We start from the raw sequence: 55,383 nt of genomic DNA, 5'->3' as shown, positions 1-55,383 counted from the left end.
CGCGCGGCTGCCGGCCGAAACCCGCAGATCCTGCGCCGTTCGCGCCAGGCTCAAGAGCGCCGCAAGCGAGGAATCGGCATTGACGACCTTCGCTTCGAGCCGGTTCATGACCGGTTCGATGTTGCCGAGGACCTCGGCAACGCCGGGCAGGAAGCCCTTCGTCGCGGCGCTGTCGCGCGACGCCAGGGGGACGCTCATCGCGCGATCGGCCGCGGTTGTGATCTCCTTCAGCCGCCGCGTAGCACGGTCGAGATTCTCGGCAATCGCGCCGCCGTCGTCCAGCATCGTGACGGCGCGCCTTGCAGCCTCGAAGCCCGCCTCGGCCGTTTTCGCAGCCTTCGCGGCAGCTTCGAGCTGCGCCTGCGTCGCGGCGCCTTCCTGGAAGATCGGTCCGATGTAAGGAGCGCGAAGGCTGGCGACGTGCTGGCTGGCCAACAGGGTCGCACCAAAGGCATCGACGGTCTTGATCGCGTCGGAGCGGTTCGCGAAGATGCGCGTCTGGGGTATCAGCACCTCGGCGCCAAGGATGACCGCAAATACCGTCACCGTCAGCATCGACAGCGCGAAAAGCTTCCCGATCCGCATCCTGATTCCCCCGAATTCATTTCTGCAATGTCGAAAACCTAGCGGGCGGCCACTAAGGGGGCGTTAAGCAACGATCCGTAGTTCCGCGGAGTGTCAGGTCGTCGCGGACGCCCCGGGAACACTGTCGGACGCCAGTTCCCTCCCGAGCCTGAATCCGCGGAATCGCCAGCATCTCCTCACGGAATACCTATATCAATGGCTTGCGCCGTCATCCGGCCACACATGCTTACCTCCGGAAGGTCAATGCTCTCGCTCGAACTCGTCATCGTCGTCGTCCTGATCGTCATCAACGGCCTGCTCTCCATGTCCGAGCTGGCCGTGGTCTCGTCGCGTCCGGCGCGGCTGTCGCTGCTCGCGGCCAAGGGCGTACGCGGCGCCGAACGGGCGCTGACGCTGGCCGCCGATCCCGGCAAGTTCCTGTCGACGGTGCAGATCGGCATCACGCTGGTCGGCGTGCTCTCAGGCGCGTTCTCGGGCGCGACGCTCGGGCAGCGGCTGACGCAATGGCTGCTCGAGCTCGGCCTCTCCAAGGGCATTGCCGACATCGTCGGGGTCGGCATCGTGGTCACGCTCATCACCTACGCCACCCTCATCGTCGGCGAGCTCGTACCGAAACAGGTGGCGCTGCGCGATCCCGAAAGCATCGCAGTCCGGGTCGCGCCCGCGATGCATGTGCTGGCGAAGATATCGCTGCCGCTCGTTTTCCTGCTCGACGTCTCCGGCAAGCTGATCCTCACGCTGCTCGGCCGCGGCGGCAAGGCCGAGGAGAAGGTGTCGGAGGACGAGATCCATCACCTCGTCAGCGAGGCCGAGAGCGCGGGCGTGCTCGAGCCCGGCGAGAGGGAGATGATCGCTGGCGTGATGCGGCTCGGCGATCGGCCTGTCGGCGCCGTCATGACGCCGCGCACGGAGGTCGACGAGATCGACCTGAGCGACGATCCGGCCGCCATCCAGGAGATCATCGCCAAGAGCCCGCATTCGCGCTTTCCCGTCTCCGACGGTGACCGCGACAAGCCGATCGGCGTGCTCCAGGCCAAGGACCTGCTGGTTGCCTATATGAACGAACGTACGCCGGACCTGCGCGCGCTCGTGCGCGAGGCTCCCGGCATCCCGGTATCGGCCGATGCGCGCGACGTGCTGACCATCCTGAAAGCTGCTCCGGTTCACGTCGGTTTCGTCTACGACGAATACGGCGCCTTCGAAGGCATGGTGACCGCCACCGACATCCTCGAGTCGATCGTCGGCGCCTTCCATTCCGAGGCGGGGCCGCCGGAGCCGGCCTATGTCAGGCGCGCCGACGACTCGCTCCTGATCTCCGGCTGGATGCCGGTCGACGAATTCGGCGAGCTGCTCGGCGTCGAATTGCCGCCGCACCGCTACAACACGGTGGCGGGCCTGGTGCTGCAACAGTTCAACGCGCTCCCCAGCGCCGGCGATGCCTTCGATTTCCGCGGCTGGCACATCGAGGTTGTCGATCTCGACGGACGGAGGATCGACAAGATCCTGGCAATCCGGCGGAGCGAGCAGGCTGCGGCGTGAGCTAAAGTCTCCGCCGTCGTCCCGGACAACGCAAAGCCCTCACCCGAACTTCACACCGATCCGCTTTTCCTTGCGCCAGACCACCGAGCAGGACAGATGCGTTCCGTCGGCCTGCACGAACAGAGTGAAATGCTGGGGGATGCCGACGGGGCTGGTGACGTCGAGTGCGGCGCCGGTATCGGAGAGATTGCGAACGGTGCAGTCGATCGCGCCGCCCCCGAACTCGATGGTTCCGGCCTTCAGCACGCGGTGCCTCGATTTGCTGCGTCGCTCGTCCATGGGCGGAATTTACACCCAAAGCTGAACCAAACGTTAAGCGCCAGAGCATGATCCGGAAAAGTGCGCAGCGGTTTTCCGAAAAGATCATGCTCAAACAACAACCTGAAGCGCGATGAATTTCTGCGACCGGAATCCTACGGCGCGGGCTGGAACGTCTCGGCGCGCGCCATGCGCCAGGCGTCGCGGAAGCGCGGGTCTTCCGTACCTTCCAGCAGCTCGCCCGGGCGCAGTGCCGGATAGAGCTGCGCGAAGGATTGCACCTGGGTCGTCGACGTCCGCTGGCTGAAGTGAATCGGGCGCAGCTGCTGAGGATGTTCGAGGCCGGCGGCGGCAACGAGCTCCGTCAGCGAGTGCAGCGTCGCATGATGGTAATTGTGTACGCGATCAATCTTGAGCGGCACGTAGAGCGCACGCGCACGCGTCGGGTCCTGCGTCGCGACCCCGGTCGGGCAGCGGTCGGTGTGGCAGCTCAGCGACTGGATGCAGCCGAGCGAGAACATGAAGCCGCGCGCCGAATTACACCAGTCGGCGCCGATCGCCATCGCGCGCGCCATGTCGAAGGCGGTTGCGATCTTGCCGGAGGCGCCGATCTTGATGCGATCGCGCGCGTTGATGCCGATCAACGCATTGTGGACGAAGTTGACGCCCTCGCGCATCGGCATGCCCAGATGATCCATGAACTCCAGCGGTGCGGCGCCCGTGCCGCCCTCATTGCCGTCGACGACGATGAAATCAGGGTAGATGCCGGTCTCGATCATCGCCTTGCAGATCGCCAGAAACTCCCAGGGATGGCCGATGCACAGCTTGAAGCCGGCCGGCTTGCCGCCGGAGAGGCGGCGCATCTCGGCGATGAACTGCATCATGCCCACGGGCGTGGAGAAGACCCGGTGCGAAGCCGGCGAGATGCAGTCCTCGCCCATGGCGACGCCACGGATCTTCGAAATTTCTTCCGAGACTTTTGCCGCCGGCAGCACGCCGCCATGGCCGGGCTTGGCGCCCTGGCTGATCTTGAGCTCGACCATCTTGATCTGGTCTTCGCTGGCGACGCGCGCGAACGCTTCGGGATCGAAGGCGCCGTCGAGACGACGACAGCCGAAATAGCCGGAGCCGATCTCCCAGATGATGTCTCCGCCCATCTCGCGGTGATAGGGGCTGACGCCGCCCTCGCCGGTATCGTGCGCGAAGCCGCCCTTCCTGGCGCCGGCATTCAGCGCCCGCACCGCGTTCGGGCTGAGCGCGCCAAAGCTCATCGCCGAAATGTTGAACACCGAGGCCGAATAGGGCTTGGTGCAATCGGGGCCGCCGATGGTGATGCGAAATTTCTCCGCGGCATGCGTCTTCGGCGCGACCGAGTGATGCATCCACTCGTAGCCGTCGCGGTAGACGTCCTCCTGGGTGCCGAAGGGACGCTTGTCGAGCTCCATCTTGGCGCGCTGATAGACCACTGCTCGGGTGTCGCGCGAGAACGGCATGCCGTCCTTCTCGCTCTCGAAGAAATACTGCCGCATCTCGGGCCGAATCTCTTCCAGCAGGAAGCGGATATGCGCGGAGATCGGGTAGTTGCGCAGCACCGCGTGGCTCTTCTGCAGGAGATCGCGGACACCGAGCAGCGTCAGCGCGGCGAAGATCAGGATCGGGACCAGCATGATGTCGAAGATCTTGCGATCCGCGAGGCCGATGCCGATCAGGAGCGCGGTGACCACCGCGCAGATCGTCAGCACGATGAAGCGCGGCGAGAACGGCAGCAGCAGGGTTTCCATGATCCCCTCTTCCGCCAGCGGCAGGCGTTTGGGGGATTCATGTGTCTTGTCGTCGTCGGCCACGATTCCCATCCTCTCGCCAGCAGACGGTACGATACGCCTGCGCCTGTCATACGGATATGACGCCGCCCTTGTTTCAGGCTAGCGAATTCGGCCGGCGCAGATCAATCCGCCGAGAGGATGGGTTGCTGCACTGCAGCGGAAGGGGGTGGGGATAGGTGGTGCCGGGGCCAGCGGGCCTCAACCCGCTGCCCATGGCGCGCAGACGCGCTTCCCCAGAGTTCAGCTGTCGTCCCGGGCAAGCGTAAGCGCAGACACCGGGACGACGAGTTGAATGGGGCACGAAATCGCGCCTCCCATTCAACAGGACTCAGCGCTCGACGAAGGCCTTCTCGATCACGAAATGGCCGGGCTTGTTGCCGCTTCCCTCGACGAAGTTGCGGCTCTCGAACATCGCCTTCAGCTCTTCGAGCATCGCCGGGCTGCCGCACATCATGATGCGGTCGGTTTCGATATCGAGCGGGCCCTGGCCGATGTCGTTGAAGATCTGCTCGGAGCTGATGAGGTCGGTAATGCGGCCGCGGTTCTTGAACGGCTCACGGGTCACGGTCGGATAATAGACGAGCTTGTCCGCGAGCAGCTCGCCGAACAGCTCATCCTCGCGCAAGGTCGCGACGAGCTTTTCGCCATAGGCGAGCTCGGAGACCTGGCGGCAGCCATGCACCAGGACGATCGACTCGAACTGGTCGTAGACCTCGGGATCCTTGATCAGGCTCGCGAAGGGCGCAAGGCCCGTGCCGGTCGAGAGCAGCATCAGCCGCTTGCCGGGAAGCAGGTTGTCGGTGATCAGCGTGCCGGTCGCCTTGCGGCCGACCAGGATGGTGTCGCCTTCCTTGATCTTCTGGAGGCGCGAGGTGAGCGGGCCGTCCTGAACCTTGATCGAGAAGAACTCGAGCTGTTCCTCGTGATTGGCGCTCGCCATGCTGTAGGCGCGCAGCAGCGGACGGCCATCGACCTCGAGGCCAATCATGGCGAACTGGCCGTTCTGGAAGCGGAAGCCGGTATCGCGGGTGGCGCGGAAGCTGAACAGGGTGTCGGTCCAGTGGTGGACGGAAAGAACCTTCTCTCGGTAAAACGCGCTCATGATTTTCGATATTCCGAATAACTGCGGTTTTAGGGCAAAAGCGCTGCCCGGCCCTGAAAACGGGGCGGACACCATTGCCATGGCGGAGGATTTCGCGTGTGTGATCTACGCCATTGAGACCAATAATCAACCTCGTTCCGGATGCAATTGATGCCGGTCAAATCGGCATTTGCGGCAGAACTGGTCACATCATTGACGAATCTGCTGCCGGGCGCATGAGGAGGGCAATTTCTTTTCCCTGCCGGGCTCGATTGGAGCACTTAATTTCCATCGTGCTCGCGAGAATTTCATTAAGAATAGCTCTGATTTTCATCCCGATCGGCGCCGATTCCCGCATTTTTGCGGCTTTTGGCGACAGGAAACGACGAAAGACCATGGCAGGCGGCGAGCGAATCTTCGTTCAGGCGATCAGGCGCTATTGCGCCCGGCATGGGATCACGGTCGATGTGCGTCCCGGCGGCTGGTTGATCGCGATGCGCCGGGGAGCGAGGCGCCACTTCGCCTTCGGCTATGACATCGGCCTCAACAGCGCCATTGCCCACCGCCTCGCCAACGATAAATCGGCCACCGCCGAGGCGCTGCAGATGGCCGGCGTGCCGTGCGTTCCCCATCACCTCTTCCTCAACCCGAGTATGGGCGTGCACGTCGCCGGTGCCGATTGGCGCCAGGGCATGCTGGCGCTGCTCGCCCAGAATCCGCAAGGCGTGGTGGTGAAGCCGAACGAGGGCACGTCCGGACGCGCCGTTTTCAGGGCGACGAACAGCGACGCTCTCGACCGCGCCGTCACCGAGATCTTCTCGTCCGGCCTTGGGCTGGTGATCGCCCCCTATGTCGAGATCGAGGATGAAGTCCGCGTGATCGTGCTCGATGGCAAGCCGATGATCGTCTACCGCAAGGAGCGGCCGTCGGTCGTCGGCGACGGCATGCAGACGTTACGTGAGCTGGCGAGCGCGGCGGGACAGCACAGACGTCTGCACGAACTCGCGGCGCACGAGCTGAACGCCATCGTTCCCAAGGGGGAACGGCGCCTCCTGACCTGGCAGCACAATCTCGACGCCGGCGCAAAGCCGATCCTCCTCGATGAGGGCGAGGTTCGGGCGGACTGTGCGAACCTCGCCATCGACGCCGCAAGCTTCATCGGCATCACCTTCGCCTCGATCGACGTGGTCCGGGTCGATGGCATCTGGCGCGTGCTCGAGATCAATTCCGGGGTGATGATGGAGGCGCTCGGACGGCTCCATCCCGGACTGGTTCAGGCGACCTATGACGCTGCGCTGGATCGCATTTTCGAGACAGCGCACTGAGCTGCCGGTGCCAATCGCCGTTTTGTGCGCGAGCGCGCGTCGGCCGAAATGGAACGAGGCCCGGAATACCGAGCCTCGTCACCATGGCAACTGCGTTGGGGTTTCAGAGAGAAGCCGCCAGGCTCGAAGACGCTATCGCAAATCCTGGTCGTGTCGGTTGCGCCAGCGCAAACAGCGGTGACATGCATCAACGCGCATTCTGCGATTGCTCGCAGGAGTGAGCCGACTTCGGAACCTCTCCGCCCGTTAGATCAGGCAGGCGAGATAGACAACTGCCCCGCTGAGGACGGCTGCGACTGACCACAACGCCGGGTCGAACGACTCGGCGACAGCCCCGGTCTCGGTTCTGCTCTTGCGCATTGCAAATCCTCCGGATCAGCGGACGGCCACGGCGGCCGAGCCGCCCAGGACTACTGGCTTTCCAGGCTTGAATACGGCTGCCCGCTCGACCGCCGCGGTTCTCGTGTCGGCGTGGAAAGAAACGGCAACACTGGCGACGACCGCTGCAAGCAGCAATGCGACGATGACGATCTTCGAATGGGTGGCGCGGTCGGCGCTATAGATCGAATGATTCATCGGGCTCTCCGAACTCGTCGATCAGCCCATTGTCGAGCGGAGCTGCCGGCCTCGCTAGCTCGCGCCGTATCTTAGGGCGGGTCCCCTAAGTAGTTTTACGGATGAAGATCTTCATCCAAAGGTTGAGCAACATCAAGGTTGCCTCGCCTCGTTCGGAAGTACAAGAGCGGCACAAGGCGCCGCCTGGTCACGACCGGAGACGAAATCCTCTCGCATCGGCAATTTTCATTATCTCGAGCTGCGTCGGGCAAACTGAGATGAATGAAGCGCACCAACTGGCTCTGGCAATGTTTGTACTGGCCTGCACAGCCATGACGCTGGTTGCGGGGCAGCTTTACATGGAGCAGAGCATGGATGCGAAGACTTCTGCTCCCAGACACTTGCGGACGGTGTCGCTGGGTGCTTCGCCGCCGGCGGAGGCGCGCAGTGGCACAAGGCCGGACCTCGTCATGTTGACGCGGCCGTGACCAAGACCGCCGCTGGTTTTTGGCGCCGGCCGAATCGTCCTTCGCCCTGAACGCTTCCCCAAGTTGCAGCGAGATCGGCACGTTCAGGCGCTCGCCCGTGACGCGAGACTTGTCCTTGCGCCTTGTGGCGCGCTTTGCGCGTGGTCGTGTTGGCCGGATGTTCCCGTTGTGAAATGCAACGCGGCGATCTAGCCTTCGCACAGCGCACAGCACATGCGGCTTGCACGTTCTCATTGCGACAGCCGCATCAATAATTGCCAAACACACGAAGAGGGAACGCGATGAGCGGCAACATCAATCGCCAGATTCTTCTGGTGGAGAAGCCCAGCGGCAAGCTCGGCCCCGAGCATTTCAAGATCGTGGAGGGCACAATGCCGGAGCCGAAGGACGGCGAGGCGTTGCTGCGCGTGCGCTACATCTCGCTCGATGCCGCCAACCGCGCCTGGATGCACGGCGCGACCTATCGCTCCGCGGTCGAAGCCAACAGCGTGATGGCCGGCGGGGCCATCGCCGAGGTCGTCAGCTCGAAGGCGCCGGAGCTTGCGCCTGGCGACCTCGTGTTCGGCGACACCGGCTGGCAGGAATTTGCCGCGGTGCCGGCCAAGCATCTCACCAAGATGCCGAAGCTCGAGCCGATGACGCACCTGCTCAGCGTGTTCGGCATCGCCGGCCTCACCGCCTATTTCGGCCTGCTGGAGATCGGCAAGCCCCGGGAGGGCGAGACGGTCGTGGTCTCGGCGGCCGCGGGCTCGGTCGGCTCGATCGTCGGGCAGATCGCGAAGATCAAGGGATGTCGCGTCATCGGCATCGCCGGCGGTGCCGACAAGTGCAGATGGCTGACGTCGGAGCTCGGCTTCGATGCCGCGGTGGACTACAAGGACGGCGCGGTGTTCAAGGCGCTGCGTGCAGCGGCGCCGAAAGGCATCGACGTCTATTTCGACAATGTAGGCGGCGACATCCTCGAAGCCTGCCTGCCACAAATGAACAATTACGGCCGCATCGCCTGCTGCGGCGCGATCTCGCAGTATGACGGCGCTCCTGCCGCGCACGGCCCGCGCGGCGTGCCCGGCCTGATCGTGGTGAAGCGGCTCGTCATGCAGGGCTTCATCGTGATGGACTACATGAAGGACAGCCAGCGCGCGCTCGCCGACCTGCAGGCCTGGGTCAAGTCCGGCAAGCTGAGGGTGCAGGAGGATATCATCGACGGCTTCGAGAACACGCCGAAGGCGCTGATCGGATTGCTCGCGGGCGAGAACCGCGGCAAGCGCATGGTGAGGCTATGACCACCCGGTTGCACCGGCATATATGACTTGCGGGTGAGGCCAAAGCGGCCAAAGATGCTGCTTTCGAGGCATCATTCGCGACGAATGCGATTGCATCATATTTTGGGGAATCGTCGGCGCACCCGACGGGGCGGGAATCACTCAGATGCTCAACGCGTTGAAACATGCATCCAGGTGCGCGGCGTTGCTTGCAGCAACGCTGCTTGCAACTGCAACGGCCGCAGTCGCGCAAGCGCCGACCGAGGCCCAGAAAGGCGCGATCCGGTCCGCGTGCCGCTCGGACTTCATGGCGCACTGCTCGAGCGTGACGCCCGGCGGCGCAGAAGCGTTTCAATGTCTGGCGAAGAACATGTCCAGCCTGTCGCCAGGATGCCAAACCGCGGTCCGCGCGATCGACCCCCCCGCGGCTCCCAAGGCCGAAGCCCCTCCCGCCGCGCCGAAGAGCGAAGCGGCCCCCAAGGAAGCAGCACCGAAGGAAGCGGCACCCAAGGCGGAGCCAGCGCCGGCATCGGCCGCGCCGAAAGCTGAATCCGCTCCCGCTGCAGAGCCAGCCGCCGCGCCGGCACCGAAGGCGGCTGCACCCAAGCCGCCGAGCAGCACGCAACTTGCCGCGATCAAGAGCGCATGTCGCGGCGATTATCCCAAGGTGTGCGCCAGCGTGCCGCCGGGCGGCACAGCCGCGCTCGAATGCCTGGAGAGGAATAAGGCGAAGGTGTCGCCGGCCTGCGAGAAGGCCGTGAGCGCCGCGACCGGTGCCGGCGCGGCAGCGGCAGCGCCTGCGGCAGGTGCCCCGGCCGCAGCGCCGGCGGCGGCGCCCACCGTGATCGTGCTGCGTCCGATGCGCCCGCGCGAAGAGCTGTTCGTCGCCCGATCGGCCTGCGGCGCCGACATCCGAACGATCTGTGCCGGCGTCGAGGTCGGCGCCGGCCGCATCATGCAATGCCTTGCGAGCAACGCCGCCTCGCTGTCGCCGGCCTGCAAGGACGTGCTGACGGCGTTCACAGCACGATAGAGGCAGCGAACGACCACGCGCCGAAGTGCGCGACGATGAAGAGCGGCGCGCGCATGAATTTGCGCACGCCTGCAACGACAAGCCTTTTGCATGTATCAATTCAATAACGACAAGATCGGGAGGACAACATGCGTTCATTGCTGCTTGTTGGTTCTGCTCTCTTCGCCTTCGCCGCGACCATGACGTTCGAGACCACCGATGCCAACGCGGTGGTGTGCGCCCGCGGCGTGTATCGCGCCGGCTGCGCCGGTCCGAACGCGGCCGTCGTGGTCCGCAAGCCCGTGCCCGCGGTCCGTTGCACCAGGGTGCTGGTGAACGGGGTCTATGTGAAGCGCTGCGTCTGACGCCCCCGGTGGCCAATTCGCCCTGGTTTGGCTATGGTTCGCACCTGAGGTTTCGGACACCGGCGAAACGGGTGTTCGAAGGCGAGCTTTGGCGTGCCGGCCTGCCTATAATTCCGCTGGCGCCGGGCGCCGGAGCACATTAGTCTACCCCTAGATAGTAAGTATACTGTCAATTTGGGAGGCAGACGTTGCGGATCGCCGTGATTGGCGGGGGGCCAGGTGGGCTCTACTTCGCCTATCTTTGGAAGAAGCGTCACCCCGAGGATCAGGTCGACCTGTTCGAACAGAACCCGGCCGATGCGACCTGGGGCTTTGGCGTCGTGTTCTCCGATCAGGCGCTGGAATTCCTGCGGGCCGACGACCCCGAGACGGTCGATGCGATCGCCCCGCATATGGAGAGCTGGGAGAACATCACGCTGAACCTGCACGGCGATAGCGTCGCCATCGACGGGGTCGGCTTCTCTTCGATCGGGCGCCTCGAGCTCCTCAAGTTCCTGCAGCAGCGCGCGCTCGATGTCGGCGTCACGCCGCGCTTCGACACCCAGATCCAGACAATCGACCAGCTCAACGGCCACGATCTGATCGTCGCCGCCGATGGCTTGAACTCGTTGGTGCGCCGCGCCTTCGAAGGCGATTTCGGGACGTCGCTGTCCTACTCCTCCAACAAGTTCGTCTGGTACGGCACCTCGAAACGCTTCGACACGCTGTCGCAGACCTTCGTGAAGACCGACCGCGGCGCCTTCAACGCCCATCACTACCGCTATTCGCCGGGCATGAGCACGTTCCTGGTCGAATGCGATCACGCAACCTGGCAGGCCTACGGCTTCGCCTACAAGGACGTCGAGCAGTCCAAGGGCGTCTGCGAGGAGGTCTTCGCCGACACGCTCGGCGGCCACTGCCTCGTCTCCAACAAATCGGTCTGGCGCAACTTTCCCTGGGTCTGGAACGAGCACTGGTCGTTCAAGAACATGGTGCTGCTCGGCGACGCCCTGCATTCCGCACATTTCTCGATCGGCTCAGGCACGCGGCTCGCGATCGAGGACGCGATCGCGCTGGTCAAGGCGCTGGAGTCGGATGCGCATCTTGCGACCGCGCTGCACCGCTACCAGGCCGCGCGCAAGCCCATCGTGCAGAAGCTCGTCAATGCCGCGCGCACCAGTGCGTTCTGGTACGAACGCTTCGCCGAGCACATGAAGCTTCCCCTGCTGGACTTCGCCTACAGCTATATCACCCGCTCCGGCCGCATCGACGATTCCCGGCTGCGCGCGATGTCGCCGGCCTTCATGGCGCGCTACGAGGCGGCCAGGAACGGCGGAGATGCCGCATGAGCGACGAGATCCGCGACCAGGTGCCCGCGGACGGCCCGGGCGCACGCGAAATCGGCTTTGCCGTTCCTGAAATTTACAATGCCAGCCGCGTGCTGTTCGACAATTTGGCCAAAGGCCGCGGCGACAAGATCGCGCTGATGGGTCCGGCAGGCACGCGGAGCTATGCCGAGCTCTGCGGCGAAGCCTGCCGCTGGGGCAACGGTTTCGCCTCGCTCGGCCTCAAGCGCGGCGATCGCGTGCTCCTGTTCCTCGACGACACACCGGCCTACCCGGCCGCCTTCTTCGGCGCGGTGCGGGCCGGCTTCGTGCCGCTCCTGATCAACACGTTGACGCCGCCGGACCTTCTGCAATTCTATCTCGCCGATTCCGGCGCGACCGTCGCGGTCGCGGATGCCGAGTTCGCGGCGCGCTTCAACGCGGAGGCGTGCAAGGATACGAAGCTCCATACGCTGATCGTCGTGAATGGGGCAGCGGGCGAGCATGCCGCGCCTGCGGCGCTCGCGGCAGCAGGCTGGCTCGCGCAATTCCCGGCTGATCTCGCCGAAGCCGACACGCGCCGCAACGAGATGGCGTTCTGGATGTACTCCTCCGGCTCGACCGGACGGCCCAAGGGCATCGTGCATCTCCAGCACGACATGGCCTATAGCGATGCCGCCTTTGCGCAAAACGTGCTGAAGCTGACGCCTGACGACATCTGCTTCTCGGTGCCGAAGATCTTCTTCGCCTACGGCTTCGGCAACTCCGTCACCTTCCCGTTCTCGGCGGGCGCGGCGACTCTGCTGTTGCCGGGCCAGCCCAGGCCTGCGTCGATCTTCGCGGCGATCGCGCAGTACAAGCCGACGGTCTTCTTCGGTCTGCCGACGCTTTATACATCGCTGACCAAGGCGGAAGGCGCGGACAAGACGGATTTCTCGTCGCTGCGCATGGCGCTCTCCGCCGCCGAGGTGCTCTCGGCCGAGGTCTTCAACAGCTGGAAGACGCTCACCGGCCTCGAAATCGTCGAAGGCCTCGGCTCGACCGAGGTGCTGCACATCTATCTCTCCAACCGGCCCGAGCAGAAGAAGCTCGGCGCCGCCGGCCTGCGCGTGCCCGGCTACGAGGTCGCGCTGCGCGACAAGGACGGGAACGAGATCGGCGACAACGAGGAAGGCATCTTGTGGGTCCGCGGCGATTCCAACACGCCGCTGTACTGGAACCGGCCGGACAAGTCCGCGGAAACCATTCGCGAGGGCGGCTGGATCTACACCGGCGACCGCTTCGTCCGCGATGCCGACGGCTTCCACTTCTTCCGCGGCCGCGCCGACGATCTCATCAAGATCTCAGGCCAGTGGGTCTATCCGCTCGAGGTCGAGCTGTGTCTCGCCGACCACCCCGACATCCGGGAATGCGCGGTGTTCGCCGCCGAGCTGCCGGACCGGCGCATGACGCTGAAAGCGGTGGTGGTGATGAACAACCGCGCTGCCGACCAGGGCGAGGCGACGCGCAGACTGCAGGACTATGTGAAGGGCAAGCTGCTGCCCTACAAATATCCGCGCGAGGTAATCTTCATCGACGAGCTGCCGAAGACGGGGACGGGCAAGATCGACCGGCAGGCGTTGCTGCGGATGTGAGGCAAGTACGTCGCGTCGCCACACTCTCGGTGTCGTCCCCGCGAACGCGGGACCCACAACCACAGGGAGGGGTTTGGCGAAGACTCGGAGTCGCCATCTCGCATAGCCACGCCCTGTGGTTATGGATCCCGGATCTGCGCTTCGCTTGTCCGGGACGACGATGGAGAATGAGGGCGCCAACACAGCCTCACACCGGTCTCACCCCGCCTTCCCCAGATGCTCCAGCGCATCCTCGGCCCGCAGCGGCACGCGCGAGGCTTCGTTGTTGAGATCGACGAGCTGCACCAGCAGCCCCATCAGCGCCTTGCGGTCGGCCGGTTTCAGCGGCTCCAGCATCCGCGCCTGGGCGCGTTCGACGGCGGGGATGATGTCGCGCAAGATTGCGGCGCCTGATTTGGTCAAGTGGAGCAGCTTGATCCGCCTGTCTTCTGGCGCCGGCTTGCGCTCGATATAGTCCTTGGCTTGAAGCCGCTCGATCACGCTGCCGAGCGTGGAGCGGTCGAAGGCTATCACCGCCGAAAGCCGCGTCGCGTCGATGCCCGGATGGGTATGGATCGCTATCAACGCGGCATATTGCACCGGGGTGAGATCGAACGCCTTGCACTCCTCCATGAAGATCGAGACCGCGATCTGCTGCATGCGCCGGAACAGATAGCCCGGCGCGGCATAGACCGCGTCCATCGTGATCGGAGGGGCAGGCTTACTCGGCATCGGGCTGCTTCTCCGGTGCGGCATCGGCGAAGGCGGGCAGCGCCTTGGCGGCGGCCTCGGCCTCGAGCAGGCGCGGATAGGCGGAGACATCGACGCCGAAGCGGCGCGCATTGGCGAGCTGCGGCACAAGGCACAGATCGGCCAGCGTCGGCGCATCGCCGAAGCAGAAAGGCCCCTTCTCATCTCGGATCAGGGTCTCGCAGGCCGACAGGCCCTCGCGATTGACCCACGCCGCCCAGTCCTGGACCTTCTCCTCGGCCAGACCGAGTTCGCGCAGCCGCGCCAGCACCTTCAAATTCTGGACCGGATGGGTGTCGCAGGCGATCGCCAGCGCGAACGCCCTCACCTTGGCGCGGCGAAGCGGATCCTTCGGCAGCAGCGGCGGATTGGGGTGGGTCTCGTCGAGCCATTCGATGATCGCGACCGATTGCGTCAGCACCGTGCCGCCGTCGCTCTCCAGCGCGGGCACGAGGCCCTGCGGGTTGATGGCCAGATAAGCGGGCGCGCATTGTTCGCCCTTGCGAAGATGATGCGGCAGATGCTCGGCGCCGAGCCCCTTGAGGTTCAGCGCGATCCGCACCCGATAGGCGGCGCTGGAGCGGAAATAGCCGTGCAGCTTCATCGGGACCTCCCCTGGCTTTCGTCATTCCGCGGCGGATCGAAGAGCCGAACCCGGAATGACTGTCTTATACATAGGCCCGTCACATTGACGCAACCTAGATCGTCAGTATACTGTCAATCAACAAACGATCGGGAGCAGCAACCATGGAAGCCGTGACCAAGACGCCGGAACGCGAGGCGTTCTACCGCAAGATCGACGGCGAGAATCTCACCGCGCTGTGGACGGTGATGAGCGACCTGATCACGCCGGAGCCGAAGAGTGCCTGCCGGCCGCACCTCTGGAAGTTCGACGTCATCCGCGACTACATGCTCGAGGCCGGCAAGCTCATCACCGCCAAGGAAGCCGAACGGCGGGTGCTGGTGCTCGAGAACCCGGGGCTGCGCGGCCAGTCCAAGATCACGACCTCGCTCTACGCGGGGGTGCAGATGGTGGTGCCCGGCGACGTCGCCCCTGCGCACCGGCACAGCCAGTCGGCGCTGCGCTTCGTGCTCGAAGGCAAGGGCGCTCACACCGCCGTCGATGGTGAGCGCACCGCGATGGAGCCCGGCGATTTCATCATCACGCCGTCCATGACCTGGCACGATCATTCCAACGAGACCGACCAGCCGATGTTCTGGCTCGACGGTCTCGATATCCCCTTGGTGCAGTTCTTCGACTGTTCCTTCGCGGAAGGATCGAAGGAAGACCAGCAGAAGATCACGAAACCCGCCGGCGACAGCTTTGCGCGCTACGGCCACAACCTGCTGCCGGTCGACGTGAAGCGAAGCTCGAAGACCTCGCCGATCTTCAGCTATCCCTATGCCTACACCCGCGAGGCGCTGGAGAAGGCCCGCGCGAGCCAGGAGTGGGACGCCTGTCACGGACTGAAGCTGAAATTCAGCAACCCCGAGACCGGCGATTTCGCCATGCCGACCATGGGCACCTTCATTCAGCTTTTGCCCAAGGGCTTTAACACCGCGCGCTATCGTTCGACGGACGCAACGGTGTTCTGCCCGATCGAAGGACGCGGCCGCAGCCGCATCGGCGACACCGTGTTCGAGTGGGGCCCGCGCGATCTGTTCGTGGTGCCGAGCTGGCACTGGGTGACGCACGAGGCGGATGACGACGCCGTGCTGTTCAGCTTCTCGGACCGGCCCGTGCAGCAGAAACTGGATCTGTTCAGGGAAGATCGCGGCAACGCGTGAGGCGTGCTCCATGCCCCGTCATGGCCGGGCTTGACCCGGCCATCCACGCGTCACCGCGCCTGAGGAAAGACGTGGATGCCCGGGACAAGCCCGGGCATGACGACCTGTTACGAAGCGAAGATCGCTCCACGTCGTCATTGCGTTCGCAGCTACCGCCAGTGCAACAGCCGCGCCTCCAGCCAGCCGATCACCTTCCCCACCGCCAGCCCGAACACCGACAGGATCACCACGCCCGCGAGCAGCTGATCAGTCTGCATCAGATTGCCGGCCTGCAGAACGAAGGCGCCGATGCCGTATTGCGCGCCGATCATCTCGGCGCTGACGACGAGCAGCAGCGCGACTGAGGCGGTGATGCGGAAGCCGGCGAGGATCGCGGGCAGCGCGCCCGGCCAGATCACCTTGCGCACGATGGTGGCGAACGGAACGTTGAAGCTCTGCGCCATGCGGATGAGGTTGCGCGGCACCGCATCGACGCCGCTATAGACCGAGATCGCAGTCGAGAAGAACACGCCGAGCGCAATGGTCGCGATCTTTGGTTCTTCGCCGATGCCGAGCCAGAGGATCAACAGCGGCAGCAGCGCTATCTTCGGGATCGGGAACAGCGCCGAGATGAAGGTGATGCCGACGCCGCGCGCCAGCCGCGACAGGCCGATGGCAAAGCCGACGGCGACACCGGCCACCGTTCCCAGGAGCCAGCCGACGCCGATGCGCAGCAGCGAGGCCGAGACGTGCTGCCAGAGCGCGCCCGACACCGCGAGCTGGTAGATCGCGCGTGCGATCGCCAAGGGCGCCGGCAGGAACAGCGGATTGACGAGGCCGGCGCTGCCGGCGGCCTGCCAGATGGCGATGACGAACGCGAGCGCGATCCAGCCGCCGTAGCGGCTCGAGTCCGGCACGAAGCCCGCGCCGCGAAAGCGGACGGGCCGGGTCGGAGTGTCCTTCGCAATTTCGGCCGGCGCGCGATCAAGCATGCTGGACCTCGCGCTCGGCGTCGATCGCCTCGTTGCGGATCAGCGACCAGATCTGGTTCTGGAGCGCAAGCAGCCTTTCGCGCGCCGCCACTTCGCCGCGCGCCGCTCGCGTCATCGGCACGGTCACGACCTCGCGGATACGTCCCGGCCGCCGCGACAGCACCACGATTCGGTCGGCAAGCCGTGCGGCCTCTTCGAGATTGTGGGTGACGTAGACTGCACCCATGCCGCCATCGGCGAGCAGGCGGACAAAGTCTTCCATCAAGAGCTCGCGGGTCTGCGAATCCAGGGCCGAGAGCGGCTCGTCCATCAGCAGAATGGCAGGCCTTACCGCAAGCGCGCGCGAAATGCCGACGCGCTGGCGCATGCCGCCGGAGAGCTGCTTGGGATAGGTGGTGCGGAAATCGGTCAGGCCGGTGCGGCGCAGGGCGTCCTCGACCAGCGCACGGCGTTGCGCAGCGGTGAGCTGGGCGTGCAGCAGCGGGAATTCGACGTTCTCCTCCACCGTGGCCCAGGGCAGCAGCGCGAAATCCTGGAATACGAAGGTCAGCGGATTGAGACTGTCCGCCGCCGGCGCACCGCGCAACTCGGGCGCGCCGGAGGTCGGCTGCAACAGCCCGCCGAGGATCGACAGGAGCGTGCTCTTACCGCAACCCGATGGCCCGACGATCGCCACCACCTCGCCGGCGCTGACGGTGAAGGAGACATCGTCGAGCACGGCGAGATCGCCGAAGCGATGGGAGATGTGGTTGGCAATCAGGTCCATGCATAGCGCCTGCGTTCCTCACCCTCCCCTGGAGGGGCAGGGCAATCGCATGTGATCTCTCGGAAAGGTCTGAGCAAGCGCCTCGTCCTTCGAGACGACCGCTCCGCGGTCTCCTCAGGATGAGGCTTCGCTAGAGCGGTGTCCTTTGAAACTGCCGCTGCACACTCCGCCCTCATCCTGAGGGCCCGCCGGAGGCGGGCGTCTCGAAGGATGGCCGCAGGCGAGTTTCCCGCCGCGCTTCCATATGCGATCGACCTTCCCCCTCCAGGGGAGGGTGGCAGGTCGTCCGTCGCGAGAGTCCGCATCGTCAGCATCAATCCGCCTTCACGTAATCCTTGGCGATGATCGCATTGGCATCAAAACCCTTGTCGGCAAAGCCCTGCTCCTGGAGCCATTTGATCTGGTTGTCGACATTCTTGACGTCGAGCTTGCCGTCGGGATCGACATAGGCGCAATTGCCGACCACCTGCCCGACCGGCAAATTGGTGTATTTGGCGATGATCTCCAGCAGCGGTTTCGTCTGCTCGTTGATCGGCGCGATGCCGTCTTTCATCGCAGCGAGGATGATGTCGTGATATTCGCGATCGGCCCTAGCCAAAGCGCCTAACAATTTTGTGACCAGCGCCTTGTTGGTCAGCGTCTTCGGCGAGGCGAACACCGCTCCCAACTGCCACGGCGTCTCGTCGCCAACCCAGCCCAGGAACTTCGCGCCGCCTTCGTCCATCAGCTTTCGCGCCGTGGAGATCGGCAGCAGCGCGGCATCGACGGTCTCGCCCTTGAGCGCAGCGGCCGCATTCGACAGCGATTGCAGCGGCACGATCTTCACGTCGGCAAGCTTGAAGCCGTACTTGTCGGCGAGCAGGCCGAGCGAATAGTGAAAGCTCGATCCGACCTGCGTCACCGCCACGCGCTTGCCGGCGAGGTCCTTCGGCGTCTTCAGCCCGGCGGCATAGGCGTTGTTGCTGGCGAAATAGCCGATCAGGGGATAGCCGGGCTTCTCGCGGCTCATGCCGCCGATCACCTTCAAAACGCCCTTGCCGGCGAGATTGTAGAGACCCGCGGTGAAGGCGGTGACGCCGAAATCGACATCGCCTGAGGTCGTCGCCACCGCGATCGGTTGCGCCGCATCGAAGAATTTGAGCTCGACCTCCAGGCCGGCGTCGCGGAAATAGCCCTTGTCCTGCGCGATGAAAACGGGCGCGGAGGAGGACAGGCGGAGCACGCCGATCCTGGCCTTCAGCACGTCCTCGGCCCGCGCCGTGCCCATCGCCATGATCGCCACCAGGCCCGCTATCGCGAGCCGCGCCATCCCGATCATTCCAATTCCTCCGCCGTCGTTGTCTTGCAGTCCGCTACAGCCCTTCGGGGACGGCCTGGTCCCGCCCGATGAAGGCGCCCTGTTGCTTCAACGTTTCCTGCAATTTTTCAATGGGGATGTCACGCGGGATTCGGTTGCCGGAGAGCGCCAGCGCGGCTGCGGAACCGGCGGCCTCGCCCATCACGAAACAGGCACCGGAGACACGCGCCGCCGACTGGCCTTCATGTGTCATCGAGGCACAGCGGCCGGCGACCAGGAGATTGTCGACACCTTGGGGCACCAGCATCCGGTAGGGCAGCTCATTGTAGCCGCGCGATTCCGGAATTGGCGGGAATGTGAAGACGACGTCGCCGGGAACATGGGCCTCGATCGGCCAGCCATTGACGCCGATCGAATCCTCGAACGAGGCACAGCCGAGCACGTCCTCGCCGCTGAGCTGATAGCCGCCCTTGATGCGGCGCGTCTCGCGGATGCCGAGCTGCGGCGGCAGGTCGACGATGTAGGATTCTTCAAAGCCCGGCACGGCGCTGCGCAGGAATTCGAACGCGGCGAGCGCCTGCTTGCGGCCCTCGATCTCGCCGCGGGTGAGATCGTCGGGCTCGATGCCGTTGATGGCATGGCCGTCCTCGCGCGCGACTTGCGTAAAGTTCACGCGCCATTCGATGCCGGATTTTTGCGGCCGCACGATGGCGCTCTTGCGCGGGAATGTGTGCGTGCCGGCCGCGACCGCCTTCTCCATCAGCTGCGGGATGGTCCGCCAGGCCTCGCCCGCCTTCCCGGGATCGATGCCGTTGAGGCGGAGCATCATCGAGGGATAGAGCGGATGGCCCTGCTCGTCGCCGATCTCGAACGGCGCGCCGGCCCACACGGCGAGATCGCCATCGCCCGAGCAGTCGATGAAGATTTCCGATCGCACCGCCTGCCGGCCGGCCTTGGTCTCGACCAGCAGCGCGTCGATGCGGCGGTCATCGCCCATCACGACGCCTGCACCGAGCGCATGGAAGAGGATGTGCACCTTGTGACTGGCGAGAAGCTCGTCAGCGGCGATCTTGTACGCGGCGGTGTCATAGGCCTGCGCGAAGACCTTGCCGAGGATCAGATGCGGCGTGTTGAGGCCGTTCAGCCGGTCAATCCGCGCCAGCAGATCCGACGCCATGCCCTGCACCAGCCGCCGGTGCTCGCCATAGACATTGCCGTGCAGGCCGCAGAAATTGGTGACGCCGGCCGCGGTGCCCATGCCGCCGAGGAAGCCGTAGCGCTCGATCAGCAATGTCTTCCGTCCCGCGCGCGCCGCTGACGCTGCCGCGACGATGCCAGCCGGACCACCGCCGAGAACGACGACTTCGTATTCGCCATAGATCGGCACTTGTCGTGCCGGCTCCTCAATCATCGTGGCCCGCATGGCGCGTCCGCTCCCGAAATCTCTTGCTTGCGGGCGACTATGAATTAACGCGCGGCGAGCTACAATCCACCAAAATACGCGATCAGCTTTCGCGAATCGAGAAAGGTCGACATGGACATCCTGGTGAACCTTCAGGCCTTCCTCGCCACCGCGGATGCGGCCGGATTCTCCGCCGCTGCGCGAAAGCTTGATGTCTCGACCTCGGTCGTGGCCAAGCGCGTCACGCAACTGGAGGCCCGAATCGGCACGCCGCTGTTTCACCGTTCGACCCGGCAATTGCGGCTCACCGAAGCCGGGCAGCGCTATGTGCATCGCGCGCGTGGTGTCGTGGCCGACGCCGCCGACCTGCTCTCGCGCATGGGCGAGAAGGGCCACGATCTCGTCGATCATCTTCGCATCAAGGCCCCGACCTCGCTGACGGTGGCGCGCCTTGCAGATGCCTTCAGCGCCTTCCAGACGCAGAACCCGCGGCTGAAGCTCGAGATCGTGCTGATCGACCGTCCGGTCGATCCCGTCACCGAGGGATTTGACATCGCGATCGGCGCCTTCCCGCATTCCTTCGGCGGCGTCATCGACGAGCCGCTCTGTCCGCTGAAGCGGCTGCTCTGCGCCTCGCCGGCCTACTTGAAGAAACACGGCACGCCAAAACATCCACGTGATCTCGTCGAGCATCGCTGCCTCAGCTTCCTGCCGACGGGACCAGAATGGATCTTCGACGGGCCGCGCGGCCGCATCAGCATCCAGGTCAGCCCGCTGCTGTCCTCCAACGAAGGGCACGTGCTGGCGCGCAGTGCGATTGCCGGCAACGGCATCGCGCTGATCTCGCATTATCTCGTCGCGGGCTCTTTACGCGACGGCACGCTCAAGCCGGTGCTGCGCGACTTTCCGATTCCGGAATTGTGGGTGAAGGCCGCGATTCCCGAACGGCGCCGCAACGCCGCTGCGGTGCAGGCGCTGCTCACCCTCCTGAAAACGTCGCTGGCGCGGTCGCTGTGAGCCTTGCCAAGTGCGGCGCCGTAGCCCGCATGAGCAAAGCGATATGCGGGACTGCTCGCGACATTCCCGGATATCGCTTCGCTCATCCGGGCTACACGCTGCGGTCACAAGTTGGCAGTTGCCCTTGAACAACGGACCTGAGAGAAGCGTCGCCATGGATTCAATACTCGTGAGACTCAGCCTCGTCGCCCTGATCACCCTCGCGATCCCCGACGCTCACGCTGCGGCCATCGAGCAGAACTGCCGCTTCATCCAGGCCAAAGCCGAGCGGGAAGCCTGCTACAAGCGTCAGGAGGAAGATCTGGCTGCAAAGCGCAAGCCTGCACCTGCGACCGACGAGGGTAAGACACTCGAAACGATGCGCCAGCTGCGGCAGGACGACGACGCCGTCTATCGCAGCATCAGCAACATCTGCCGCGGCTGCTGACGTTCAGCTTTTTGCGCCGCCCCAATTCGCCGCACGCTTCTCCGCGAATGAGGCCAGCCCTTCCGCCGCCTCGGCGCTCTGGCGCTTGAGCGAATGCAGCTGCACGAGCCGCTCGTAGGCGGCATCGTCCACCGCCATGCCGCCGAACGAGCTTTCCAGCGCGAGTTTCTTGGTTTCAGCCATCGCGTCCGGCCCGTTGGCGAGCAATTGCTCGACCACCTTGCTGCCTGCAGCCTCGAGATCGGCGAGCGGCACCACCTCGTGGACGAGGCCGATGCGGCGGGCATCCTCGGCGCCGAAGCGCTCGCCGGTCAGCGCGTAACGGCGGACCTGCCGGACACCGATGGCGTCGCAGAGCTGCGGGATGATGATCGCCGCGGTCAGGCCCCAGCGCACTTCGGTGATCGAGAACAGGGCGTTGTCCGCGGCGATCACGACATCGCAGGCCGCGATCACGCCGGTACCGCCGCCAAAACAGCCGCCCTGCACCAGCGCGACGGTCGGGATCGGCAGCGTGTTGAGCCGCTGAACGGCCTCGAACGTCGCCCGCGACGCCGCTTCGTTCGCTTCAGCCGATTGCGGCCGCACGCCGTTGATCCATTTGAGGTCAGCGCCGGCCTGAAAATGCCTGCCGTTGCCCCTGAGCACGACGACGCGCAGGTTCGGCTTTCTGCCGAGATCGTCCATGGCCGCGAGCACGCCCGCGATCAACGCGCCGTCATAGGCGTTGTTGACCTCCGGCCGGTTCAACGTGACGGTCGCAACCCCACGCTCATCGAGAGTCCACAGGACGGGGCTGGCAGTCATCGGCGATCCTCCGGTCGGTCTGTTTGCTGCGCACTATGACCGAGACGGCGCGTCCTGATCCATATCTTTCCGGCGTGGGGCGGCCGCGTCCATCGCATGGCGGCTTGTGTCATGCTGGTGCCGGGGCGACACCTTAGGTACGGGACATCATCATGCGCATCTGCATTTTCGGCGCGGGCGCCGTCGGCAGCCACATTGCGGTACGGCTGGCGCGGGCCGGCCACGAGGTCAGCTGCGTGATGCGGGGGGCGCATCTGGAGGCGGCTCGCGCCAACGGGCTCAAGCTGCGCGTCGGCGATTCCGAGGTCGGCGCCAAGGTGAACGCATCGGGCGACCCGGCCCAGCTCGGCCCGCAGGACGTGGTGATCTCGACGCTGAAGGCCACCGCGCTTCCGGGGCTGGTCGGCAGCATCAAGCCGTTGCTCCAGGACGACACCGCGATCGTGTTCGCGCAGAACGGAATTCCCTGGTGGTACGGCATCGGCCTGCCGCCGCGGCACCCGACGCCGCCGGACATTTCCTTCCTCGATCCCGGCGGACGCTTGCGCGCCTGCATCCCGAAGGAACGCATCATCGGCGGCGTGATCTTCTCCTCCAACGAGGTGATCGCGCCGGGCGTGGTGCACAACCTCACGCCAGAGCGCAATCGCGTCTTGATCGGGGAATGCGACGACCGCCATTGCGAGCGCATCACCAGGCTGCGCGGCATCTTCAATGACGCGCGGCTGGAATCGCCGCCGGTGGCCGAGATCCGCGAGGCGATCTGGTCAAAGCTGCTGACCAACATGTCGCTGTCGGTGCTGTGCCTGCTCACCGGCCAGACCGCGCGTGGCGTGCGCGACGACCCCGCCTTTGCCGAGGTGATTCCACGCATGCTGAGCGAGGCCAACGAGATCGCTCAGCACTTCATTCCCGAGGTCAAGCGCGTGACCCGCAGCGGCTCCGCCCCCAATCACAAGCCGTCGCTGCTCCAGGATTACGAGCTTGGCCGCGCCATGGAAATCGACGTGCTGGTAAGGGCGCCCCAAGCCTTCGCGCGCACCGCCGGCCTGTCGACGCCGACGCTCGACCTGATCGCCGCGCTGGCGATTCAGAAGGCGCGCGACAAGGGGCTCTATGCGGCGTGAAGTTCAGGCGAGTTGGTCGATCCAGGCGGCCAGCGCATCGAGCACTTCCGTCAGCGCGTCGTCATTGCTGCGGCCCGACTTTTTCAGGACCGCGAAGGAGTGATCGCCGCCTTCGACTTCATGCAGCGTCGCCCTCGCGCCGAGCGTTTTGATCACGGGCCTGAGATGGCCGAGATCGGCAAGCCCGTCACGCGTGCCTTGCAGGAACAGCATGGGGATTGTGATACCGGCGAGGTGCTCGGCGCGCTCGCTCGACGGCTTCTTGTCGGCATGGAGGGGAAAGCCGAGGAAGGCGAGGCCTTTGACACCGGGCAGCGGGGACTTCGACTGCGCCTGCGAGGTCATGCGCCCGCCGAAGGACTTTCCGCCGGCGACGAGCTTCAATCCGGGACAGAGCCGCGCCGCCTCCTCCACCGCCGCGCGGATGGCGGCGTGCGCGACCGCAGGCTGGTCGGGACGCCCCTGCTTCTTCTCCATGTACGGAAAATTGAAGCGGAACGTCGCGATGCCACGCTCAGCGAGACCTGCTGCGACCTTCTCCATGAAGGAATGCCGCATATCGGCGCCCGCGCCGTGCGCCAGCACGTAGCAGGCGCGTGCACGGTCCGGCTGCGTCAGGATCGCCGAGACCGTCCCGATGCGCTCGATGTCGAGCTTGAGCTCGCGCGTCTCGACCAAGACTCACTATTCCCGAATGGATCAAGCCAATGGTACCTGCGCGACCGCGATCTGAAAACATGAAACTTCGCACGCTCGTCGCGGGCGTGCGCAGCTCGACGCGAGCGGAAGCCGTCAGCTCACCCGCCGTTCCCGGCCTTCCCAGAACGGCCGGCGCAGCTCGCGCTTCAGCACCTTGCCCGCGCCCGACAGCGGCAGCGGCGCCTCGGTGATCTCGATGCTGCGGGGACATTTATAGCCGGCAATCAACGTCTTCGTGAACTCGATCAGCTCGCCAGCCGAAACCTCCACGCCGCTGCGTCTGACCACGACGGCATGGACCTGCTCTCCCCATTGTTCATTGGGAATTCCGATGACGGCGCATTGCAGCACCGACGGATGCTGCGCGAGCGCGTTTTCGACCTCGACCGAGTACACATTCTCGCCGCCCGAGATGATCATGTCCTTCACGCGGTCGACGACATAGATGAACCCGTCCTCGTCCATGTAGCCGCCATCGCCCGTGTGCATCCAGCCGTCGACGACGGCGCGCGCGGTCTCCTCCGGTCGCTCCCAATAGCCCATCATCACGGTGTCGCCGCGCACCACGATCTCACCGACGGACCCTGCCGGCACCGGCCGGTCGTTCTCGTCGACGATCCGGACCTCGCAGCCGAGCGTGGCACGGCCGGCACCGCGATGACGTCCCTTTCTCCGGCCCTCCCCGACATGCTCGTCGGGGTGCAGCAGCGTCGCGATCGGCGACAATTCGGTCATGCCATAGGCCTGGGTGAAGCGCACATGCGGCAGTGCGCGCGCGGCACGGTCGAGCACCGCCTCGCTGATCGGCGAGGCCCCGTAGATGATATGCTTGAGCGAGGACAGGTCGTAGTTTCCGATCGCGGGGTGGTCGACGAACATCTGGATCATCGTGGGCACCAGCAGCACGTCGGTCACGCGCTCGTTCTGCATCGCGGCCATCACGCCTTCGGGCGTGAAGCCCTGGACGATCACGTTTGAGCCGCCGGAGAGCAGCAGCGAGTACATCGCCGCCCCGTTGGCGAGGTGAAACATTGGCGCCGCGTGCAGATAGGTCGTGCTCGCCGGAAACAGTCCTTCGCCGAGAGCATTGAGCGCGTTGGCCATCAGGTTCTGGTGGCTGAGCATGACGCCCTTAGAACGCCCGGTGGTGCCGCCGGTGTAGAAGATGCCGGCGAGATCCTCGCCCTTGCGCATGGCATCGGCGACCGGAGCGCTGCCCGCGACCAGATCCTCATAGCTCTCCATCCCGGCCGGCACCTCGCCGTCGTCGGCATAGATCAGCTTCAGCCCCGGAATGGCGCCGGCGAGCTGCGCGCCAACCTGCGCAAAGGCCTTGTCGACCAGCAGAACGGAGGCGCGGCAGTCGCGCAGCGCATCCTCGTTTTCCAGGGCGCTCCAGCGGATATTGAGCGGCACGATCACGCCGCCCGCCCAGCCGGTCGCCAGATAGAGCTCGAGGTAGCGATCCGAGTTGAAGGACAGCACGGCGACGCGATCGCCATCACTGACGCCGCGCGAGCGCAGCCCGCCGGCCAGCCTTGCAACGCGTTCGCCGAGCTCGCCCCAGCTGCGGCGCCGCTGGCCATAGACGGTGGCGAGCCCCTTCGGGTTGATCTGCAGCGCGCGCCGCAGTCCATGTGTGATGTTCATCGTGTTCCTCCTCCTGTGCGCTTCTTCCCTGTCGTCCCGCGCCCTGAGTTGCGCCGTTGCGGCGCTCTCGGCGTCTTCCTTGTCATCTGCTGCCGGCCCTCGTTCGCCAGGCCTTCCGTCAGCCGGACCGTGAACTCGTCGGCGATTTCGCTCGGCGACAGTCCGCCGTCACGGCGATACCAGTGGCCGATCCAGTTGAGCGCGCCCGCGATCGCGAACGCTGCAAGCTTGGGATCGCAAGGCCTGATCGAACCGTCGTCGATGCCCCCGGCGATGTACTGTCGGAACGTGGCGTCGATGCGCTTCTTGGCGGCGCGCGCGACCCCGGCGTTCCGCTCTGTCAGGTCGCGCAGGTCGAAACGCACCAGGCTCGCGCCGAAATCGGTCGCCATCAGCCCGGCATAGGCGTGCACCAGCTTGCGCAGCTTGGAAAGGCCCGAACCGCCGCCGGCATTGATCTCCGTGATGACGCTGTCGACGAGCTCGGCGCCCATCGACCAGCATTCGAACAGGATCTCGTCCTTGCCTCGGAAGTAATTATAGAGCGCGGGCTTGGTGATGTTCAGCCGTTCGGCGACCTCGTTCAGCGTCACGCGATGATAGCCTTGTTCCAGGAACAGCTGCACGGCGGCGCGCAGCACCGCCTCGCGCTTCTCGTCGCGGGCGCGGCGGCGGCTCTCGAACGGCAGCCAGGGCGAAGGCGGCGATGAGGGCGGAGCGGGCGGCGCTGAATCCATGCTTGATCGGTTGACTCCGGAGGACATAGGTCGATATGTTACCCACGGGTAAGAAAAAGTCCAATGGGTAATTTATTCGGAGGAAGCCATGTCTGACGTCATCGTCGCAGGGGTCGGCATGATCCCCTTCGCCAAGCCGGGCGCCAGCGCGCCCTATCACGAGATGGGGACGGAAGCGGCCAGGCTCGCGCTTGCCGACGCAGGGCTCGGCTACGAGACGATCGAGCAGGCCTATGTCGGATACGTCTACGGCGATTCCACCTGCGGGCAGCGCGCGCTCTACCATGTCGGGATGACCGGCATCCCCATCGTCAACGTCAACAACAACTGCTCGACCGGCTCGACCGCGCTGTTCATGGCGCGGCAGATGATCGCGAGCGGCGCGCTCGACTGCGTGCTGGCGGTCGGCTTCGAGCAGATGAAGCCCGGCGCGCTCGGCAGCGTCTATACTGATCGCCCGAGCGCGTTCGAGGAGTTCGACGCGGCTGCCGACCAGCTGATCGACGCCCCCGGCATTCCGCTGGCGCTGCGCTATTTCGGCGGCGCCGGGCTCAGCCACATGAAGAAATACGGCACCCCGCTCGATGCTTTCGCCAAGGTGCGCGCCAAGGCGAGCCGCCATGCCAGGAACAACCCGCTCGCGCTCTTCCGCAAGGAAGTCACGGCCGACGACGTGATGAACGACCAGGTGATCTGGCCGGGGGTGATGACGCGCCTGATGGCGTGCCCGCCGACCTGCGGCGGCGCCGCCGCCGTGCTGGTGTCCGAGCGGCTCGCGGACCGGCATGGCATCGGCAAGCAGGTGCGCATCGCGGCGCAGGCCATGACCACCGACACGGCCTCGACCTTCAAGGCCGGCGACATGATGCAGCTGGTCGGCTACGACATGGCCAAAGAGGCGGCAAGGCGCGTTTATGAAAGCGCCGGCATCGGGCCCGAAGATCTCGACGTCGTCGAGCTGCACGACTGCTTTGCCCACAACGAGCTCATCACCTACGAGGCGCTCGGCCTCTGCGGCGAGGGCGAGGCCGGCAAGTTCATCAACGACGGGGACAACACCTATGGCGGCCGGATCGTGACCAATCCGTCCGGCGGATTGCTGTCGAAGGGACATCCGCTCGGCGCCACCGGGCTTGCGCAGTGCTACGAGCTGACCCGGCAGTTGCGCGGCACGGCAGGTCCCACGCAGGTCGAGGGCGCCAAGGTCGCGCTCCAGCACAATCTGGGCCTCGGCGGCGCCTGCGTCGTCACGCTCTACCAGCGGCACTGATCTCCGCCATGGTCGATCAGTCCGCCGTAGGGCGCAGCTTCACGCCCGTCACCGCGCGCGTGGAGCCCGGCCGTCTTCGCTACTTCCTGAATACGCTGGGTGAACAGAATCCGGTCTACCGCGACGCAGACGCTGCGCACGCGGCCGGATTTGCCGGCACGCCGGTGCCGCCGACCTATTTGTTCTGCCTGGAAATGATGGACGCCGAGGACCCGTTCGAAATGTTCGCCGCGCTGGGCATCGACCTCGGCCGCGTGCTGCATGGCGAGCAGAGCTTCGTCTATCACGCGCCGGTTCTGGTCGGCGACGTCCTGACGTTTCGGCCGCGCGTGACGAGCGTAACGGAGAAGAAGGGCGGCGCGATGACGCTGATCGGCATTCGGTGCGAGGTGACCAACCAGGACGGCGTGCATGTCGCCGACACCACGCGCACCATCGTCGTCCGCAACAAGGTGGCGTCGTGATGGCATCTGCAGACATCAAGGCCGGCGACCGCATCGTCCACAAGGTCTTTCCGCCGATCACCCGCCACACACTCGCGCTCTATTGCGGCGCATCGGGCGATCACAACCCGATCCACGTCGATATCGACTTTGCCAAGGCGGCCGGATTTCCGGACGTGTTCGCCCACGGCATGCTGGTGATGGCCTATCTCGGGCAGGCGCTCACGGATGTGGTGCCGCCGTCGCGGCTCCGCAGTTTTGCGACCCGGTTCGTCGCGATCACCCAGCTCGGCGCCAAGCTGACTTGCGAAGGCACCGTGACCGAGATCTTCGCCGAAGATGGCGAGCGTCGCGCAAGGCTCGCGCTTACCACCAGGGACGATCGCGGCGAGGTCAAGCTCGAAGGCAGCGCCGTCGTCGCGCTGTGACAGCAGGAGGACACATCCAAAATGGCAAAACTGCAAGGAAAGGTCGCGCTCGTCACCGGCTCGGGCCGCGGCATCGGGCGCGCGATCGCACTCAAACTCGCGCGCGAAGGCGCCAAGGTGATCGTCAACGATCTCGATGCCGAGCCCGGCAACGCCGTGGTCGCGGAGATCAAGGCGCTCGGCGGCGACGCCGTCGCAGTGAACGGCAGCGTCTCGGAAACGGGTTTCGCCGACCGTTTCGTCGGCGCCGCGCTGGAGAAGCTCGGCGGGCTCGACATCATCGTCAACAATGCCGGGTACACCTGGGACTCCACCATCCAGAAGATGACGGACGAGCAGTTTCAGGCCATGCTCGACGTCCATCTCGTCGCGCCGTTCCGGATCCTGCGCGCGGCCGCCGAGCCGATCCGCGTCTTTGCCAGGAAGGAAGCCGAGGAGGGACGCGAGGTGTTCCGCAAAGTCGTGAACATCTCCTCGATCGCTGGCCTCTACGGCAATGCCGGACAGGCAAGCTATTCCTCGGCCAAGGCCTCGCTGATCGGGTTGACCCGAACCATGTGCAAGGAGTGGGGCCGCTACAAGGTCAACGTCAATTGCGTCGCCTTCGGCCTCATCAACACCCGTCTGACCCAGCCGATCGAGGCGCAGCAGAAGACCATCGACGTCGCCGGCCGCGACATCAAGGTGGGCGTGCAGCCGCACATGCTGGAGGCCATGTCGCGCATGATCCCGCTCGGCCGCGGCGGCACGCCGGAAGAGGCAGCCGACGCCGTCTATCTGTTCTGCAGCCCGGAATCCAACTATATCAGCGGCCAGGTGGTGGTCGCCGGTGGCGGCCTGATTGTCTGAGAGCGAGGCGCTGATGCAATACCGATCGTCGTGGATGACCGAAGAGCTGGACACGTTCCGCGACCAGTTCCGGAAATATCTCGCCAAGGACCTGGCGCCGCACGCGGAGAAATGGCGCGAGCAGAAGATGGTCGACCGCTTCGCCTGGCGCGGGCTCGGCGAGATGGGCGCGCTGCTGGCCAGCGTGCCGGAGGAGTATGGCGGCCTGGGCGCCACCTTCGCCTATGACGCAGCGGTGCTGGAAGACCTCGAAAGCACGGTGCCGGAGATGACGACCGGCGTCTCCGTGCACAGCGCCATCGTCGCGCATTACATCCTCAACTACGGCTCCGAGGAGCAGAAGAAGCGCTGGCTGCCGAATATGGCCTCGGGCGAGATGGTCGGCGCCATCGCCATGACCGAGCCCGGCACCGGCTCGGACCTCCAGGCCGTCAAGACCACGGCGAAGAAGCAGGGCAATTCCTACGTCATCAACGGCCAGAAGACCTTCATCACCAACGGCCAGGCCGCCGACCTCGTCATCGTGGTCGCGCGCACCGGCGACGCTGGTGCCAAGGGCATTTCGCTGATCGTGGTCGAGACCGCGGGCGCGGACGGCTACAAGCGCGGGCGCAACCTCGACAAGATCGGGCTGCATGCGTCCGATACGTCAGAGCTGTTCTTCGACAACGTGACCGTGCCGCCGGAAAACCTGCTCGGCAAGGAAGAGGGCCAGGGCTTCGTCCAGCTGATGCAGCAATTGCCGCAGGAACGGCTCGCGCTTGCGGTCGGCGCCGTCGCCTCGATGGAGCGCGCGGTCAAGCTCACCACCGACTACACCAAGGAGCGCAAGGCATTCGGCAAGCCGCTGATGGATTTCCAGAACACCGCCTTCACGCTGGCCGAGCGCAAGACCGAGGCGATGATCGCGCGCGTGTTCGTGGACTGGTGCATCGAGCGCCTGATCGCCAAGGACCTCGACACCGTCACGGCCTCGATGGCGAAATATTGGTGCTCGGAGAAGCAGGTCGAGACCGCCGATGAATGCCTGCAGCTGTTCGGCGGCTACGGCTACATGCAGGAATACCCGATCTCGCGCATCTTCATCGATTCGCGCATCCAGAAGATCTATGGCGGCACCAACGAGATCATGAAGCTGCTGATCGCGAGGTCGCTGTAACCCCAGGCGTCAGCTGCTCGCCTTCGCGCGCCAGTCGCGCGGCCGGCAGCCGAAGCGCTGCTTGAAGCGCCGGGTGAAGTGGGAGAGGTCCGAAAAGCCCCAGTCGAACGCGATGGTGCCGATCGCACGGTCCGCCGTTGCGGGATCCCTGAGATCCCTGGCCGCGCCGTCGAGCCGATGGTCGATGACGTAGTCGGTGAAGCTGGAGCCTGATCGTGCCAGCAGCTTGTGCACGTAGCGCTCGCTGATGCCCACGACCTCGGCGACATCGGCAACCGCAAGGCCGGGCTCACGGAGCCGCCGGTGAATGGCACGCTTCAACGCCAGCGTGGTTGCGTCGGCAAGACCCTCGGCCTCCGCGGCGCCTGCCCGGCTGCGCCGCGACAGGCTCACGGCGACCAGTTCGATCAACGCCCGGAACAGCCGCACGCCCTCGTCCTCGGTCAGGCGCAGCGCCCCGTCGCAGAGCGTGCGCGCCGTCTCGGCGATGAGATGGCCAACATAGGGGTCATCGGAGACGCGCGCCGCAGCGACGTCAAACGAGGCGGGCAGCCGTTCCCGCAGGGCCTCTGCCGGCACCCAGAACGAAGCGACGCGCAATTGCGGACCACGATCATGCAGAAGCGCAAACCGCCGATCGCTGTCGAAGATGCCGACCTGTCCGGGCGACAGGCTGATCTCGCGATCCCCCTGCTGAATGCGACAGCGGCCCTCCAGCTTCAGGTTGAGGTAGAAGCAACTGCGGTCGGATTCCGCGATGTCGGCCGCAGAGCGCCGCACCACGTGCTCGGGAAAGCTGACGCGGTTGATCGCGGCATCGCCGAGACGGACGTGCTCGACACTGGCGGGAAAGCCGGGCGCGGCCGCCGGCTCGGGCGTCAGGTTCATGAAGGCCTGGCAGATCGCCTCGCGATAATAGGCGAACTGCTCCGCCGGCCGCACACCCGCGGTGTCCCAGGCCGATTGCCGTGACGGCATGGCATGCTCGACCTGCTGCATCGGTTCACTCCGAGACCAATCCGGTTCACTCCCAGCCAAGCGCCAAACGAGCCGCCAGTCCACAATTGACGCGCGGCAGCGCCGTACCGGCCGGAACGGCGCTGCCTCGATCTAACCATATCCTCGGGAGGAGCCACAACATGTCGACCTACGTTCTCGTCCATGGCGCCTGGCACACCGGCGCCGAGTTCGAGCCCGTCGCCGCCCCGATCCGCGCGGCCGGCCATCAGGTCCATACCCCCACCATCAGGGGCAACCGTCCGGGCGATGCCAAGACGACAGGGCTCAAGGAGGCGATCCAGTCGATCGCCGACTATCTCGCCGAAAACGATCTGAAGGACGTCATCCTGCTCGGCCATTCCTATGGCGGCATGGTCATCACCGGCGTCGCCGATCTCGCGCCCGAGCGCATCCGCCGCCTGGTGTACTGGAACGCCTTCGTGCCCAACAACGGCGAATGCCTCAACGACATGGTGCCGCCGCACTATATCGGGCTGTTCGATGCGATCGCGGCCGAGCGAGGCGACGGCTCGGTGGTCTTGCCCTTCCCGATCTGGCGCGAAGCCTTCATCAACGATGCCGATATCGAGCTGGCGCAGCGCGCCTACGACGTCCTCAATCCGCATCCGCTGGCGACCTTCACCGACAAGATCGCGCTCAAGACCAATCCCGCCGAGATGCCGCTGGCCAAATCCTACATCAACTGCACCGAGGATACCGCGCTGCCGCACAGCCATGGCTGGCATCCGCGCCTGTCGGAGAAGCTCGGCCTGTTCCGCCTGGTGCAGGTGCCGGGAAGCCACGAGCTGTGCTTCTCCGATCCGGCACGGCTCGCGAGAGCGATCATGGAGGCGGGACGGGACTGACGGCGCGCCCTGTGCTCGCTCGCGATCGTCGGCCGCTCAATTCGGATGCCACCAGCGGCCGGCGATGACGACGCCCTCCGAGACGATCTTGCGGTCACCGATCAGGTGCTCGCCGACGACGTCCTCGTAGTCGAACTGGCCTTGCTTCACCGTAACAAGCGTGGCGTCGCCGACGCTGCCGGGCTTCAGGCTGCCGAGTTCGGGACGCCGCAGTGCCATCGCCGCATTCACCGTCGACGCCGCGATCACGTCCGGCAGCTCCATGCCCATGCACAGGAACTTCGACAGGGTCGTGACCTGGTCGTAGGCCGGGCCGTCGATGCAGAGCTGGTGGATGTCGGAGGAGATGGTGTCCGGATAGAAGCCATTGGCGAGCATGGCCCGCGCGGTCTTGAAGGCGAACGAACCCTTGCCGTGGCCGATGTCGAACAGCACGCCACGCTCCCGCGCATCCAGCACCGCCTTCTTCACCGTGCCCTGCGCGGTCGCGGGCGTGTTGGGGAATGGACGGAAGGCATGGGTCAGCACGTCGCCGGGCCGCAGGCGGGCCAGCACCTCCTCGTAGCTCGGCGGCGGATGATCGATATGCGCCATCAGCGGCATGCCGACCTCGTTCGCAACCTCCAGCGCGATATCGAGCGGCACAGCCCCCGACGTGCCCGATGAGTGCAGGCCCACGCGCACCTTGATGCCGACGATGAGATCGCGGTTGGCATCGGCGACCTTGGCCGCCTCGATCGGATTCATCAGCCGCAACTCCTCGCTCTCGCCGACCATGATCCGGTGCGAGAAGCCGAAGATGCCGGCATGCGAGACGTGCAAGTAAGCGAGGATGCGAACCTGGCTCGGCTCGATGACATGCTTGCGGAAGCCGGCGAAGTTGCCGGGACCTGCGCTGCCGGTGTCGACCGCCGTGGTGACGCCGGAGAGACGGCAGAATTCCTCGGCATCGATGCCGAGCGAGGTGCCACCCCAATAGACATGGGTGTGCAGATCGATCAGCCCCGGCGTCACGATGTAGCGTGAGACATCACGTACCTCGGTGCCCGGATCCGCCTTGAGCCCGCTGCCGATCGCCGCCACCTTGCCGCCGGCAAAGGCGACATCGGTCACGGCATCGAGCTTCTGGGACGGGTCGATCACCCGCCCCCCGCGCAGGATCAAGTCGAAAGGCATCGTTGTCTCCGGATCTGGCTATGAGGCGGCCGACTGGTCAGCCGAGAGGAGGGAATCCCCACACTTCTAGCAATTTTCGCGCCGGAGTCCTCGGCAAACCGAGACGATGACCCATGACAAATTGGCGGCCCCGGTAAGTGCCACGCGCCGACCAGCGACGCAGACGCCTCTCGTCCGAGGTGCTGTCGATACACCTATTCAGAGCGAACCGTGGCAAGACGCATCAGCGCTTTGCGGACACCGGCGCCATAGGCCGGATCGGCTTTCGTGCAGTTCGCGATGTGGCGCTCCTGGATGTGGACGGCTGCACTGCCGACGGCGCGTGCCGTATTGTCGAACAGGACCTGCCGCTGCGCCGCGTTCATCTTGCGGAACAGGTCTCCGGGCTGCTGATAGTGGTCGTCGTCGATACGATGATCCCAGTGGGCGGCGGCGCCGTCGATCTCCAGCGGTGGCTCGTTGAGATCGGGCTGATCGGTCCACTCGCCGTGACTGTTGGGGAAATAGGTCGGCGTTCTCCCCAGATTGCCGTCCGTCCGCATTGCGCCGTCGCGATGGTAGCTGTGATACGGACATTTTGGGGCATTGACTGGAATCAGGTGATGGTTGACGCCGAGGCGATAGCGCGCCGCGTCTCCATATGAGAACAGACGAGCCTGCAGCATCTTGTCGGGCGAGAAGCCGATGCCGGGCACGACATGGGCCGGCGAGAAGGACGCCTGCTCGACCTCGGCGAAGACGTTTTCGGGGTTCCGGTTCAACTCGAAATAACCGACCTCGATCAGCGGAAAGTCCGCCTTGGGCCAGACCTTGGTCAGATCGAACGGGTTGAACGGAAACGCTTTGGCTTCTTCATCGGTCATGACCTGCACGAACAGAGTCCAGCGTGGAAATTCACCGCGCTCGATGCTCCCGAACAGGTCGCGTTGATGAGACTCGCGGTCCTTGCCGACGAGCGCCTCGGCCTCGGCGTCCGTCAGGTTCTCGATGCCCTGCTGCGTGCGGAAGTGAAACTTCACCCAGGTCCGCTCATTGGCAGCGTTGAGGAAACTGTAGGTATGGCTGCCGAACCCGTGCATGTGACGATAGCTCTTCGGAATGCCGCGCTCGCTCATGACGATGGTGACCTGATGCAGCGCCTCCGGCAGCAGCGTCCAGAAATCCCAATTGTTGTCGGCGCTACGCATCCCCGTACGCGGGTCGCGCTTGATCGCGTGATTGAGGTCGGGGAAACGCAGGGGATCGCGGAAGAAGAACACGGGGGTGTTGTTGCCCACCATGTCCCAGTTGCCTTCCTCGGTGTAGAACTTGAGCGCAAACCCACGGATGTCGCGCTCGGCGTCGGCCGCGCCGCGTTCACCGGCGACGGTCGAGAAGCGTGCGAACATCGGCGTCTGCTTTCCGATCTGCGAGAAGATCTTCGCCCTGGTATAGCGGGTGATGTCATGGGTTACGGTGAAGGTGCCGAAGGCACCCGATCCCTTGGCATGCATCCGCCGCTCGGGGATCACTTCGCGGTCGAAATGAGCCAGCTTCTCGATCAGCCAGATGTCCTGGAGAAGAGCGGGGCCACGACGGCCCGCGGTCATGATGTTCAGGTTGTCGCTGACGGGAGCGCCGGTCGCGTGCGTGAGATAGGGTGGTTTGTCGCTCATGTGATAATTCCCGATCGGTGATTTGGAGAAAGAGGCGGTAGGGCCGCGCGGCAGCGCCGAGCGGCGGCTCAGCCGTGCCAATGCGAGCCGCGGATGACGCTGCAGAAGTTGCCGCGATGGAAATGCGGCTCCTTGTCGGCGATGACGTCGGCCTTGACGTTGCCGAAGGTGGTATCCGGCCTGTGCTTGATGCCGTCGTAGAACGCCTGGATGATGTCTTCCTTGAAGCGCGGCGTTCGCGGAAACGCCTCCACCACCGCCTCGCGTTCCTCGTCGGAATAATCCTCGTAGGTGAGGCCGAGAACGTCCATCTCGACGCCGGCTGTCACCAGAGCGACGACCGGATGCATGTGCTGCGGCACGCCCGGCGTCGTGTGCAACGCGATCGCGGTCCAGACCGTGTAGGCGTCGGCTTCGGAGATGCCATGGCTGCGCAGGAAGTCACGAGCGGCGTGCGCGCCGTCCACTTCGAATCGTTCGTGCTTGCTGCCATGGCCCGGCATCAGGCCGATGTCGTGGAACATCGCACCGGCATAGAGCAGCTCGCGGTCGAATTTCAGCCCGCGGCGAATGCCGGCCAGCGCGCCGAAATGATAGACGCGGCTGGAATGGTTGAAGAGCAGGTCCGTCTCGGTGTCACGGATGTAGTCGGTGATGGCGCGCGCAAGCTTGCTGTCGGGAATGGCGGCGGCTTTGGCAATCTGTGGCATGAGGGTCTCCTGAAAATCTCTGGTCGCCCGCAAGCTAAATCCGCGCTATCATGTCTTCAATTGACGTAATACGTCCAAAGCGGACAAATACCGACCGAGGCGGACATGAGCGGGAAGCCGAAACCGAGGACAGTTGTGATCGTGGCGTTGCCCGGGGTGCAGCTTCTCGACGTGGCGGGGCCGCTCGACGTTTTCGCCGAGGCCAACGTGCAGGCCGGCCATCAGGCCTATGTGCTTTTGGTGGCTGGGGCGGAGCCCGGCCCGATCCACAGCTCTTCAGGCGTGCGACTGATGCCGGACCGGATCATCGATCGCGGCTTCCAGGAGAGCATCGACACATTGCTGATCGCGGGATGCCCGCACGCCGCCGACGTGCCGACTGACGGCGTGGTGACCGATTGGCTCCGCCGGCGGGCGACCAGGACGCGGCGCTTCGGGTCGGTTTGCAGCGGCGCCTTCTTACTTGCAGCGGCGGGCCTCCTCGACGGCAAACGAGTCACGACACATTGGGCAGTCGCCGACCGACTTGCCGAAAAATTCCCGTCAGTCACCGTGGACAAGGACGCGATCTACGTCACCGACGGCAAGCTTCGCACGGCTGCCGGTGTCACGGCGGGGCTGGATCTCGCGCTCGCTCTCGTCGAGGAGGATCTCGGGCGCGAGACGGCGATGAAGGTTGCGAGCCAGCTCGTCATGTTCTTCAAGCGCCCGGGCGGACAAATGCAGTTCAGCCGCAAGAGCGAGACCGTCCCCGCCGGCCGTGCCGCGCTGCAGGAGCTGCAGCGCTGGGTCGCCGCCAATCCTGGACTGGACCACAGCGTTGCGAGCCTCGCGGCGCGCATGGACATCAGCCCGCGTCACTTTGCGCGGCTATTCCGTGCCGAAGTCGGAATCACCCCCGCAACCTGGGTCGAGGAGGCCCGCGTCAACGCGGCGAGGCGCCTGCTGGAGCTCGGAAACGAAGCGCCCAAGCAGGTGGCCCTGCATTGCGGCTTTGCCGACGCGGACACGCTGCGCCGCGCGTTCGCCCGCCATGTCGGCGTGACGCCCGCCGAATATCGCAAGCGCTTTGCGCGGATCTCGGCCTGATACGCGATACGAGGGGAAAATGAGAATGGCGATCCCGGGAAGACTCGAACTTCCGACCTACGGTTTAGGAAACCGTCGCTCTATCCGGCTGAGCTACGGGACCGCGGAACCCGACAGCTGCAGGTTCGGCCCCCTCATAGCAGAGCAGGATGCGGTTCGCCAAGCCGCAAGGCGGGCCGGACCATCGTCAAGCTGAACAAGGCGGCTGTACAATCGCGGCCCAATCCCTCCTGGCGGAGCAGCCCGCATGATCGACAGCATCAGCGCCATCACGCTCGGCACCCATGACATGGCGCGCGCCGTGCACTTCTACCGCTCGCTCGGGTTCGAGCTGCTGTATGGCGGCGAAACCGCAGCATTCACGAGCTTTCGCGCCGGCAGCGGCTATCTCAACCTGACGGCGCAGCCGGATGACAGGCGCTGGTCCTGGTGGGGCCGCGTCATCTTCTATGTCGCCGACGTCGACGCGACCTATGAGCAGGCGCGCGCTGCGGGATGGCAGCCATCGACCACGCCGCGCGATGCCGAATGGGGCGAGCGCTACTTCCATCTCACCGACCCCGACGGCCACGAGCTCAGTTTCGCACGGCCGCTGCGAAAGGCATGACGAGGCGGCCCTACTCGCTGCTATCGCTGTCCCCTACCAGCCTATCCGCAATCGGCGACGCGGCGGCCGCGACAGCGCGGCTGTGGGTCCGCGAGACCCTTGGTCTACCGTAAGAAGCCGCCCATGAGCGGCGAGGAAATCTCCGTCCCCCGTCATAGAGGTCTGACCTTCCACCACTTCTCAAGCAGGCGAAACGAGCCTTGCGTTGCGCAGTCCGCGGAGGCATGCTTGAGTTCGTGGTGCCGGAGATCTAGACCCCTTGAGGTGAGCTATGAATCTTCCGCAAGAACCAGATCTTCTGATTGAGAAGGATGCGGACGGGGTTATTCGTGAGTTGCGCCATCTGCAGACGCCGGCGGTGGCCGACCCTGACGTGTCAGCGAAGCGAGCCGCGCTCGCGTATCTGAGGCTGGCGTCCCACACCGATCCGCCTTTGCTGCCGCTCAGCGACGGCGATTTGGACCACCTCGACCACACGGCCGACTCAAACGGACCCGGGCGATCCGACAAATCAAGATTTCGATGGTCACAGCCGCGCGAGCTGAAGCGCAACGGCGATGTCGAGACGACGGTTGTCTGGTGTCAGCAAACAATTCCGATCAAGGTCAAGGGTATTGATTTCGTCCCCGATGTTCAGGGTGGCAGCATACGTCTCGTCGCACATTACGGGCGGCAGACCGGCCGGTGGCAGATCACCAGTGCCCGATCAACGTTACTCATGCACGCCAATCTGTCGATCAAGCCGGGCTTCGCGGAAAGGGCATTTCGCGATTTCAATCCGGAGTGGGCCGACAGCCTTGGCGCGGAACAGATCGCAGGCTGGCTCGGCCCTGTCCTAGGCCTTGTGCCGCCGGACGCGATCGCAGATGGACGACTCGTTGCGTATCATCGAAGCGAGCCCAGCGCCGTGTACGAGAATGGCGGGCTTGGCTTGGCGGCCAGCGCCACGGTTTTCCTGCCGGTGGCGAGCGGCGACTCGATTGCGCACCGGGTCCTTTTTGATCCTCTCGCGGCCAGGCTTATTCGCAAGACCCCAATCGCGTCGGCGTGCGCTGGGTATGCCTTCCTTAGTGATCCCTCCAGCAAGACAGGCGCGTTCGACATACGACCTGACAGCGGCGGCGCCACTCTCGACCAACAGCGCGACCCCGTTGCACTGCTTGACCTCGAACACGCCGGTGGCGGACAGCTCAGGCTGTCCGGTCCGCGGGTAACGGTCCGCAAGCCGGCTGCGCTCGGCGAGAAATACAATCCGCCGGAGCAGGTAGCCCCATTCGCCTTCTCGGCTCGAACGAATGAATTCGCTGCGGTCAGCGCCTACTGTCATTGCGATTCCATGATGCGACTGATCCGCGGATTCGGCTTCGGCCTGCAAGATCACTTCCATGATGTCAGACTGCCTCTGACCGTCGATCATCGGGCCAAGCTCCTGGCGGGGCCCGGCGCACGTGACGGCCGCGGCATCAATGCCTACGTAACGCCGTTTCTGGGCGACACGGCACAGCGGCCCTGGAACGTCGCGATGCTGTTTGCCCTCGCAGATCTTTCGGACACCTGGAAGCACCCCTTGGGGCTCGTCGCCGACGTGCGCTTCGTATGGCACGAGTTCTGTCATGTCCTGATCCTTGCCGCGACCGGATCGACCGAATTCGATTTCGCTCACAGCGCCGGCGACGCGCTCGGAGCGATCATGTGTGATCCGGCGTCGAAGCTCCCGAAGGCGTGGCGTGGGGTGACGTTCCCCTTTGTCCAGCTGCCGTTGCGGCGGCACGACCGCAAGGTCGAGCAAGGCTGGGGCTGGAACGGTACGCTCTATGAGAAACCCGCACCCACTTACGGCGCCCGTGATCCCGCCGGCTACAATTCCGAGCAGATCCTGTCGAGCACTCTGTTCCGGCTCTATCTCGCCGCGGGCGGTGATGCGGTTCTCAGCAATCCGGCACGCGAGCCGGACCTCGAGCGCCGCCGGGCGGCCGCATATTACACTGCTTACCTCATCGTCCGCGCCATAGCTTCGCTCGGGGCCGTTGAAACCGAGCCGACAGGCGAAGCGACCCAATTCGCGACCGCCCTCATGGACGCAGATGTCGGCACGCCCGATCTCGACTATGAGGGATCGACACGGCGCGGCGGAATGCTGCACAAGGTTGTCCGCTGGACTTTCGAGCAACAGGGTCTGTATCAGGCCTCTTCGCCCGGCCAAAACAAGCCGGGCAGCGCACCGCCGATCGATATTTACGTCGACGATGGACGCAAGGGAGAATACCAATACAGCGAACCTTGGTCAGCGCTTCCCGAGGTTCTATGGGTCCAGCACAGCGAGGGTGACAGCGCGCCACATGAGGTGCCGCGCCCGGGCTATGTCAACTATGTCTACGTCATTCTCCGCAACCGCGGCGCCCAGCCGGCGAACGGTGCGACGGTCAGCGTGTTCGCGGCCACTGACGATGCTGCCGATGTCTGGGATACCGCATCGACCGGCTGGGAGCTGCTCGATGGCGACACGACTCAGCGCTACGTACCCAATGGGGCCTCGGTGAAATTCGGACCCTTCAGATGGACACCACAGGCCGGGAAGAGAAACGCTTTGCTCGCCCGCGCGACGGGCGCAGGCGACCGCAGCAACATCGATACGGGGTCCACCCTGCCATGTGCTACCGGTCCCGTGGTCGTCGCGGATATTGTCCGCGCCGACAACAATCTCGGTTATCGGGAGTGGACCCTTTCGTAGAGCCTGCGCCGGTCTGGATCGGCGTTGCCGCAAGATCGACCCGTCATGACCTCCGGCAATGCCGCTTAGACCGGAGCGGGCGCGGGCGTTGGCTGGCTCCATTCCTTCTTGGCCTCCGCGAAAAGTTTCTTGATCTTGGAGGTGGCGGGCAGAGCCATGATCTTTGCCTTGCACTTTTCGGCAATGAACTTTCCTGCCTCAGTATCGCTTCGATAGTGCACCCCCGCTCGCTCGCGGTTCACTGCGACTCTCTCAGCAAGCCATTCGAGTTCACACTTGTAGGAACACGCGACCTCCTCCAGGAACAGAGACATGAGCCAGCTCTGCAAGGAATGACCGCTTGGAAATGAAGCATGTGCTGGTGGGCCGAAGGCCGGCAGCAAGCCTGGGCAGGCGTACGATGGCCGCGGTCGCTTGTAGTAGTCCTTGTAAAAGGCCGCCACGATCTGGCCGATTCGGACGGCAAGATTCATGACCACCAGCGTATGGTGGTGCTCACCATTATTGACCGCCATCAGGCTCACCCAGTATCCGGGCGCATTGTCATGCTGCGCAACGATTTCGCCCATGTAGCGCTCGCGATCGGTCTGCATGAGCAGCTGAAGTTGCATGATCTCGCAGGCCACAAAATCCTGATAGTCCGGCTTGCTCGGGTGCCAGGCGAGCAGGGTCGGCCGCTCCGCGGCGATGTCCGTGTAGATCGTGTCCCAATCGGTATCCCTTATGAACTCCGTGAGAGAGAGCAAACAAAGGACGTCGGGATCCCATGGGCCGACCCTGTCTTTCCAGCATTCCTTGAGCAGCAATTTCTCCGGAAAGCTCGGGTCCGTGTTCGGCCCGAGGTCGTACTGCAAGGTCAGGGGTCGGAAGCCGAGTTCGGGTGGTGTGGCACCGAAGGCCATCCCCATGCCCATGCCCATGCCCATTCCCATGCCCATACCCATCCCCATGCCCATCCCCATTCCCATTCCCATGCCCATGCCCATGCCCATGTCATCCTCCAGAGCTGTTCTGCGGGAACCTGTATCTTGTAGGAAGCCGCCAATAACTACGGCGCACTTATCGCGCCGTCAGCGAGGCAACCCAGCTTCAATCAATCGTTCAGCAAGTAGAGCGAGCCGGTCCGGCTGCTTGATCGGGTACCAACTGCAATATTTCTCAACCGAGAACGTGGAATCGATCCTCATGTGCGCGGCGCCAACTTCGCGCGCCCGCTCGAGAGAACCGGCGGCTACGAGGCTCGCGGCAAGAAGCCGCAGATTCGCGGCAAACTGCGGAGCAGCTGCCATGACCTTCGTGCCCCAATGCACGGCATCGTCGAAGGTCTCATTGGTGTAGTGCGCGTTGGTGAGCGCCGACTGATAGAAATAGGCGTACGGATCGAGCGGCGACAGCGATATGCCGTAAGATGCGCGCGCCACGGCACGCGGTCCATCGCCGAGATAGCAGTATGTCGATGCGCTCAGGGACCACGCAATGGCGGAGTTGGGCGTTCCCCCGATTGCACGGTCGAAAGCATCGAGGGCGCGGTCATACGCGCCGAACAGAAACGAATTGATGTGACCGAAGATCGCGAGCGCCACTGGGTCCGACGGTTCGAACTCGAGCGCGCGCGACGCAAGCCGCAATGCCTCACAGGAATCGGCTTTGAAGTCGGTCGAATGACCCTCGCCGATGTGCAGGATGTACCATTTTGCCATCAGGGCATAGGCCGCCGCATATTGCGGATCATGATCGAGGGCGAGTTCGAACAGGCTTCGCGCCGCAAGCATGTCGTCATGACCGAGGCGATACAGGCGATACATGCCCTGCAGGACCAGGTCGTAAGCGTTCATGCTCTGCGGCGCCTTGCGCTCGGCATGCTGCAGCTCGGAGATATGGATATGCGGCAGGAGCGCGTATGCGATACTCGTTGCGATCTTCTCCTGCACATCGAACAACTGGCCGATCGACGCCTCGTACTGATTGGTCCACAGCATGGACCTCGTATCGACATCGATCAACTCCACCCGCATACGTAGTATCTCGCCGTTACGCTTGAGCGTTCCCGTGACGAGATATCGCACGCCAAGACGATGGCAAACGGCAGCAGGGTCGACGGTGGGGTCGGTGAACCCAAGTGTGGACGTGCTGGATACGACGAACAATTCGCGAATACCCGCCAGCGAGGCGACGATATCGTGGACGATTCCCTGCGCGAGATAGGCATCCGCCGCCTGAAGGCCGAGCATCTGCAGCGGCAAGACCGCCACGGACGGCTTGAGCGAATGAGCCACCGAGATTGTTGGAGCTCGCAGGTCGTGGTGCGCTATCTTGAATGCTCGGACGCGCCGTTCGATATTCTTGAGCGTGAGGAATCCCAGGTCGGCGGCTTGGTAGCGCAGATGATCCTTAACCTGATCGTGAATGGCTCCGGAAATCACGACCCCGCCCGGGCCGGCGAATTCCTGAAGCCGGGCTGTAATATTGACTCCGTCCCCATAGATGTCGTCACGCTCAGCGATGACGTCGCCAACATTTGCCGACATCCTTAACTGCAGCAGATTACCGCCGGCAGATGACGATTCCGCCAGATGGATCTGCGTGTCGAGTGCGAACCTGATTGCGTCAACCGGATTCCTGAACTCCAGCAGTAAGCCGTCACCGGTACTCTTGATTACCTCGCCAGCACATGAAGCGACGCGCGGCTCGATAATGTCCGATCGCATCGACATCCAGCGTTGATGCGTGCCTTCCTCGTCGCTTCCCATCAGCCGGGAATATCCGACGACATCGATGAAAATCGTAGCTGCGGTACGCCTTCTCGGTCGCCCTTGATCCGAGCCGTTGTCCGGGAACGTGTTGTCGGCTCTGATCATCATCACAGACGCAACAACTCTGGGGCAGCCACAACCATTGTGGCGCCGAAAGATTGTAGCAGACAAGGACAGTCAGGCAAATGCAAGGCGTGCTAGGCAGAGTCCCTCGGTTGAACCACACCAATCGCCTGCCCCATCACGGAGAGCGGACCGAAAAGCCACGCTCCACAAGACGATGAGAACACCCGTTTGGCCCTTTACGCCCTGATGTTGTTGTCCTTCACCACCTTGCCCCAATAGGCGACCTGCTTGTCGAAGAAGGCCTTGAAGGCGGCGCCGTCCTGGAGCAGCAGCGTCATGTGCTGAGTGCCCTTGAGCTGGGTGGCGGTCGCGGGCTCGCTCAGGATCTCCCTGGAGGCGGTCGCCATGGCGGCCACGACATCGGGCGGCGTGCCTGCGGGGGCGAAGATGCCCCACCAGGCGAGCGTCTCGAAATCGGGGAAGCCGGCCTCGATCGCGGTCTGAGTATCAGGCAGAGCCGGCAGCCGCTCGCGGCCGAGCTGCAGGATCGGACGCAGCATGTTGGTGCCGAGCTGGGCGGCGACCAGCGCGGCCGATCCCGCGATCAGGTCCACATGGCCGCCGAGCACGTCGTTCATTGCAGGGCCACCGCCGCGATAGGGCACGTGCATGATCTCGACCCCGGCCTTGCTGCCGAGCACGGTCATGGCGAGATGGCCGAGCGTACCGATGCCGACCGAGGCATATTTCACCGCGCCGGGCGTCGCCTTGCAGGCCGCGACCACGTCGGCAAAACTCTTGTAGGGACGGCCGGCACCCGCGGCGATCACGTAAGGCGCGGTGCCGATCAGCAGCACCGGCATCAGCTCGCGCTCGACATCGACCGGCGGCTTGTCGAGGATGGCCGGGATCACCGCATGGGAATCGAACGTGACCAGGAAGGTCGAGCCGTCCGCCGGGCTCTTGGCGACCTGCGCCGCGCCGAGCGCGCCGGCCGCGCCGGATTTGTTCTCGACCACGACGATGCGGTTGAGCTTGGTCTGCAGATTGCTCTGCAGCAGCCGCGCCATCGCGTCGGTCGAGCCGCCCGGCGGGAACGGCACGACCAGCGTGATCTTTCCGGCCTGTGCCGCCGCGGGCGCCACGGCGAGAATGGCGGGCGCAGCCAGGAACGTGCGTCTTGTGATCGTCATAGTCCCCTCCCTGTGACTCTTGCGCCCGGCTTTTTTGCTCTTTGGCGCTTGAGCATGATCCGGAAAAGCCAGCAGCTTTCCGGAAAGATCATGCTCCAGACAAATACCTGAAGCGCCAAGCGCTTCAGGTCGTTCCGAAACCCGACCCTGGTTTTCTGTATTCTGGCCGAGGCGGACTGAAGATGTCCAGCACCCGGGCGCCTTCGGGGCCGGCGCGCATGGTGTGCGGCACGTTGCCGGGTGTGCGCCAGAAGTCGCCCTTCTTCACCGGGATCTCCTCATCGCCCTGGACGCGGATGGCGGAGCCGTCGAGCAGCACGCCCCATTGCTCCTCGGGGTGATGATGCAGCGTGCCTTGCGCATGCGGCGCCAGCGTCACCACCGAGAGCATCGCCTGCTCGCCGGAGAAGATGCGCGTGGTCACCCCGGCCGCGAGCTCGCGGAAGAGGCCGTCGCTGGGATCGTCGATGTTGTGGAATTCGTCCTTCTGGCTCACGGCATCCTCCCCTTCGTTCTCGTCTGATCAGGACTTTCCATACGAGCCCTGGTAGCGGCCCTCGCGGATCGCCTTCAGCGTCTCCTCCTCGCGCGCGACCTGGGCGCGCACCGCTTCCAGCAGCGCGGCGGCGCCGGCGGCGGGAAACGACACCACGCCGTCTTCGTCGCCGACGACGATGTCGCCGGGCGAGATCACGCTGCCGCCGACGGTGACAGGCACGTTGATCTCGCCGGGACCGTTCTTGTAGGGACCACGATGGATCACAGCGCGCGCATAGCAGGGAAAATCGTCGGCCGCGAAAGCCGCGACGTCGCGGATCGCACCGTCGATCACATAGCCTTCAGCTTTGCGCCACTGCGCGATGTTCTTCATGATCTCGCCGACCAGCGCCCGCGTCTCGTCGCCGCCGCCGTCGACCACGATGACGTCACCCGGGCCGACCAGGTCGAGCGCGCGGTGGATGGCGAGATTGTCGCCGGGCCGGGTGCGCACGGTGAAGGCCGTTCCCACCAGCTTGCCGCCGCGATGATACGGCCTTAGCCCCACCGCGCCCGGCAGCCGGGCGAGATTGTCAGAGATCACCGAGGTCGGCGCGTCCCTGAAACCTTCGATGATATCAGCCGGCGGCTTCGGCACGCTGCTCGCTGCGATGGTGATCGTCATGTCAGTCCTTCCGTGTTTGTCTTAATCGACGTGCGCCCGCCTTCGCCGGCCAGATCCGGAAGGCGCGCCCCTCCTTCATCCACGCCGCGCGCTCATCGCGCAACAGCGTGCGGCGGACTTTACCGGAATCATCGCGCGGCGGAGCGCCGACGAACTCGAAGCTTTCGGGGTGCTTGTAGCGGCTGAGCCGGTCTTTCAAAAACTCCGCCATGCCGTCAGCGATGGCCTGGCCGTCGGCATCAAGCTCCGGTTCGATGATGGCATGCACGCGCTGGCCCAATTCCGGATCAGGCAAGCCCACCACGACGCAGGAGCGCACCCCGGGGCAGGCAGAGACCGCAGCCTCGACCTCGGCCGGATAGATGTTGGCGCCGCCGCGCAAGACCATGTCGGCGAGGCGGTCGCCGAGATAGAGATAGCCTTCAGCATCCAGCCTGCCGATATCGCCGAGAGACTCCCAGCCGTCGGCACGGCGTTTCGGCTCGGCACCGAGGTAGTGATAGGTGGCGTCCTTGCCGTCATTGTTGAGGAAGAAGATCTCGCCGGTTTCCCCCGGCGCAACATCGTTGCCGTCCTCGCCGATGATGCGAAGCTTCGCCATGTCACCGATCTTGCCGACCGAGCCCTTGTGCGTCAGCCATTCCGTGCCGGAGATGATGCAGGCGCCCTGGCGCTCGGTGCCGCCATAGAGCTCCCAGATCCGCTCGGGCCCGAGCCAGGCGATCCAGTTCTCCTTCAGCCATGGCGGCATCGGCGCGGCCATGTGGAAGACCGTCTGCAGGCTCGACACATCGTAGGCGTTGCGCACCTCCTCCGGCAGCGCCCAGATCCGGTGCATCATGGTCGGCACGAAATTGATCCATTGCACGCGCTCGCGTTCGATCTGGCGCAGCGTCTCCTCGGCATCGAACTTGGTAAGGCCCGTGAGCTTGCCGCCGGCGAACAGCGCGTAATGCGACACGATGAACGGCGCATTGTGGTAGAGCGGGCCGGGATTGAGCAGCGAAACCCCGAAGGGGATGTTGAGCGGCGGCGCGGCGACCGTGTCGGTCACCGCCGGCTGGTGATCGAGGATCACCTTGGGACGGCCGGTCGAGCCGCCTGAGGTCATCGCTTTCCAATAGCGCGCCACCGGCGCATTGAGCGGCTCGTCCGAGAAACCTTCCGGCACGAAGTCCGCAGGCAGCCGGTTCGGCGCATTCCAGTCGGCCTCGCCGCCGACCACAAGCGCCGGCTTCAGAATGTCGAGCACCGCGGCGGCTTCACCGCGCGGCAACCGCCATGACAGCGAGGTCGGCGTCGCCCCGCACTTCCATACCGCAAAGGAGGTCTCGAAGAACGTGTTGCCGTTCGGCAAGCCGATCGCGACGAAATCGCCGGGCTTGACGCCCCTGGCCGCGAACGCGCGGGCGCGCCGGTTGGCGCCACGCTCGAGCTCGTCCCAGGTCAGCGTGTCCTGCCCGTGACGGATGGCGATCGTGCCATGCGGTTTGCGTTCAGCGTACCAGCGCGGCACGTCGGACAGGGGCAGCAGCATTAGGCGTTTCCACTTCGTCTTCTTGGCGACGCCTCGGGAGTGAGGCGCTCACGGCATGAGTGTAACAGTCTGCCGGCAGGGCGCTGTGACTCCCGCGCCACGTCAAGCACAAAATGTCAGCATTGCAGACATGAAATTCCCGAGTTCCATGGGTGACAAGGAGGCGATAAAGGGGCAAAAATCCGTCTCGACTCAGTTCGGGTTGAGTCCTGCAAGGAATGCTCTCGTAGAATGTCGGCCGTGGCTACATCGCGTCGTGCGGCGCTGCTTCTTGTGACCGCAGCAGGGTTTCTCCTGCTGACGCATGCGCATGCCGAGGCGCAATGGTGGAAACGCGCGCCGGTCGATTTCGAGGAATGCGCCGACGCCGCCGAGAAGGCCGCAACCAAATCCGAGAAGACCTCCGCGCTTGCCGATTGCAACGCCAAGTTTGCCGGCCGCCGCAAGCCGGGCGGCGGCTATTCCTATTACGACTTCCTTCAGGATCGCACCTTCGACATCGCTGGCCCCAATCCGACGCCGGAGGAACAGAAGAAGATCGACGAAGCCTACACCGCCTATCTCGCCAGCCAGCGCCGCAGCAATGAAGCGGCCCAGGCCACCGCTCGCCAGCAGCGCGAGCAGCAAGAGCAACTGGTGCAGCAGCTTCAGCAGGTTGCACTGCGAACCGAAGTCGAGCGCGTGCCTATTCCGGTCGAGCGGCCGAAGGTCCAGCAGGCAGCAGGCCCGAGGCCGAAGGGCGCGCCCTGCACCAAGGGCTCGTTCTCCTGCGAATGGCCGCGGCTATCGGAAAGCTTGAACGATCTGAAGAAGCTGTTCAACCCGACCCCGAGCAAGCCCGCGAAGAAGGGCTGAGCCGAGACAGCGTCATTTCCGGATTCAGCGTGGAGCGTCAGTTCGTGCGCTTCTTCTTGCCGCGCTTCGGCTTGACCGCGGGCGCAGTCGCGGGCTCCGTTATGGCCATCGAACCACCCAACTCCTTGCGGCTCTCCTGCAATCGCCTGTCATAGCCGGGCGAGTTCATGACCGTCGGTGGCCTGGCGTAGGCGAGCGTCGATGCGGCGCAAAGCGCGGCCATTGCAAGCCCGATCATCAAACCACGCTTCATCGCGTTCCTCCTTGGCACTCACGCCGATCCGCGAATCTGCTGCGGCGTCAGCCGCGGCGGGCCGTTGCCGGCCGTCTCAGCCTCCTTGATCAGCGCAACAATGCGGCGCATCAGCGGCACGCTGACATTGTTCCGCTCGGCGAGCGCGATGACTGCGCCCTGGAGATAGTCGATCTCGGTCCTGCGGCCCTGCTTCAGATCCTGCCACATCGAGGAGCGCGCCTCGGGATCGATCTTCATCGTGCGTCCCAGGATCGCTTTGAAGATCGCATCGGGCAGCCGCAGCAAGGCCGGAGACCACCTCATCGGGATCGGCGTCGCCGAGACCGGCGTGATGCCGGCCGCCTTCAGCGCGGCGAGCCCCTCGGCCATCTGGTCGGCGAACAATCTGCGCCAGTCGCGGTTCGCCAGTTGCGCGGCGAGCGGCAAGTCCGACAACGCGCTGAGCGCATTGTTCAGATTGATGATCAGCTTGCCCCATTGCACCCCGGTGATGTCGCTGCTCGCGCGCATCGTGAGGCCGGCGACCGAGAGCTTCCCGGCCGTGTTCTCCGCATCCTCCCCAATATGAATGTCGCCGGAGGTCGAGCGGTGGAAGCGGCCCTCGCCCATCGCGATCACGTTGAACGGCACCATGCCGGCCAGCACGCGGCGGCCGCCGAGCCGCTCGCGCAGCACGGCGACGTTGCCGACGCCGTTCTGAAGCGAGACGATGACGGCATCCTCAGGCGCATGCTGCGCGATCTGCTCGGCAACAGCGGCGGTGTCGGCGCTCTTCACCGTGACCAGCACGATGCCTGCGCTGTGGAAGATCGAGGGATCCTCCGATAGCGCCAGTTGCCCCGCGCCAAGCCTCTTCTCGGAGCCGTCGAAATCGGTCAGAAGCAGGCCGAACCGTTCGATCTCGGTCTTCACCCGCGGCCGCACCAGGAGCGCGACGCGGCGGCCGGCGGCCGCCAGCATGCCGCCGACGAAACAGCCGATGGCGCCCGCGCCGGCGACTACGATCGGTCGATTTGTCATAACCTCGCCTTGCTCAACCTGAACGGCCCGCCTTCGATAGCAGAGGCCAGGCCGGCAACCAATCGCGGTGCATCCGACTTGTAACGGTCATGCGTGCCCCATATGTTTTCGCCCCGGGGGCAGTCAGCGGCGAGCGCTCGCCGAACCAGGCGCCAAAGGAGAGCACCATGGGTCTACTCGACGTCCTCAATGGCATGCAGAACGGCCCGCGCGGCCCGAGCACACCGAGCTCCGAGAAATCCTCCGGCGGCATGTCGCCGATGACCATGGCGCTGCTCGGCCTGCTCGCCTGGAAGGCATTCAAGCATTTGACGGCAGGCCAGCCCGGCGCGGCGCCTGCCCCGCAGCCGCGGTCGCCGCTGCCGCCTCCGACGCAGGCAAATGCGGGCGGCCCCGGCGGCGGTCTCGGCGATTTGCTCAAAGGTGGCCTCGGCGGCCTGCTTGCGGGCGGCGCGGCCGGCACCGTGCTCAGCGGCGGGCTCGGCGATCTCCTCAACCAGCTCCAGCAGAGCGGCCACGGCGATGCCGCGAATTCCTGGGTCGGCAAGGGCGAGAACAAGCCGATCGCGCCCGGCGATCTCGCCAGCGCACTCGGCGCCGACCAGATCGACAGCCTGTCCGCCCAGAGCGGCCTGTCACGCGAGGAACTGCTCTCCGGCCTCAGCCAATATCTGCCGCAGGTGGTCGACCATCTGACGCCGGACGGCCGGCTGCCGAACGAGAACGAACTCTCGGGCAGGATCTGAAGTTCTTGGTCTGAGCATGATCTATTCGGAGAACCGCGACACACTTCTCCGGATCATGCTCGAGGCGTTCTCGGGAAGGGGAGCACACTCATGAGCATAGGCGGCCTGCTGTGGATCATCGTCGTCGGCTTCGTCGCCGGCCTCATCGCGCGCTGGCTGGCGCCGGGACCAAACAGTCCGAGCGGCTTCATCCTCACAACCATCCTCGGCATCGCCGGCGCATTTCTGGCAACCTTCGTCGGCCAGGCCATCGGCCATTACAGCCCCGACCAGGGCGCTGGCTTCATCATGGCCACGATCGGCGCGGTGGTGGTGCTGTTCATCTGGCACCGGCTGGTGGCGAGGGGCGTGATCAAGGGGTGAGCACATTCGGTGTCGTCCCGGACAAGCGCGCCCCAAGCGCGCGCAGATCCGGGACCTATAACCACAGGGAGGAGTTTGGCGAAGATTGACAACTGCGAATCTTGGCCAAACTACTCCCTGTGGTTATGGATCCCCGCGTTCGCGGGGATGACAGCGGAGATTGGAGCGCGATCTCACGTAATCAGATGCATCCCCGCATCCATGCGCACGACCTCGCCGGTCATGTTGCTGGAGGCCGGCATCGCCAGGAAGCAGACGAGTTGCGCGATGTCTTCTGCGCGCGAGGCGACCTTCAGCGGCACCTTTGCGACAACGCTATCGCGCACCTGCTTGGCCCCTGCCTCGCCGCGGCCTTTGGTGAACCAGGGCGTGTCGATATAGCCGGGGCACACCGTGTTGACGCGGATCAGCGGCGCCAGCGCACGCGACAGCGACAACGTCATGGTGTTGAGTGCGCCCTTGCTCGCGGCGTACGCGATCGACGAGCCGACGCCGCTGATGCCGGCGACCGAGGACACGTTGACCACCGCGGAGGGACGCCCCGAAGCCTTCGCGCCCGCCTCGAGCAGACTGCGCGCCGCGCGCACCATCTGGAACGGACCGATGGTGTTGACGCCGTAGACCCGCTGGAAATCTTCCGCCGACAATCCGTCGAGATCGGCGTGAGCCACATGCTTGGTGGTGCCGGCATTGTTGACGAGCACGTCGAGCCGGCCCCATCCGCTGGCTGCCGCGACGATCTTGCGGCAATCCTCATCCTTGGAAACGTCGCCCTGCGCGACCAGGACCTCTGCGGCGCCGGCCTTGCGGCAGAGGTCGGCCGTGGCCTCGGCTTCCTTCTGGCTCGACGAATAGTTGATGACGAGCCGCGCCCCGCTCCGCGCGAGAATCTCCGCGGTCGCCGCGCCGAGGCCGGACGCCGATCCCGTCACGATTGCGCACAGACTGTCCTTTGCCATCCCGAATTCCTTCCCCTGTTCTGACGTTGGCGTCCTCTTTAGCGAGTTTGCCGCGCCCTGCAAATCGAGCAAACTCCGCTAAGCGGAATTAGCCTCCCATGGGCCCTTGCGCCCATGCCCGCGCCGCAGGTTGACCTGCGGTCAACGCTTGTCAGGGCCATGGCTTTTTCCGATCATCGGGCGCAAGAAGAGAGCGCGCACCCGCCTACGGAACGGGACGCGCCAATGGCAAGACACGGGGAACGCTGTGGAGAGTGACAATATCGTCGTCGAGACAGCGGAGAAAATCTTCGCCGATCTCGCCGATCCGCAAACCATCAACAACGACAAGAAGGATTCGTGGCAGGCGCCGCTGTGGCGGGCGCTGAGCGAGGCGGGCCTGCCATTGTCCTGGGTGCCCGATGATCTCGGCGGCTCCGGCGCGAGCCTTGCCGATGGCTTTGCGCTGCTGAACGCCGCCGGCCGTTTCGCGGTCGCGGTGCCGCTGGCCGAGACCATGCTGGCGGGGTGGCTGCTGGCGCAGGCCAGGATCTCCTCGCCCGAAGGCGAGATGACGTTGCTGCCGGCTTCGCCGAAGGACCGCATCAGCCTCGATGCCGATGGCGCGCTCTCCGGCCGTGCCCGCGGCGTGCCGTTCGCGAAGACAGCGAAGCACTTCGCGGTGCTGGCACACGGCAAGGACGGTGTTTCCATCGCGCTGGTCGATGCGGCCAAGGCGCGGATCGAGGCCGGCCTCAATGTCGGCTACGACCACAGCGACACCGTGACGCTCGACAAGGTCCAGCCCATCATCATCAAACCCGCGCCGAAGGGCTTCGACCAGACCACGCTGATGCTGATGGGCGGCGTCGCACGCAGCCTCCAGATTGCCGGTGCATTGGAATCGATGCTCGATATCTCCGTGCGCTATTCCAACGAGCGCGTCGCCTTCGAGAAGAAGATCTCGAAATTCCAGGCGGTGCAGCACAATCTCGCGCGCCTTGCCGGCGAGTCCGCCGCGGCGCTCGCGGCGGCGACATCGGCCGCCGACGCGATCGCCAACGCAAGATCCTTCAACGACGAGGTCTATCTCGAAGCCGCCTCCGCCAAGATCCGCTGCGCGGAAGCCGCCGAGAAAGGCGGCGGCATCGCGCATCAGGTCCACGGCGCGATCGGCTTCACCATGGAGCACATTCTGCACCGCTATTCGCTGCGCGCGCTGGCCTGGCGCGACGATTTCGGCTCGGAAAGCTACTGGGCCGTCGAGCTCGGCAAGCTGGTCGCAAACCGCGGCGCCGACGAATTGTGGCCGCTCGTGGCGTCGCGCTGATCAGGAGACGAGACAACAATGACCGCTGCCCTCCGTTTCGATCCGATCCGCCTGCCGGAGAAGTGCGAACAGCTCCGCAAGGAAGTGCGCGCCTTCCTCGCCGAGGAAATCGCCGCCGGTACCTTCGATCCGCACAAGCCCAACCGCGAAGACACCGACGCGCCGGAGTTCTCCCGCCGCGTCGGCGCCAAGGGCTGGCTGGGGATGACCTGGCCGAAGAAATATGGCGGGCAGGAACGCTCCTTCCTCGAACGCTACGTCGTGACCGAGGAGATGCGCGTCGCCAACGCGCCGACGCGACGCTTCTTCGTCGCCGACCGCCAGAGCGGGCCCGTGCTGCTGAAATACGCGCCCGAGCACATCAAGATGGATATCCTGCCGCGCATCTGCCGCGGCGAGATCTGCTTTGCCATCGGCATGAGCGAGCCGAACTCGGGCTCCGACCTGTTCGCGGCAAAGACGCGCGCGACCAAGACCGACGGCGGCTATCTCATCAACGGCACCAAGATCTGGACCTCGTCGGCGCACATCGCCGACTACATGATCGCGATCTTCCGGACCTCGCCGCCGACCAAGGAGAACCGCCGCCACGGCCTGACGCAGTTCCTGGTCAAGATGAAGCAGCCCGGTATCAAAGTGAACCCGATCGGCCAGATCACCGGCCAATACGAGTTCAACGAGGTCGTCTTCACCGACCATTTCATCCCCGACGATCACGTGCTCGGCGAGGTCGACGGCGCCTGGAAGCAGGCGACCTCGGAGCTCGCCTACGAGCGCTCGGGCCCCGAGCGCTTCCTGGAAACCTACTACGTGCTGACCGAGCTCGTCCGCGCAGTCGGTCCCAATCCCGACACGCGCAGCGCCGAGGGCATTGGCCGGCTGGTGGCGCAACTCCACACCATGCGGCGCATGTCGGTCTCGGTTGCCGGCATGCTGGAAGCCGGCAAGGAGCCGGTGGTCGAAGCGTCCATCGTCAAGGACATCGGCACGGTCTGGGAGCAGCAGCTGCCGCACCGCGTGCGCGACCTCGCCGCTTTCGTCGAGGAGACCGCGAGCAATCGCGAGACGCTGGAGCGGCAGCTCGACTTCGCCATCAAGACCGCACCGAAACTCACCATTCAGGGTGGCACCACCGAGGTGCTGCGCGGCATCATCGCCCGCGGACTTGGTTTGCGCTAACGCGCATGGACGACGCTATCGCGGCTCGCTCCGATCACCTCTCCCATAGGGAGAGGTCGATTTGCGCCAGCAAATCGGGTGAGGGGCTGGGCTTCACCGAGGGAGTGAAACCCCTCACCCGGCGCTGCGCGCCGACCTCTCCCCTTGGGAGAGGTGGTTCTTCGCTACGGATACATCGAGTTACGGGAGGCAAAGAATGAGCACCTACAAAGATATCGGCGTCGAGAAGGTCGGGCATGTCGGCACCATCGAGATCCGCCGCCCGCCGCTGAACTTCTTCGACATCTCCCTGATCAACCAGATCGCGGATGCGCTCGAAGAGTTCGACCGCGACATCGAGATCCGCGCCTCGGTTCTGTCGGCACAGGGCAAGGCGTTCTGCGCGGGCGCGAATTTCGGCGATCCGGCGCGGCAGGCGCAGGAGGCGCGCGAAGCCGACAAGAAGGGCGATCCGGCCGACAGCCTCGGCTCGATCAACCATCTCTACATCCAGGCGGTGCGTATCTTCCGCGCCAAGAAGCCGATCGTTGCCGCCGTGCAAGGCGCGGCCATCGGCGGCGGACTCGGGCTCGCGGTGTCGGCCGATTTCCGCGTCACCTGCCCCGAGGCGCGCTTCTCCGCGAACTTCACCAAGCTCGGCTTTCATCCCGGCTTCGGCCTGACCGTGACGCTGCCCGAGCTGATCGGCAAGAACAATGCCGAGCTGATGTTCTACACCAGCCGCCGCGTCACCGGCGAGGAAGCCTACAAATGGGGCCTCGCCAATGAGCTGGTGCCGCAGGACCAGGTGAAATCGGCCGCGATGAAGCTCGCCGGCGAGATCGCCGAATGCTCCCCGCTCGGCCTGCTCTCGACCCGCGCCACGATGCGCAATGGCCTCGCCGACCGCGTCTTGGCCGCGACCAATCACGAGCTCGCCGAGCAGACCAGGTTGCGGGCGACGGAAGATTTCAAGGAAGGCGTGAAGGCCACGGAAGAGCGGCGCGCGGCGAATTTCAAAGGGCGGTGATCGCGGCGGGATCCCGCCGTATCACTTTGACATCGCGCACAACCAACCCTGTCGTCCCCGCGACGGCGGGGCCCCATAACCACAGAGAGGAGTTTGGCGAAGTCCCGGAGTTGTCATCCCGCATCATAACCGCGTCCTTATGGGTCCCGGATCTGCGCTTCGCTTGTCCGGGACGACAGCGGTGTTTGCGGCAAGAGCTCAAACCACAAGCCGGAACGTCACGCCGCCCAGCAGGAACTCATTCCCTGCGACCGCGTGCCCTTTCGCTCGCGCCGCATGCAGCACACGTGCAGCATCAGCCACGCGAAACTCCAGCGCGCTCATGATCTCGCTGGCGCCCTTGACG

56 protein-coding genes and 1 tRNA gene (2 of these 57 cut by a window edge) are annotated in these 55,383 nt (G+C 64.8%); 27 read left to right on the top strand and 30 right to left on the bottom strand.

Annotated features, from left to right (window positions below; translation table 11 throughout):
• On the bottom strand, positions 1-585 hold the start of the coding sequence (locus ACM42_RS30525; protein WP_271531320.1) for a methyl-accepting chemotaxis protein. 1,491 nt of this gene lie to the left of the window's left edge; only the first 585 of its 2,076 coding nucleotides appear in the window; its start codon is at positions 583-585; the stop codon falls past the left edge of the window.
• A 243-nt stretch (positions 586-828) separates the two neighbouring features.
• On the opposite strand from ACM42_RS30525, the gene ACM42_RS30520 reads away from it, so the two are divergent.
• Positions 829-2,124, top strand: coding sequence for a hemolysin family protein (locus ACM42_RS30520; RefSeq protein ID WP_271531319.1), 1,296 nt, complete (start codon positions 829-831; stop codon positions 2,122-2,124).
• Between the two features lie 39 nt (positions 2,125-2,163).
• Here ACM42_RS30520 and ACM42_RS30515 read toward each other — a convergent pair whose 3' ends face one another.
• The 3 genes from ACM42_RS30515 to ACM42_RS30505 form a co-directional block, all read right to left on the bottom strand.
• On the bottom strand, positions 2,164-2,403 hold the full coding sequence (locus ACM42_RS30515; RefSeq protein ID WP_271531318.1) for a PilZ domain-containing protein: 240 nt from the start codon (positions 2,401-2,403) through the stop codon (positions 2,164-2,166).
• A 134-nt stretch (positions 2,404-2,537) separates the two neighbouring features.
• Positions 2,538-4,235, bottom strand: coding sequence for an FMN-binding glutamate synthase family protein (locus tag ACM42_RS30510; protein WP_442868957.1), 1,698 nt, complete (start codon positions 4,233-4,235; stop codon positions 2,538-2,540).
• A gap of 298 nt (positions 4,236-4,533) precedes the next feature.
• Positions 4,534-5,307 (bottom strand): ferredoxin--NADP reductase, encoded by a 774-nt coding sequence (locus ACM42_RS30505; protein ID WP_271531317.1) that lies wholly within the window; start codon positions 5,305-5,307, stop codon positions 4,534-4,536.
• A gap of 374 nt (positions 5,308-5,681) precedes the next feature.
• On the opposite strand from ACM42_RS30505, the gene ACM42_RS30500 reads away from it, so the two are divergent.
• Positions 5,682-6,611, top strand: a complete 930-nt coding sequence (locus ACM42_RS30500) for an ATP-grasp domain-containing protein (RefSeq protein WP_271531316.1) — start codon at positions 5,682-5,684, stop codon at positions 6,609-6,611.
• Between the two features lie 375 nt (positions 6,612-6,986).
• Here the strand turns inward: ACM42_RS30500 and ACM42_RS30495 are convergent, their stop codons facing one another.
• Positions 6,987-7,187: a hypothetical protein gene (locus tag ACM42_RS30495; protein ID WP_271531315.1), complete on the bottom strand. Its 201-nt coding sequence runs from the start codon at positions 7,185-7,187 to the stop codon at positions 6,987-6,989.
• Positions 7,188-7,288: 101 nt separating this feature from the next.
• On the opposite strand from ACM42_RS30495, the gene ACM42_RS30490 reads away from it, so the two are divergent.
• The 6 genes from ACM42_RS30490 (at position 7,289) to ACM42_RS30465 (ending at position 13,231) form a co-directional block, all read left to right on the top strand.
• Positions 7,289-7,654, top strand: a complete 366-nt coding sequence (locus ACM42_RS30490) for a hypothetical protein (RefSeq protein ID WP_271531314.1) — start codon at positions 7,289-7,291, stop codon at positions 7,652-7,654.
• 281 nt (positions 7,655-7,935) lie between these two features.
• On the top strand, positions 7,936-8,937 hold the full coding sequence (locus ACM42_RS30485) for an NADP-dependent oxidoreductase (protein WP_271531313.1): 1,002 nt from the start codon (positions 7,936-7,938) through the stop codon (positions 8,935-8,937).
• A 145-nt stretch (positions 8,938-9,082) separates the two neighbouring features.
• Complete coding sequence (locus ACM42_RS30480) at positions 9,083-9,949, top strand: hypothetical protein (RefSeq protein ID WP_271531312.1); 867 nt, start codon at positions 9,083-9,085, stop codon at positions 9,947-9,949.
• 128 nt (positions 9,950-10,077) lie between these two features.
• Positions 10,078-10,293, top strand: coding sequence for a hypothetical protein (locus tag ACM42_RS30475; protein ID WP_271531311.1), 216 nt, complete (start codon positions 10,078-10,080; stop codon positions 10,291-10,293).
• Positions 10,294-10,481: 188 nt separating this feature from the next.
• A complete protein-coding gene (locus tag ACM42_RS30470; RefSeq protein WP_271531310.1) occupies positions 10,482-11,621 on the top strand; it encodes an FAD-dependent monooxygenase in 1,140 nt (379 codons plus the stop codon).
• Positions 11,618-13,231 (top strand): benzoate-CoA ligase family protein, encoded by a 1,614-nt coding sequence (locus ACM42_RS30465; RefSeq protein WP_271531309.1) that lies wholly within the window; start codon positions 11,618-11,620, stop codon positions 13,229-13,231. Before ACM42_RS30470 ends, ACM42_RS30465 begins: the two co-directional genes overlap by 4 nt.
• A gap of 198 nt (positions 13,232-13,429) precedes the next feature.
• On the opposite strand, the gene ACM42_RS30460 is transcribed toward ACM42_RS30465, so the two are convergent.
• Together ACM42_RS30460 and maiA are read right to left on the bottom strand one after the other, a co-directional pair.
• Positions 13,430-13,942: a MarR family winged helix-turn-helix transcriptional regulator gene (locus ACM42_RS30460; RefSeq protein ID WP_271531308.1), complete on the bottom strand. Its 513-nt coding sequence runs from the start codon at positions 13,940-13,942 to the stop codon at positions 13,430-13,432.
• Positions 13,932-14,564: a maleylacetoacetate isomerase gene (maiA, locus tag ACM42_RS30455; protein WP_271531307.1), complete on the bottom strand. Its 633-nt coding sequence runs from the start codon at positions 14,562-14,564 to the stop codon at positions 13,932-13,934. The genes ACM42_RS30460 and maiA overlap by 11 nt, the downstream gene beginning before the upstream one ends.
• A 143-nt stretch (positions 14,565-14,707) precedes the next feature.
• Between maiA and gtdA the strand changes: the two genes are divergently transcribed.
• The gene (gene gtdA, locus ACM42_RS30450; protein ID WP_271531306.1) at positions 14,708-15,748 is read left to right on the top strand and encodes a gentisate 1,2-dioxygenase; all 1,041 of its coding nucleotides are present in this window, start codon (positions 14,708-14,710) and stop codon (positions 15,746-15,748) included.
• A gap of 149 nt (positions 15,749-15,897) precedes the next feature.
• Here the strand turns inward: gtdA and ACM42_RS30445 are convergent, their stop codons facing one another.
• The 4 genes from ACM42_RS30445 to ACM42_RS30430 form a co-directional block, all read right to left on the bottom strand.
• Entirely contained in the window at positions 15,898-16,719 is an 822-nt protein-coding gene (locus tag ACM42_RS30445; RefSeq protein WP_271531305.1) for an ABC transporter permease, read from the bottom strand.
• The gene (locus ACM42_RS30440) at positions 16,712-17,485 is read right to left on the bottom strand and encodes an ABC transporter ATP-binding protein (protein ID WP_271531304.1); all 774 of its coding nucleotides are present in this window, start codon (positions 17,483-17,485) and stop codon (positions 16,712-16,714) included. Before ACM42_RS30440 ends, ACM42_RS30445 begins: the two co-directional genes overlap by 8 nt.
• Before the next feature lie 313 nt (positions 17,486-17,798).
• On the bottom strand, positions 17,799-18,803 hold the full coding sequence (locus ACM42_RS30435; protein WP_271531303.1) for an ABC transporter substrate-binding protein: 1,005 nt from the start codon (positions 18,801-18,803) through the stop codon (positions 17,799-17,801).
• Between the two features lie 34 nt (positions 18,804-18,837).
• Positions 18,838-20,205, bottom strand: coding sequence for an FAD-dependent oxidoreductase (locus ACM42_RS30430; RefSeq protein ID WP_271531302.1), 1,368 nt, complete (start codon positions 20,203-20,205; stop codon positions 18,838-18,840).
• Between the two features lie 111 nt (positions 20,206-20,316).
• Here ACM42_RS30430 and ACM42_RS30425 point away from each other — a divergent pair, with 111 nt between their 5' ends.
• Positions 20,317-21,201, top strand: coding sequence for a LysR family transcriptional regulator (locus ACM42_RS30425; protein ID WP_271531301.1), 885 nt, complete (start codon positions 20,317-20,319; stop codon positions 21,199-21,201).
• Between the two features lie 154 nt (positions 21,202-21,355).
• The gene (locus ACM42_RS30420) at positions 21,356-21,628 is read left to right on the top strand and encodes a hypothetical protein (protein ID WP_271531300.1); all 273 of its coding nucleotides are present in this window, start codon (positions 21,356-21,358) and stop codon (positions 21,626-21,628) included.
• Positions 21,629-21,631: 3 nt separating this feature from the next.
• On the opposite strand, the gene ACM42_RS30415 is transcribed toward ACM42_RS30420, so the two are convergent.
• Positions 21,632-22,435: an enoyl-CoA hydratase-related protein gene (locus tag ACM42_RS30415; RefSeq protein WP_271531299.1), complete on the bottom strand. Its 804-nt coding sequence runs from the start codon at positions 22,433-22,435 to the stop codon at positions 21,632-21,634.
• A gap of 152 nt (positions 22,436-22,587) precedes the next feature.
• On the opposite strand from ACM42_RS30415, the gene ACM42_RS30410 reads away from it, so the two are divergent.
• Positions 22,588-23,562: a ketopantoate reductase family protein gene (locus ACM42_RS30410; RefSeq protein ID WP_271531298.1), complete on the top strand. Its 975-nt coding sequence runs from the start codon at positions 22,588-22,590 to the stop codon at positions 23,560-23,562.
• A 3-nt stretch (positions 23,563-23,565) separates the two neighbouring features.
• On the opposite strand, the gene ACM42_RS30405 is transcribed toward ACM42_RS30410, so the two are convergent.
• The 3 genes from ACM42_RS30405 to ACM42_RS30395 all read right to left on the bottom strand — a co-directional run bounded on the left by ACM42_RS30405 (position 23,566) and on the right by ACM42_RS30395 (position 26,648).
• A complete protein-coding gene (locus ACM42_RS30405; protein WP_271531297.1) occupies positions 23,566-24,240 on the bottom strand; it encodes an alpha/beta hydrolase family protein in 675 nt (224 codons plus the stop codon).
• Between the two features lie 114 nt (positions 24,241-24,354).
• Positions 24,355-25,911 (bottom strand): long-chain-fatty-acid--CoA ligase, encoded by a 1,557-nt coding sequence (locus ACM42_RS30400; RefSeq protein ID WP_271531296.1) that lies wholly within the window; start codon positions 25,909-25,911, stop codon positions 24,355-24,357.
• Positions 25,908-26,648 (bottom strand): TetR/AcrR family transcriptional regulator, encoded by a 741-nt coding sequence (locus tag ACM42_RS30395; RefSeq protein WP_271531295.1) that lies wholly within the window; start codon positions 26,646-26,648, stop codon positions 25,908-25,910. The genes ACM42_RS30400 and ACM42_RS30395 overlap by 4 nt, the downstream gene beginning before the upstream one ends.
• A gap of 88 nt (positions 26,649-26,736) precedes the next feature.
• Here ACM42_RS30395 and ACM42_RS30390 point away from each other — a divergent pair, with 88 nt between their 5' ends.
• Genes ACM42_RS30390 through ACM42_RS30370 form a run of 5 tightly spaced genes read left to right on the top strand, consistent with a single transcriptional unit; the run spans position 26,737 to position 30,797 of the window.
• Positions 26,737-27,918, top strand: a complete 1,182-nt coding sequence (locus ACM42_RS30390) for a lipid-transfer protein (protein WP_271531294.1) — start codon at positions 26,737-26,739, stop codon at positions 27,916-27,918.
• A gap of 8 nt (positions 27,919-27,926) precedes the next feature.
• On the top strand, positions 27,927-28,382 hold the full coding sequence (locus ACM42_RS30385) for a MaoC family dehydratase N-terminal domain-containing protein (protein WP_271531293.1): 456 nt from the start codon (positions 27,927-27,929) through the stop codon (positions 28,380-28,382).
• A complete protein-coding gene (locus ACM42_RS30380; RefSeq protein ID WP_271531292.1) occupies positions 28,382-28,789 on the top strand; it encodes a MaoC family dehydratase in 408 nt (135 codons plus the stop codon). The genes ACM42_RS30385 and ACM42_RS30380 overlap by 1 nt, the downstream gene beginning before the upstream one ends.
• Positions 28,790-28,810: 21 nt before the next feature.
• Entirely contained in the window at positions 28,811-29,638 is an 828-nt protein-coding gene (locus ACM42_RS30375; RefSeq protein WP_271531291.1) for an SDR family NAD(P)-dependent oxidoreductase, read from the top strand.
• A gap of 13 nt (positions 29,639-29,651) precedes the next feature.
• Positions 29,652-30,797, top strand: a complete 1,146-nt coding sequence (locus ACM42_RS30370; RefSeq protein ID WP_271531290.1) for an acyl-CoA dehydrogenase family protein — start codon at positions 29,652-29,654, stop codon at positions 30,795-30,797.
• Between the two features lie 9 nt (positions 30,798-30,806).
• On the opposite strand, the gene ACM42_RS30365 is transcribed toward ACM42_RS30370, so the two are convergent.
• Complete coding sequence (locus ACM42_RS30365; protein WP_271531289.1) at positions 30,807-31,796, bottom strand: helix-turn-helix domain-containing protein; 990 nt, start codon at positions 31,794-31,796, stop codon at positions 30,807-30,809.
• 140 nt (positions 31,797-31,936) lie between these two features.
• Here ACM42_RS30365 and ACM42_RS30360 point away from each other — a divergent pair, with 140 nt between their 5' ends.
• Positions 31,937-32,662: an alpha/beta fold hydrolase gene (locus tag ACM42_RS30360; protein ID WP_271531288.1), complete on the top strand. Its 726-nt coding sequence runs from the start codon at positions 31,937-31,939 to the stop codon at positions 32,660-32,662.
• 36 nt (positions 32,663-32,698) lie between these two features.
• Here the strand turns inward: ACM42_RS30360 and ACM42_RS30355 are convergent, their stop codons facing one another.
• From ACM42_RS30355 to ACM42_RS30345, 3 genes are all read right to left on the bottom strand, one after another.
• Positions 32,699-33,838, bottom strand: a complete 1,140-nt coding sequence (locus ACM42_RS30355; protein ID WP_271531287.1) for an amidohydrolase/deacetylase family metallohydrolase — start codon at positions 33,836-33,838, stop codon at positions 32,699-32,701.
• A 194-nt stretch (positions 33,839-34,032) separates the two neighbouring features.
• Entirely contained in the window at positions 34,033-35,493 is a 1,461-nt protein-coding gene (locus tag ACM42_RS30350; RefSeq protein WP_271531286.1) for a catalase, read from the bottom strand.
• A 68-nt stretch (positions 35,494-35,561) separates the two neighbouring features.
• Positions 35,562-36,203 (bottom strand): HD domain-containing protein, encoded by a 642-nt coding sequence (locus ACM42_RS30345; RefSeq protein ID WP_271531285.1) that lies wholly within the window; start codon positions 36,201-36,203, stop codon positions 35,562-35,564.
• Positions 36,204-36,308: 105 nt separating this feature from the next.
• Between ACM42_RS30345 and ACM42_RS30340 the strand changes: the two genes are divergently transcribed.
• A complete protein-coding gene (locus ACM42_RS30340; RefSeq protein WP_271531284.1) occupies positions 36,309-37,292 on the top strand; it encodes a GlxA family transcriptional regulator in 984 nt (327 codons plus the stop codon).
• Between the two features lie 26 nt (positions 37,293-37,318).
• On the opposite strand, the gene ACM42_RS30335 is transcribed toward ACM42_RS30340, so the two are convergent.
• A tRNA-Arg gene (locus ACM42_RS30335) sits at positions 37,319-37,395 on the bottom strand.
• Positions 37,396-37,539: 144 nt separating this feature from the next.
• Between ACM42_RS30335 and ACM42_RS30330 the strand changes: the two genes are divergently transcribed.
• Positions 37,540-37,899 (top strand): VOC family protein, encoded by a 360-nt coding sequence (locus ACM42_RS30330; RefSeq protein WP_271531283.1) that lies wholly within the window; start codon positions 37,540-37,542, stop codon positions 37,897-37,899.
• A 271-nt stretch (positions 37,900-38,170) separates the two neighbouring features.
• Positions 38,171-40,630 carry a hypothetical protein gene (locus tag ACM42_RS30325; protein WP_271531282.1) on the top strand — a complete coding sequence of 820 codons (2,460 nt, stop codon included), beginning with the start codon at positions 38,171-38,173 and terminating at the stop codon, positions 40,628-40,630.
• 65 nt (positions 40,631-40,695) lie between these two features.
• On the opposite strand, the gene ACM42_RS30320 is transcribed toward ACM42_RS30325, so the two are convergent.
• The 6 genes from ACM42_RS30320 to ACM42_RS30295 form a co-directional block, all read right to left on the bottom strand.
• Positions 40,696-41,622 (bottom strand): phosphatase PAP2 family protein, encoded by a 927-nt coding sequence (locus tag ACM42_RS30320; protein ID WP_271531281.1) that lies wholly within the window; start codon positions 41,620-41,622, stop codon positions 40,696-40,698.
• Between the two features lie 78 nt (positions 41,623-41,700).
• Positions 41,701-43,491 carry an adenylate/guanylate cyclase domain-containing protein gene (locus ACM42_RS30315; protein ID WP_271531280.1) on the bottom strand — a complete coding sequence of 597 codons (1,791 nt, stop codon included), beginning with the start codon at positions 43,489-43,491 and terminating at the stop codon, positions 41,701-41,703.
• Positions 43,492-43,685: 194 nt separating this feature from the next.
• Positions 43,686-44,642, bottom strand: coding sequence for a tripartite tricarboxylate transporter substrate-binding protein (locus tag ACM42_RS30310; protein WP_271531279.1), 957 nt, complete (start codon positions 44,640-44,642; stop codon positions 43,686-43,688).
• 124 nt (positions 44,643-44,766) lie between these two features.
• Entirely contained in the window at positions 44,767-45,138 is a 372-nt protein-coding gene (locus ACM42_RS30305) for a cupin domain-containing protein (RefSeq protein WP_271531278.1), read from the bottom strand.
• Between the two features lie 27 nt (positions 45,139-45,165).
• Entirely contained in the window at positions 45,166-45,804 is a 639-nt protein-coding gene (locus tag ACM42_RS30300) for an RraA family protein (RefSeq protein ID WP_271531277.1), read from the bottom strand.
• Position 45,805: 1 nt separating this feature from the next.
• Positions 45,806-47,341 (bottom strand): AMP-binding protein, encoded by a 1,536-nt coding sequence (locus tag ACM42_RS30295; protein WP_271531276.1) that lies wholly within the window; start codon positions 47,339-47,341, stop codon positions 45,806-45,808.
• 231 nt (positions 47,342-47,572) lie between these two features.
• Here ACM42_RS30295 and ACM42_RS30290 point away from each other — a divergent pair, with 231 nt between their 5' ends.
• Entirely contained in the window at positions 47,573-48,196 is a 624-nt protein-coding gene (locus tag ACM42_RS30290; RefSeq protein ID WP_271531275.1) for a hypothetical protein, read from the top strand.
• Positions 48,197-48,233: 37 nt separating this feature from the next.
• Here ACM42_RS30290 and ACM42_RS30285 read toward each other — a convergent pair whose 3' ends face one another.
• Positions 48,234-48,449, bottom strand: coding sequence for a hypothetical protein (locus tag ACM42_RS30285; RefSeq protein ID WP_271531274.1), 216 nt, complete (start codon positions 48,447-48,449; stop codon positions 48,234-48,236).
• 18 nt (positions 48,450-48,467) lie between these two features.
• A complete protein-coding gene (locus tag ACM42_RS30280; protein ID WP_271531273.1) occupies positions 48,468-49,472 on the bottom strand; it encodes a 2-dehydropantoate 2-reductase in 1,005 nt (334 codons plus the stop codon).
• Between the two features lie 167 nt (positions 49,473-49,639).
• Here ACM42_RS30280 and ACM42_RS30275 point away from each other — a divergent pair, with 167 nt between their 5' ends.
• Positions 49,640-50,218 (top strand): YidB family protein, encoded by a 579-nt coding sequence (locus ACM42_RS30275; protein WP_271531272.1) that lies wholly within the window; start codon positions 49,640-49,642, stop codon positions 50,216-50,218.
• A 90-nt stretch (positions 50,219-50,308) separates the two neighbouring features.
• Entirely contained in the window at positions 50,309-50,581 is a 273-nt protein-coding gene (locus ACM42_RS30270) for a GlsB/YeaQ/YmgE family stress response membrane protein (RefSeq protein ID WP_271531271.1), read from the top strand.
• A 173-nt stretch (positions 50,582-50,754) separates the two neighbouring features.
• Here ACM42_RS30270 and ACM42_RS30265 read toward each other — a convergent pair whose 3' ends face one another.
• Complete coding sequence (locus tag ACM42_RS30265) at positions 50,755-51,540, bottom strand: SDR family NAD(P)-dependent oxidoreductase (RefSeq protein WP_271531270.1); 786 nt, start codon at positions 51,538-51,540, stop codon at positions 50,755-50,757.
• Between the two features lie 247 nt (positions 51,541-51,787).
• Between ACM42_RS30265 and ACM42_RS30260 the strand changes: the two genes are divergently transcribed.
• The 3 genes from ACM42_RS30260 to ACM42_RS30250 all read left to right on the top strand — a co-directional run bounded on the left by ACM42_RS30260 (position 51,788) and on the right by ACM42_RS30250 (position 55,037).
• Positions 51,788-52,849, top strand: coding sequence for an acyl-CoA dehydrogenase family protein (locus tag ACM42_RS30260; protein WP_271531269.1), 1,062 nt, complete (start codon positions 51,788-51,790; stop codon positions 52,847-52,849).
• 18 nt (positions 52,850-52,867) lie between these two features.
• Entirely contained in the window at positions 52,868-54,028 is a 1,161-nt protein-coding gene (locus tag ACM42_RS30255) for an acyl-CoA dehydrogenase family protein (protein WP_271531268.1), read from the top strand.
• Positions 54,029-54,224: 196 nt separating this feature from the next.
• Positions 54,225-55,037 carry an enoyl-CoA hydratase/isomerase family protein gene (locus ACM42_RS30250; RefSeq protein WP_271531267.1) on the top strand — a complete coding sequence of 271 codons (813 nt, stop codon included), beginning with the start codon at positions 54,225-54,227 and terminating at the stop codon, positions 55,035-55,037.
• A gap of 198 nt (positions 55,038-55,235) precedes the next feature.
• Here ACM42_RS30250 and ACM42_RS30245 read toward each other — a convergent pair whose 3' ends face one another.
• Positions 55,236-55,383: the final stretch of a hypothetical protein gene (locus ACM42_RS30245; RefSeq protein ID WP_271531266.1), read on the bottom strand. It continues 605 nt past the right edge of the window; the window shows 148 of its 753 coding nt (coding positions 606-753); the start codon falls outside the window, past its right edge; the stop codon is at positions 55,236-55,238.

The organism is Bradyrhizobium sp. CCBAU 25338 (genome assembly GCF_028128965.1).
Classification (GTDB): Bacteria; Pseudomonadota; Alphaproteobacteria; order Rhizobiales; family Xanthobacteraceae; genus Bradyrhizobium; species Bradyrhizobium liaoningense.
The sequence above is the reverse complement of the archived record's forward strand: the minus strand, read 5'-3'. Positions and strand labels throughout refer to the sequence as shown.

Excerpts from the sequence above, each read along its gene's own strand:
- ACM42_RS30520 (WP_271531319.1), top strand. The coding sequence starts at position 829 with ATGCTCTCGCTCGAACTCGTCATCGTCGTCGTCCTGATCGTCATCAAC.
- ACM42_RS30515 (WP_271531318.1), bottom strand. The coding sequence starts at position 2,403 with ATGGACGAGCGACGCAGCAAATCGAGGCACCGCGTGCTGAAGGCCGGA.
- ACM42_RS30510 (WP_442868957.1), bottom strand. The coding sequence starts at position 4,235 with ATGGGAATCGTGGCCGACGACGACAAGACACATGAATCCCCCAAACGC.
- ACM42_RS30505 (WP_271531317.1), bottom strand. The coding sequence starts at position 5,307 with ATGAGCGCGTTTTACCGAGAGAAGGTTCTTTCCGTCCACCACTGGACC.
- ACM42_RS30500 (WP_271531316.1), top strand. The coding sequence starts at position 5,682 with ATGGCAGGCGGCGAGCGAATCTTCGTTCAGGCGATCAGGCGCTATTGC.
- ACM42_RS30495 (WP_271531315.1), bottom strand. The coding sequence starts at position 7,187 with ATGAATCATTCGATCTATAGCGCCGACCGCGCCACCCATTCGAAGATC.
- ACM42_RS30490 (WP_271531314.1), top strand. The coding sequence starts at position 7,289 with ATGAAGATCTTCATCCAAAGGTTGAGCAACATCAAGGTTGCCTCGCCT.
- ACM42_RS30485 (WP_271531313.1), top strand. The coding sequence starts at position 7,936 with ATGAGCGGCAACATCAATCGCCAGATTCTTCTGGTGGAGAAGCCCAGC.
- ACM42_RS30480 (WP_271531312.1), top strand. The coding sequence starts at position 9,083 with ATGCTCAACGCGTTGAAACATGCATCCAGGTGCGCGGCGTTGCTTGCA.
- ACM42_RS30475 (WP_271531311.1), top strand. The coding sequence starts at position 10,078 with ATGCGTTCATTGCTGCTTGTTGGTTCTGCTCTCTTCGCCTTCGCCGCG.
- ACM42_RS30465 (WP_271531309.1), top strand. The coding sequence starts at position 11,618 with ATGAGCGACGAGATCCGCGACCAGGTGCCCGCGGACGGCCCGGGCGCA.
- ACM42_RS30460 (WP_271531308.1), bottom strand. The coding sequence starts at position 13,942 with ATGCCGAGTAAGCCTGCCCCTCCGATCACGATGGACGCGGTCTATGCC.
- maiA (WP_271531307.1), bottom strand. The coding sequence starts at position 14,564 with ATGAAGCTGCACGGCTATTTCCGCTCCAGCGCCGCCTATCGGGTGCGG.
- gtdA (WP_271531306.1), top strand. The coding sequence starts at position 14,708 with ATGGAAGCCGTGACCAAGACGCCGGAACGCGAGGCGTTCTACCGCAAG.
- ACM42_RS30445 (WP_271531305.1), bottom strand. The coding sequence starts at position 16,719 with ATGCTTGATCGCGCGCCGGCCGAAATTGCGAAGGACACTCCGACCCGG.
- ACM42_RS30440 (WP_271531304.1), bottom strand. The coding sequence starts at position 17,485 with ATGGACCTGATTGCCAACCACATCTCCCATCGCTTCGGCGATCTCGCC.
- ACM42_RS30435 (WP_271531303.1), bottom strand. The coding sequence starts at position 18,803 with ATGATCGGGATGGCGCGGCTCGCGATAGCGGGCCTGGTGGCGATCATG.
- ACM42_RS30430 (WP_271531302.1), bottom strand. The coding sequence starts at position 20,205 with ATGCGGGCCACGATGATTGAGGAGCCGGCACGACAAGTGCCGATCTAT.
- ACM42_RS30425 (WP_271531301.1), top strand. The coding sequence starts at position 20,317 with ATGGACATCCTGGTGAACCTTCAGGCCTTCCTCGCCACCGCGGATGCG.
- ACM42_RS30420 (WP_271531300.1), top strand. The coding sequence starts at position 21,356 with ATGGATTCAATACTCGTGAGACTCAGCCTCGTCGCCCTGATCACCCTC.
- ACM42_RS30415 (WP_271531299.1), bottom strand. The coding sequence starts at position 22,435 with ATGACTGCCAGCCCCGTCCTGTGGACTCTCGATGAGCGTGGGGTTGCG.
- ACM42_RS30410 (WP_271531298.1), top strand. The coding sequence starts at position 22,588 with ATGCGCATCTGCATTTTCGGCGCGGGCGCCGTCGGCAGCCACATTGCG.
- ACM42_RS30400 (WP_271531296.1), bottom strand. The coding sequence starts at position 25,911 with ATGAACATCACACATGGACTGCGGCGCGCGCTGCAGATCAACCCGAAG.
- ACM42_RS30395 (WP_271531295.1), bottom strand. The coding sequence starts at position 26,648 with ATGGATTCAGCGCCGCCCGCTCCGCCCTCATCGCCGCCTTCGCCCTGG.
- ACM42_RS30390 (WP_271531294.1), top strand. The coding sequence starts at position 26,737 with ATGTCTGACGTCATCGTCGCAGGGGTCGGCATGATCCCCTTCGCCAAG.
- ACM42_RS30385 (WP_271531293.1), top strand. The coding sequence starts at position 27,927 with ATGGTCGATCAGTCCGCCGTAGGGCGCAGCTTCACGCCCGTCACCGCG.
- ACM42_RS30380 (WP_271531292.1), top strand. The coding sequence starts at position 28,382 with ATGGCATCTGCAGACATCAAGGCCGGCGACCGCATCGTCCACAAGGTC.
- ACM42_RS30375 (WP_271531291.1), top strand. The coding sequence starts at position 28,811 with ATGGCAAAACTGCAAGGAAAGGTCGCGCTCGTCACCGGCTCGGGCCGC.
- ACM42_RS30370 (WP_271531290.1), top strand. The coding sequence starts at position 29,652 with ATGCAATACCGATCGTCGTGGATGACCGAAGAGCTGGACACGTTCCGC.
- ACM42_RS30365 (WP_271531289.1), bottom strand. The coding sequence starts at position 31,796 with ATGCAGCAGGTCGAGCATGCCATGCCGTCACGGCAATCGGCCTGGGAC.
- ACM42_RS30360 (WP_271531288.1), top strand. The coding sequence starts at position 31,937 with ATGTCGACCTACGTTCTCGTCCATGGCGCCTGGCACACCGGCGCCGAG.
- ACM42_RS30355 (WP_271531287.1), bottom strand. The coding sequence starts at position 33,838 with ATGCCTTTCGACTTGATCCTGCGCGGGGGGCGGGTGATCGACCCGTCC.
- ACM42_RS30350 (WP_271531286.1), bottom strand. The coding sequence starts at position 35,493 with ATGAGCGACAAACCACCCTATCTCACGCACGCGACCGGCGCTCCCGTC.
- ACM42_RS30345 (WP_271531285.1), bottom strand. The coding sequence starts at position 36,203 with ATGCCACAGATTGCCAAAGCCGCCGCCATTCCCGACAGCAAGCTTGCG.
- ACM42_RS30340 (WP_271531284.1), top strand. The coding sequence starts at position 36,309 with ATGAGCGGGAAGCCGAAACCGAGGACAGTTGTGATCGTGGCGTTGCCC.
- ACM42_RS30330 (WP_271531283.1), top strand. The coding sequence starts at position 37,540 with ATGATCGACAGCATCAGCGCCATCACGCTCGGCACCCATGACATGGCG.
- ACM42_RS30325 (WP_271531282.1), top strand. The coding sequence starts at position 38,171 with ATGAATCTTCCGCAAGAACCAGATCTTCTGATTGAGAAGGATGCGGAC.
- ACM42_RS30320 (WP_271531281.1), bottom strand. The coding sequence starts at position 41,622 with ATGGGCATGGGCATGGGCATGGGAATGGGAATGGGGATGGGCATGGGG.
- ACM42_RS30315 (WP_271531280.1), bottom strand. The coding sequence starts at position 43,491 with ATGATGATCAGAGCCGACAACACGTTCCCGGACAACGGCTCGGATCAA.
- ACM42_RS30310 (WP_271531279.1), bottom strand. The coding sequence starts at position 44,642 with ATGACGATCACAAGACGCACGTTCCTGGCTGCGCCCGCCATTCTCGCC.
- ACM42_RS30300 (WP_271531277.1), bottom strand. The coding sequence starts at position 45,804 with ATGACGATCACCATCGCAGCGAGCAGCGTGCCGAAGCCGCCGGCTGAT.
- ACM42_RS30295 (WP_271531276.1), bottom strand. The coding sequence starts at position 47,341 with ATGCTGCTGCCCCTGTCCGACGTGCCGCGCTGGTACGCTGAACGCAAA.
- ACM42_RS30290 (WP_271531275.1), top strand. The coding sequence starts at position 47,573 with ATGTCGGCCGTGGCTACATCGCGTCGTGCGGCGCTGCTTCTTGTGACC.
- ACM42_RS30285 (WP_271531274.1), bottom strand. The coding sequence starts at position 48,449 with ATGAAGCGTGGTTTGATGATCGGGCTTGCAATGGCCGCGCTTTGCGCC.
- ACM42_RS30280 (WP_271531273.1), bottom strand. The coding sequence starts at position 49,472 with ATGACAAATCGACCGATCGTAGTCGCCGGCGCGGGCGCCATCGGCTGT.
- ACM42_RS30275 (WP_271531272.1), top strand. The coding sequence starts at position 49,640 with ATGGGTCTACTCGACGTCCTCAATGGCATGCAGAACGGCCCGCGCGGC.
- ACM42_RS30270 (WP_271531271.1), top strand. The coding sequence starts at position 50,309 with ATGAGCATAGGCGGCCTGCTGTGGATCATCGTCGTCGGCTTCGTCGCC.
- ACM42_RS30265 (WP_271531270.1), bottom strand. The coding sequence starts at position 51,540 with ATGGCAAAGGACAGTCTGTGCGCAATCGTGACGGGATCGGCGTCCGGC.
- ACM42_RS30255 (WP_271531268.1), top strand. The coding sequence starts at position 52,868 with ATGACCGCTGCCCTCCGTTTCGATCCGATCCGCCTGCCGGAGAAGTGC.
- ACM42_RS30250 (WP_271531267.1), top strand. The coding sequence starts at position 54,225 with ATGAGCACCTACAAAGATATCGGCGTCGAGAAGGTCGGGCATGTCGGC.